Annotated in this window: 53 protein-coding genes and 2 pseudogenes (2 of these 55 only partly in view); 31 read left to right on the top strand and 24 right to left on the bottom strand. The window is 66.0% G+C overall.

Annotated features, from left to right (window positions below; all coding sequences use genetic code 11):
- Together ABIB45_RS11250 and glyA are read right to left on the bottom strand one after the other, a co-directional pair.
- Positions 1–1,215, bottom strand: partial view of a sarcosine oxidase subunit beta family protein gene (locus ABIB45_RS11250; protein WP_354215940.1) — the 5' portion only. The gene continues 6 nt to the left of window position 1, outside the view; the window shows 1,215 of its 1,221 coding nt (coding positions 1–1,215); its start codon is at positions 1,213–1,215; the stop codon falls past the left edge of the window.
- Positions 1,212–2,573 carry a serine hydroxymethyltransferase gene (gene glyA / locus ABIB45_RS11245; protein WP_354215939.1) on the bottom strand — a complete coding sequence of 454 codons (1,362 nt, stop codon included), beginning with the start codon at positions 2,571–2,573 and terminating at the stop codon, positions 1,212–1,214. The genes ABIB45_RS11250 and glyA overlap by 4 nt, the downstream gene beginning before the upstream one ends.
- Positions 2,574–2,714: 141 nt before the next feature.
- On the opposite strand from glyA, the gene ABIB45_RS11240 reads away from it, so the two are divergent.
- The 7 genes from ABIB45_RS11240 to ABIB45_RS11210 all read left to right on the top strand — a co-directional run bounded on the left by ABIB45_RS11240 (position 2,715) and on the right by ABIB45_RS11210 (position 10,896).
- Positions 2,715–3,386: a GntR family transcriptional regulator gene (locus tag ABIB45_RS11240; protein ID WP_354215938.1), complete on the top strand. Its 672-nt coding sequence runs from the start codon at positions 2,715–2,717 to the stop codon at positions 3,384–3,386.
- Between the two features lie 1,162 nt (positions 3,387–4,548).
- Complete coding sequence (locus tag ABIB45_RS11235) at positions 4,549–5,940, top strand: MFS transporter (protein ID WP_354215937.1); 1,392 nt, start codon at positions 4,549–4,551, stop codon at positions 5,938–5,940.
- Between the two features lie 56 nt (positions 5,941–5,996).
- Complete coding sequence (locus tag ABIB45_RS11230; RefSeq protein WP_354215936.1) at positions 5,997–7,265, top strand: aminopeptidase P family protein; 1,269 nt, start codon at positions 5,997–5,999, stop codon at positions 7,263–7,265.
- A gap of 123 nt (positions 7,266–7,388) precedes the next feature.
- Complete coding sequence (locus ABIB45_RS11225) at positions 7,389–8,216, top strand: IclR family transcriptional regulator (protein ID WP_354215935.1); 828 nt, start codon at positions 7,389–7,391, stop codon at positions 8,214–8,216.
- Between the two features lie 151 nt (positions 8,217–8,367).
- Entirely contained in the window at positions 8,368–9,171 is an 804-nt protein-coding gene (locus ABIB45_RS11220; RefSeq protein ID WP_354215934.1) for an alpha/beta hydrolase, read from the top strand.
- A gap of 129 nt (positions 9,172–9,300) precedes the next feature.
- Positions 9,301–10,032 carry a FadR/GntR family transcriptional regulator gene (locus ABIB45_RS11215; RefSeq protein ID WP_354215933.1) on the top strand — a complete coding sequence of 244 codons (732 nt, stop codon included), beginning with the start codon at positions 9,301–9,303 and terminating at the stop codon, positions 10,030–10,032.
- A 96-nt stretch (positions 10,033–10,128) separates the two neighbouring features.
- Positions 10,129–10,896 (top strand): glucosamine-6-phosphate deaminase, encoded by a 768-nt coding sequence (locus tag ABIB45_RS11210; RefSeq protein WP_354215932.1) that lies wholly within the window; start codon positions 10,129–10,131, stop codon positions 10,894–10,896.
- 321 nt (positions 10,897–11,217) lie between these two features.
- Here ABIB45_RS11210 and nagA read toward each other — a convergent pair whose 3' ends face one another.
- The 9 genes from nagA to ABIB45_RS11165 all read right to left on the bottom strand — a co-directional run bounded on the left by nagA (position 11,218) and on the right by ABIB45_RS11165 (position 22,780).
- Positions 11,218–12,477: an N-acetylglucosamine-6-phosphate deacetylase gene (nagA, locus tag ABIB45_RS11205; RefSeq protein WP_354215931.1), complete on the bottom strand. Its 1,260-nt coding sequence runs from the start codon at positions 12,475–12,477 to the stop codon at positions 11,218–11,220.
- Positions 12,474–13,157 carry an N-acetylmannosamine-6-phosphate 2-epimerase gene (locus tag ABIB45_RS11200; RefSeq protein ID WP_354215930.1) on the bottom strand — a complete coding sequence of 228 codons (684 nt, stop codon included), beginning with the start codon at positions 13,155–13,157 and terminating at the stop codon, positions 12,474–12,476. The genes nagA and ABIB45_RS11200 overlap by 4 nt, the downstream gene beginning before the upstream one ends.
- Positions 13,158–13,215: 58 nt before the next feature.
- On the bottom strand, positions 13,216–14,163 hold the full coding sequence (locus ABIB45_RS11195; RefSeq protein ID WP_354215929.1) for an ROK family protein: 948 nt from the start codon (positions 14,161–14,163) through the stop codon (positions 13,216–13,218).
- A gap of 90 nt (positions 14,164–14,253) precedes the next feature.
- The gene (locus ABIB45_RS11190; protein WP_354215928.1) at positions 14,254–15,171 is read right to left on the bottom strand and encodes a dihydrodipicolinate synthase family protein; all 918 of its coding nucleotides are present in this window, start codon (positions 15,169–15,171) and stop codon (positions 14,254–14,256) included.
- Positions 15,172–15,209: 38 nt separating this feature from the next.
- A complete protein-coding gene (locus ABIB45_RS11185; RefSeq protein WP_354215958.1) occupies positions 15,210–16,013 on the bottom strand; it encodes an ATP-binding cassette domain-containing protein in 804 nt (267 codons plus the stop codon).
- An 8-nt stretch (positions 16,014–16,021) separates the two neighbouring features.
- Positions 16,022–18,157: a dipeptide/oligopeptide/nickel ABC transporter permease/ATP-binding protein gene (locus tag ABIB45_RS11180; protein WP_354215927.1), complete on the bottom strand. Its 2,136-nt coding sequence runs from the start codon at positions 18,155–18,157 to the stop codon at positions 16,022–16,024.
- 3 nt (positions 18,158–18,160) lie between these two features.
- The gene (locus ABIB45_RS11175; protein WP_354215926.1) at positions 18,161–19,117 is read right to left on the bottom strand and encodes an ABC transporter permease; all 957 of its coding nucleotides are present in this window, start codon (positions 19,115–19,117) and stop codon (positions 18,161–18,163) included.
- Between the two features lie 163 nt (positions 19,118–19,280).
- Positions 19,281–20,903 carry an ABC transporter substrate-binding protein gene (locus tag ABIB45_RS11170; protein WP_354215925.1) on the bottom strand — a complete coding sequence of 541 codons (1,623 nt, stop codon included), beginning with the start codon at positions 20,901–20,903 and terminating at the stop codon, positions 19,281–19,283.
- A 173-nt stretch (positions 20,904–21,076) separates the two neighbouring features.
- On the bottom strand, positions 21,077–22,780 hold the full coding sequence (locus tag ABIB45_RS11165) for a sialidase family protein (protein ID WP_354215924.1): 1,704 nt from the start codon (positions 22,778–22,780) through the stop codon (positions 21,077–21,079).
- 66 nt (positions 22,781–22,846) lie between these two features.
- Between ABIB45_RS11165 and ABIB45_RS11160 the strand changes: the two genes are divergently transcribed.
- The 4 genes from ABIB45_RS11160 (at position 22,847) to ABIB45_RS11145 (ending at position 25,924) form a co-directional block, all read left to right on the top strand.
- Positions 22,847–23,785 (top strand): carbohydrate kinase family protein, encoded by a 939-nt coding sequence (locus tag ABIB45_RS11160; RefSeq protein WP_354215923.1) that lies wholly within the window; start codon positions 22,847–22,849, stop codon positions 23,783–23,785.
- A 134-nt stretch (positions 23,786–23,919) separates the two neighbouring features.
- A complete protein-coding gene (locus ABIB45_RS11155) occupies positions 23,920–24,738 on the top strand; it encodes an HAD family hydrolase (RefSeq protein ID WP_354215922.1) in 819 nt (272 codons plus the stop codon).
- A gap of 104 nt (positions 24,739–24,842) precedes the next feature.
- A complete protein-coding gene (locus ABIB45_RS11150) occupies positions 24,843–25,091 on the top strand; it encodes a hypothetical protein (protein WP_354215921.1) in 249 nt (82 codons plus the stop codon).
- 26 nt (positions 25,092–25,117) lie between these two features.
- A complete protein-coding gene (locus ABIB45_RS11145) occupies positions 25,118–25,924 on the top strand; it encodes a glycerophosphodiester phosphodiesterase family protein (protein ID WP_502909131.1) in 807 nt (268 codons plus the stop codon).
- Positions 25,925–26,073: 149 nt separating this feature from the next.
- On the opposite strand, the gene ABIB45_RS11140 is transcribed toward ABIB45_RS11145, so the two are convergent.
- The 3 genes from ABIB45_RS11140 to ABIB45_RS11130 all read right to left on the bottom strand — a co-directional run bounded on the left by ABIB45_RS11140 (position 26,074) and on the right by ABIB45_RS11130 (position 30,539).
- A complete protein-coding gene (locus ABIB45_RS11140; protein WP_354215920.1) occupies positions 26,074–27,123 on the bottom strand; it encodes an EAL domain-containing protein in 1,050 nt (349 codons plus the stop codon).
- A gap of 184 nt (positions 27,124–27,307) precedes the next feature.
- Positions 27,308–28,837: a putative bifunctional diguanylate cyclase/phosphodiesterase gene (locus ABIB45_RS11135; RefSeq protein WP_354215919.1), complete on the bottom strand. Its 1,530-nt coding sequence runs from the start codon at positions 28,835–28,837 to the stop codon at positions 27,308–27,310.
- 19 nt (positions 28,838–28,856) lie between these two features.
- Positions 28,857–30,539: an ATP-binding protein gene (locus ABIB45_RS11130; protein WP_354215918.1), complete on the bottom strand. Its 1,683-nt coding sequence runs from the start codon at positions 30,537–30,539 to the stop codon at positions 28,857–28,859.
- A gap of 103 nt (positions 30,540–30,642) precedes the next feature.
- Between ABIB45_RS11130 and ABIB45_RS11125 the strand changes: the two genes are divergently transcribed.
- The 3 genes from ABIB45_RS11125 to ABIB45_RS11115 all read left to right on the top strand — a co-directional run bounded on the left by ABIB45_RS11125 (position 30,643) and on the right by ABIB45_RS11115 (position 33,067).
- Entirely contained in the window at positions 30,643–31,002 is a 360-nt protein-coding gene (locus ABIB45_RS11125) for a DUF7793 family protein (RefSeq protein ID WP_354215917.1), read from the top strand.
- Positions 31,003–31,080: 78 nt separating this feature from the next.
- Positions 31,081–31,878 carry a class I SAM-dependent methyltransferase gene (locus ABIB45_RS11120; protein ID WP_354215916.1) on the top strand — a complete coding sequence of 266 codons (798 nt, stop codon included), beginning with the start codon at positions 31,081–31,083 and terminating at the stop codon, positions 31,876–31,878.
- 64 nt (positions 31,879–31,942) lie between these two features.
- Positions 31,943–33,067, top strand: a complete 1,125-nt coding sequence (locus tag ABIB45_RS11115; protein ID WP_354215915.1) for a glycerate kinase — start codon at positions 31,943–31,945, stop codon at positions 33,065–33,067.
- A 30-nt stretch (positions 33,068–33,097) separates the two neighbouring features.
- Here the strand turns inward: ABIB45_RS11115 and ABIB45_RS11110 are convergent, their stop codons facing one another.
- Positions 33,098–33,484 carry a DUF6766 family protein gene (locus ABIB45_RS11110; protein ID WP_354215914.1) on the bottom strand — a complete coding sequence of 129 codons (387 nt, stop codon included), beginning with the start codon at positions 33,482–33,484 and terminating at the stop codon, positions 33,098–33,100.
- Positions 33,485–33,655: 171 nt separating this feature from the next.
- Positions 33,656–34,150 carry a DUF6328 family protein gene (locus ABIB45_RS11105; protein ID WP_354215913.1) on the bottom strand — a complete coding sequence of 165 codons (495 nt, stop codon included), beginning with the start codon at positions 34,148–34,150 and terminating at the stop codon, positions 33,656–33,658.
- A 190-nt stretch (positions 34,151–34,340) separates the two neighbouring features.
- Between ABIB45_RS11105 and ABIB45_RS11100 the strand changes: the two genes are divergently transcribed.
- The 4 genes from ABIB45_RS11100 to ABIB45_RS11085 all read left to right on the top strand — a co-directional run bounded on the left by ABIB45_RS11100 (position 34,341) and on the right by ABIB45_RS11085 (position 37,735).
- The gene (locus tag ABIB45_RS11100; protein WP_354215912.1) at positions 34,341–35,240 is read left to right on the top strand and encodes an SDR family oxidoreductase; all 900 of its coding nucleotides are present in this window, start codon (positions 34,341–34,343) and stop codon (positions 35,238–35,240) included.
- A gap of 45 nt (positions 35,241–35,285) precedes the next feature.
- Positions 35,286–35,798, top strand: coding sequence for a hypothetical protein (locus ABIB45_RS11095; RefSeq protein ID WP_354215911.1), 513 nt, complete (start codon positions 35,286–35,288; stop codon positions 35,796–35,798).
- A gap of 248 nt (positions 35,799–36,046) precedes the next feature.
- Positions 36,047–36,874, top strand: coding sequence for a GAF domain-containing protein (locus ABIB45_RS11090; protein WP_354215910.1), 828 nt, complete (start codon positions 36,047–36,049; stop codon positions 36,872–36,874).
- Positions 36,875–36,877: 3 nt separating this feature from the next.
- Positions 36,878–37,735, top strand: a complete 858-nt coding sequence (locus tag ABIB45_RS11085; protein ID WP_354215909.1) for an SGNH/GDSL hydrolase family protein — start codon at positions 36,878–36,880, stop codon at positions 37,733–37,735.
- A 59-nt stretch (positions 37,736–37,794) separates the two neighbouring features.
- On the opposite strand, the gene ABIB45_RS11080 is transcribed toward ABIB45_RS11085, so the two are convergent.
- The gene (locus ABIB45_RS11080) at positions 37,795–39,147 is read right to left on the bottom strand and encodes a uracil-xanthine permease family protein (RefSeq protein ID WP_354215908.1); all 1,353 of its coding nucleotides are present in this window, start codon (positions 39,145–39,147) and stop codon (positions 37,795–37,797) included.
- A 201-nt stretch (positions 39,148–39,348) separates the two neighbouring features.
- Between ABIB45_RS11080 and ABIB45_RS11075 the strand changes: the two genes are divergently transcribed.
- Positions 39,349–39,954 carry a malonic semialdehyde reductase gene (locus ABIB45_RS11075; RefSeq protein WP_354215907.1) on the top strand — a complete coding sequence of 202 codons (606 nt, stop codon included), beginning with the start codon at positions 39,349–39,351 and terminating at the stop codon, positions 39,952–39,954.
- Between the two features lie 100 nt (positions 39,955–40,054).
- Here the strand turns inward: ABIB45_RS11075 and pgm are convergent, their stop codons facing one another.
- Positions 40,055–41,725 carry a phosphoglucomutase (alpha-D-glucose-1,6-bisphosphate-dependent) gene (gene pgm / locus ABIB45_RS11070; protein ID WP_354215906.1) on the bottom strand — a complete coding sequence of 557 codons (1,671 nt, stop codon included), beginning with the start codon at positions 41,723–41,725 and terminating at the stop codon, positions 40,055–40,057.
- A gap of 236 nt (positions 41,726–41,961) precedes the next feature.
- Between pgm and ABIB45_RS11065 the strand changes: the two genes are divergently transcribed.
- Positions 41,962–42,825, top strand: coding sequence for a nuclease-related domain-containing protein (locus ABIB45_RS11065; RefSeq protein WP_354215905.1), 864 nt, complete (start codon positions 41,962–41,964; stop codon positions 42,823–42,825).
- Between the two features lie 320 nt (positions 42,826–43,145).
- Positions 43,146–43,364, top strand: coding sequence for a DUF4190 domain-containing protein (locus tag ABIB45_RS11060; protein WP_354215904.1), 219 nt, complete (start codon positions 43,146–43,148; stop codon positions 43,362–43,364).
- Between the two features lie 159 nt (positions 43,365–43,523).
- Here the strand turns inward: ABIB45_RS11060 and ABIB45_RS11055 are convergent, their stop codons facing one another.
- Positions 43,524–43,727 (bottom strand): hypothetical protein, encoded by a 204-nt coding sequence (locus ABIB45_RS11055; RefSeq protein ID WP_354215903.1) that lies wholly within the window; start codon positions 43,725–43,727, stop codon positions 43,524–43,526.
- Positions 43,728–43,812: 85 nt separating this feature from the next.
- Positions 43,813–45,264 (bottom strand): amidase, encoded by a 1,452-nt coding sequence (locus ABIB45_RS11050; protein ID WP_354215902.1) that lies wholly within the window; start codon positions 45,262–45,264, stop codon positions 43,813–43,815.
- 138 nt (positions 45,265–45,402) lie between these two features.
- On the opposite strand from ABIB45_RS11050, the gene ABIB45_RS11045 reads away from it, so the two are divergent.
- The 3 genes from ABIB45_RS11045 to ABIB45_RS11035 all read left to right on the top strand — a co-directional run bounded on the left by ABIB45_RS11045 (position 45,403) and on the right by ABIB45_RS11035 (position 47,040).
- Positions 45,403–45,729, top strand: coding sequence for a rhodanese-like domain-containing protein (locus ABIB45_RS11045; RefSeq protein ID WP_354215901.1), 327 nt, complete (start codon positions 45,403–45,405; stop codon positions 45,727–45,729).
- Positions 45,730–45,771: 42 nt separating this feature from the next.
- The gene (gene pheA / locus ABIB45_RS11040; RefSeq protein WP_354215900.1) at positions 45,772–46,749 is read left to right on the top strand and encodes a prephenate dehydratase; all 978 of its coding nucleotides are present in this window, start codon (positions 45,772–45,774) and stop codon (positions 46,747–46,749) included.
- A gap of 84 nt (positions 46,750–46,833) precedes the next feature.
- Entirely contained in the window at positions 46,834–47,040 is a 207-nt protein-coding gene (locus tag ABIB45_RS11035) for a hypothetical protein (RefSeq protein WP_354215899.1), read from the top strand.
- 35 nt (positions 47,041–47,075) lie between these two features.
- Here the strand turns inward: ABIB45_RS11035 and ABIB45_RS11030 are convergent, their stop codons facing one another.
- Positions 47,076–48,125: a diacylglycerol/lipid kinase family protein gene (locus ABIB45_RS11030; RefSeq protein ID WP_354215898.1), complete on the bottom strand. Its 1,050-nt coding sequence runs from the start codon at positions 48,123–48,125 to the stop codon at positions 47,076–47,078.
- Between the two features lie 89 nt (positions 48,126–48,214).
- On the opposite strand from ABIB45_RS11030, the gene serS reads away from it, so the two are divergent.
- The 3 genes from serS to ABIB45_RS11015 all read left to right on the top strand — a co-directional run bounded on the left by serS (position 48,215) and on the right by ABIB45_RS11015 (position 51,222).
- On the top strand, positions 48,215–49,495 hold the full coding sequence (serS, locus tag ABIB45_RS11025; protein WP_354215956.1) for a serine--tRNA ligase: 1,281 nt from the start codon (positions 48,215–48,217) through the stop codon (positions 49,493–49,495).
- A 197-nt stretch (positions 49,496–49,692) separates the two neighbouring features.
- Positions 49,693–49,869 (top strand): hypothetical protein, encoded by a 177-nt coding sequence (locus ABIB45_RS11020; protein ID WP_354215896.1) that lies wholly within the window; start codon positions 49,693–49,695, stop codon positions 49,867–49,869.
- A 492-nt stretch (positions 49,870–50,361) separates the two neighbouring features.
- On the top strand, positions 50,362–51,222 hold the full coding sequence (locus tag ABIB45_RS11015) for an HAD family hydrolase (protein ID WP_354215895.1): 861 nt from the start codon (positions 50,362–50,364) through the stop codon (positions 51,220–51,222).
- Between the two features lie 66 nt (positions 51,223–51,288).
- On the opposite strand, the gene ABIB45_RS11010 is transcribed toward ABIB45_RS11015, so the two are convergent.
- Positions 51,289–51,888 carry a hypothetical protein gene (locus ABIB45_RS11010; protein ID WP_354215894.1) on the bottom strand — a complete coding sequence of 200 codons (600 nt, stop codon included), beginning with the start codon at positions 51,886–51,888 and terminating at the stop codon, positions 51,289–51,291.
- A 152-nt stretch (positions 51,889–52,040) separates the two neighbouring features.
- Between ABIB45_RS11010 and ABIB45_RS22610 the strand changes: the two are divergent.
- The 3 genes and pseudogenes from ABIB45_RS22610 to ABIB45_RS22600 form a co-directional block, all read left to right on the top strand.
- A pseudogene (locus ABIB45_RS22610) lies at positions 52,041–52,650 on the top strand (phosphoketolase family protein); the annotation flags it as partial.
- Positions 52,634–52,894, top strand: a complete 261-nt coding sequence (locus ABIB45_RS22605; RefSeq protein ID WP_502914530.1) for a phosphoketolase family protein — start codon at positions 52,634–52,636, stop codon at positions 52,892–52,894. The pseudogene ABIB45_RS22610 and the gene ABIB45_RS22605, both read left to right, overlap by 17 nt.
- Positions 52,891–53,130: pseudogene (locus tag ABIB45_RS22600) on the top strand (phosphoketolase family protein); the annotation flags it as partial. The gene ABIB45_RS22605 and the pseudogene ABIB45_RS22600, both read left to right, overlap by 4 nt.
- A 91-nt stretch (positions 53,131–53,221) precedes the next feature.
- Here ABIB45_RS22600 and ABIB45_RS11000 read toward each other — a convergent pair.
- Positions 53,222–54,547, bottom strand: coding sequence for a carboxylesterase family protein (locus ABIB45_RS11000; RefSeq protein ID WP_354215893.1), 1,326 nt, complete (start codon positions 54,545–54,547; stop codon positions 53,222–53,224).
- 153 nt (positions 54,548–54,700) lie between these two features.
- Entirely contained in the window at positions 54,701–55,189 is a 489-nt protein-coding gene (locus ABIB45_RS10995; protein WP_248763190.1) for an inorganic diphosphatase, read from the bottom strand.
- A gap of 153 nt (positions 55,190–55,342) precedes the next feature.
- On the opposite strand from ABIB45_RS10995, the gene dacB reads away from it, so the two are divergent.
- Positions 55,343–55,743: the 5' portion of a D-alanyl-D-alanine carboxypeptidase/D-alanyl-D-alanine endopeptidase gene (gene dacB / locus ABIB45_RS10990; RefSeq protein WP_502909134.1), read on the top strand. It continues 1,111 nt past the right edge of the window; only the first 401 of its 1,512 coding nucleotides appear in the window; its start codon is at positions 55,343–55,345; the stop codon falls past the right edge of the window.

The raw sequence follows: 55,743 nt of genomic DNA, 5'->3' as shown, positions 1-55,743 counted from the left end.
GGCTACGGCGGCAGCGCCGTGTTCATCGATGAGGGCGCCGGTTTCGAAGCGTTCCAGTGCAAACGGCTGGTTCAGCTTGTGCGGTGTGCCCGTGGCGATGTTGTGGGCGAAGGTCAGGCCGGCGGCCGGGGTGGCTTTGAAGCCGCCGGTGCCCCAGCCGCAGTTCACGAACATGTTCTCCACCGGGGTGTTGCCGACGATGGGGGAGGCGTCCAGGGTGGTGTCCACGATCCCGCCCCAGGTCCGCAGCACGTGAGCCCGGGCGAAGATCGGGAAGAGCTCGACGGCGGCCGCCATCTGCTCCTCGATCACGTGGAAAGATCCGCGCTGGCCGTAGCCGTTGTAGGAGTCCACGCCCGCGCCCATCACCAGTTCGCCCTTGTGGGCCTGGGAGACGTAGACGTGCACGTGGTTGGACATGACCACCGTGGGGTGGACCGGCTCGTGCAGTTCGGAGACCAGTGCCTGGAGCGGGTGGGACTGGATGGGGAGTTCGAAGCCGGCCATTTCGGCCAGGACCGAGCTGTGCCCGGCAGCGGCGAGGCCCACCTTTTCGGTGTTGATGGTGCCGCGGTTGGTCTTGACGCCGGTGACGCGGTTGCCGTCCTTGACGAATCCAGTGACTTCGCAGTTCTGGATGATGTCCACGCCCAGTTCGTCGCATTTGCGGGCGAAGGCCCAGGCCACGTGGTCGTGCTTGGCGATCCCGGCCCGCGGCTGGTAGGTCGCTCCCATGACGGGGTAGCGGATGTTGTCGGAGATGTTCAGGATGGGGCAGAGTTCCTTGACCTGCTTGGGGTCCAGCCATTCCGCGTCCACGCCGTTGAGCTGGTTCGCCCCCACGCGCCGCATGCTTTCACGGACGTCGCCCAACGTGTGGGCGAGGTTCATCACGCCGCGCTGGCTGAACAGGAAGTCGTATTCGAGTTCCTCGGGCAGGATTTCCCAGAGCTTGAGGGCGTGCTCGTAGATGGCCGCGCTCTCGTCCCAGAGGTAGTTGGAACGGATGATGGTGGTGTTCCGGGCCATGTTGCCGCCGGCCAGCCAGCCCTTTTCCAGGACGGCGATGTTGGTCATGCCGTGGTTCTTGGCCAGGAAGTACGCGGTGGCCAGGCCGTGCCCGCCGCCGCCCACAATCACGGCGTCGTAGCTTTTCTTGGGGTCCGGGTTGCGCCAGAGGAAATCCGGGTGCTCGGGGAGCTGTTGGGTGCTCACTGTGCTGCTCCAATCAGGTCTGCTTCAAACGGGGCGATCCCGCCGCCGTCGGGCGTTGAAAGATGCGGGTAGAGGGGGAACTGTTCTGCAAGTGCGGTGACCCGGGCGCGGAGTTCGACGGCGGTGGCTTCGCTGAGGGACGTTGTCCCGGTGGTGCCGGCGCCCGCGGCGGCGATGAGCGCCGTCGCGATAATGTCCGCGACTTCGGTGAATTCGGCGGCGCTGAAGCCGCGGGTGGCGAGGGCGGGCGTGCCGATCCGGAGCCCTGAGGAGACCATCGGCGGGCGGGGGTCGAACGGGACAGCGTTACGGTTGACGGTGATGCCGATCCGGTGCAGCGCGTCTTCGGCCTGCTGGCCGTCCAGTTCAGAGTGGCGGAGGTCCACCAGGACCAGGTGAACGTCCGTGCCGCCGTTGACCACGGAGATGCCGGCGGCTGCCACGTCTTCGCGGAGGAGACGTTCGGCCAGGAGTTTGGATCCCTGCAGGACGCGTTCCTGGCGTTCTTTGAATTCCGGGGTCCCGGCGAGCTTGAAAGCCACGGCCTTGGCAGCGATGACGTGCTCCAGCGGGCCGCCCTGCTGGCCGGGGAACACTGCGCTGTTGATCTTGCGGGCGTACTCCTCCTTGGCCAGGATGACGCCGCCGCGCGGGCCGCCGAGGGTCTTGTGGGTGGTGGTTGTGACGACGTCGGCGTAGGGCACCGGGTTCGGGTGCAGTCCAGCCGCCACCAGGCCGGCGAAGTGGGCCATGTCCACCATCAGGTACGCACCCACCAGATCGGCGATCCGGCGGAACTCGGCGAAGTCGAGCTGGCGGGAGTAGGCGGACCAGCCGGCCACGATCAGTTTGGGTCGGTGTTCCAGGGCCAGCGCTTCGACTTCGGCCATGTCTACCCGGAGGTCGGATTCACGCACGTGGTAGGGGACCACGTTGTAGAGCTTGCCGGAGAAGTTGATGCGCATGCCGTGGGTGAGGTGGCCGCCGTGGGCCAGGCTCAGGCCCATGATGGTGTCGCCCGGCTCAAGCAGGGCGAACATGGCCGCGGCGTTGGCCTGGGCGCCGGAGTGGGGCTGGACGTTGGCGAACTCGGCACCGAACAGGGCCTTGACGCGGTCGATGGCCAGCTGCTCGATGACGTCCACGTGCTCGCAGCCGCCGTAGTAGCGCTTGCCGGGGTAGCCTTCGGCGTACTTGTTGGTCAGGACCGAGCCCTGCGCCTCCATGACGGCGGAGGGGGCGAAATTCTCCGACGCGATCATTTCCAGCGTGGACTGCTGGCGGACCAGCTCGTTGTTAATGGCCTGCTGGACCTCGGGATCGACTGCGGAAAGTCGCTCGTTCAACTGCTCAACCACGGATGCTCCTTTGAAATACCACTGTTGCTTTGACTGATATATCAGTGTGAGGTCAATGGTATGATCGGAATCACAGCAGAGTCAATAGGCCAGGCAAAGTTACTTCCTGCCACGGCTCGAACCCGAGAACGGAGAGCTCACTTGAACGCACTTCCCGTCCTGCCGCAGGTGGAGGATGTTGTCCTCTCCCAGGCCGAGGCTGCCTACCGGCAGCTGCGCGACAAGCTGATCATGCTGGAAATCCGCCCGGGCGAGCCGATCAATGACGGCCAGTTGGCGGCCGAGCTCGGCTTCAGCCGCACCCCCGTGCGGGAGGCGATCAAGCGGCTTGAGGGGGACCACTTGGTGGTTTCCTATCCCCGCCGGGGGACTTTTGCCACGACTGTGGACTTTACCGAGCTGGCTGATGTGTCCGAGATCCGGGAGTTGCTGGAGCCCCTGGCCGCCCGCCGCGCGGCGGACAGGGCAAACGAGGGCATGCGGCGCGAACTGCTGCAGGTGGCGGACGCCATAGCCGGCATTGATCCCGGGACAGGGGAGTCGCGTGATCTGATGCGCTACGACCTGATGGTGCACCGGCTCATTTACAAGGCGGCAGCCAATCCGCACCTGGAAGACACCCTGATTCGCTATGACAACCTGGCCACCCGCATCTGGTGCGTGGTGCTGGACAAGGTTCCCTCGGTGACCGGCCACATCACCGAGCACGTGGACCTGCTCATGGCGGTGGCGGCCGGCGACGCGGACAAGGCCGGGGAACTTGCCCTGCATCACGTCACGAGCTTCGAGGAAACCATCCGCAAGGTGCTGTAGACGCGGCGGCGGGGGGCAACCTTGGTTCCGTTATCCCTCGACCTGCCGCGCGCCCCTCGCTAGTCTGGCAGCCATGAGATCGATTCGAGGTAGGCCTGATCGACGTAAAAGGTAGAGGCGGCATCCGGCTGCCGTTGCGCGAAGGAGCGCAGCATAGGAATCCTCGCCTTGAACCTGTCCGAAGAGGCTCCCCGAATACTGCCGCGACACCGCCGAGCCATGGTCCGTCTTCTGCGCAGCAGGGATAAGGACGACGGCGGCAGCGGCTGCCGCGAGCGGGGAACCTTTCCTGGTCGTGTGGGCGGCTACGCGGGCGCCCTGGTCGACGGCGGTCTCCGCCGATTTGACCGCTGTTCGATCCCGGCATGGAGCGGCTGCGCGGCTGACCAGCCCTGGGCCGGTAGGTGAGCCAGGGGCCACGACCGCCGGGTTCCCTGGCCGAGCTTGCGAGGTACAGGCCCGGTTCCACGCGTGCTCGCTCGTTCCTCGCTTGGACGCAAGCTTTAAAATCCGCAGCCCGCCGGCTGGGGGAGTCCCCTGCCGGCGGGCTCTCGCGTGCCGGACGGTAAGTGCCCCTCCCCGGACTGTTCCAATCAGTCTGTGGACAACGAAGCGGACCCCCCTCCCGGCCTGGCACAAGGGCCGAAGCACCGGCGTCGCGAATTTGGGCCAGCCCTGCCCTAAACACCACCGCATGAGGCATACCAGCGCCTGCCGGCCCCAGGCTACCGACCCGGACTTCGTCCACACCGGGCTATCCCTGGGAGAAGTTGCCGCGGTCAGATTCCGCCGGGCACCAGGTTTCGACAGCCTCAATCGCCACAAGTTGCGGAATCAACCCACCTTGGCCGGCTCGCATCCTTGGGCCGCTCGGCGCCACCAGTCGGGGCACGTCGGCAACAGAGCTCCAGGCGCGGCTCCAAGCCCGACCAAGACAATGCGCTTACAATGCAACGAAGCTTCGCCAAACGCAACCCCAGGACGCTCAATTTCAATGGGATCGCGCCCGGCGCGCGCCCTGCTCAATTCAAGGCAACTGAAAAGAATCGGCGACTTTCCCGCGGTAACATCCGAAAAGAAACCATTGACTGTGGCGTCCATCACGCATAATCTGGTGCAACAGCGTTGCGCTTATTGCAACCCCAACAAATTTGGTGGACAAATGAGTAACGAAACTTCATCCCCCCTCCTCCCGGGAGGCGCAAACCCGGAGCATGACGGCCCACATGAGAGCCGCAGTGCACTGAGCGGAAAGAAATTCGAACCGGCTGACAGTGCCGTCAGCAAGGAAACGCGCCGCAGGGTCATCGCGGCCAGCTTCATCGGCAACTTCGTTGAATGGTTCGACTACGCCGTTTACGGCTACCTCGCCGTCACTATCGCCACAGTCTTTTTCCCTGAATCCAACCCCCAGACCGGGCTTCTGCTGACCTTCGCACTATTTGCAATTTCGTTCCTCGTGCGCCCGCTCGGTGGGTTCGTCTGGGGCCACATCGGCGACAAAGTCGGCCGACGCACCGCACTGTCCCTCTCAATCCTGATCATGTCCGGGGCCACGTTCTGCATCGCCCTGATCCCCGGCTACGACACAATCGGCATCTGGGCACCGATCCTGCTTCTAATCATCCGCGTAGCGCAGGGCTTCTCCGCATCCGGCGAGTACGCCGGAGCCTCCGCCTTCCTGGTCGAATACGCTCCAGCCAACAAACGCGGCCTATACGCCGCAGTGGTTCCCGCCAGCACCGCCGCAGGCCTGCTCTTCGGCTCCCTGCTTGCAGGCCTCCTGACAGTCCTGCTTAGCACCGACGCAATGCACAGCTGGGGCTGGCGCTTACCGTTCCTGCTCGCAGCTCCGATGGGACTGATCGGGCGTTACATCCGCACCAAGCTCGAAGACACCCCGGTGTTCCGCGAGCTCGCAGCGGAGGACGAAACCATCAAGGCGCCCGTGTCGGGCCTGTTCCGGAACCACTGGCGGCTGTTGCTCAAGGCCGTCGGGGCCGTGCTGCTCAACGCCGTCGGATTCTACGTCATCCTCAGCTACATGCCCACGTACTTGTCCACGGAGCTGGGCCTCGGCGCCACCGAATCATTCCTCGCCACCACCATTGCACTCGTTACTTACATCGGCTTCATCTTCCTTACGGGGATGCTCTCGGACCGGTACGGACGCAAGAAGGTGCTGATCAGCGCATCCGTCACCTTCATCCTGCTGACCGTGCCCGCCTTCGCGCTGCTGGGAACGGGCAATTTCCTGGTCATCGTGCTTGTCCAGATCCTGCTGGGCGCGATGCTCACCCTCAATGACGGAACGCTTCCCAGCTTCCTGGCCGAAATGTTCCCCACCCGGGTCCGCTATAGCGGCTTCGCCGTCAGCTTCAACCTCTCCAATGCACTCTTCGGCGGTACAGCCCCCTTCATGGCCACACTGCTGATCGCGGCCACAGCCAACGTCCTGGCTCCGGCCTGGTACTTGGTTGGCGCCGCCGTCGTCTCCCTGATCGCCGTGGCTCTCTCCAAGGAAACCTGCAAAGAGCCGTTGCGGCACGAATAGTCAATCTTTCCAACCACTTCCAGCTCAACAACGCATTAGAGAAAGGCATCGTCACGATGACCATCAGCACCGAGAACGCCACCACCGAGAACGCCACCACCGTCGCCGAACTGGAGCGCCTCAAGGTCCTCAAGAACGGCGAGAAGGTCAGCCTGACGTTCTCAGACACCGAGTTCGAGCGCCGGCTCGCCGGCCTGCGCCGCATCATGGCAGAGAAGGATCTGGACGCCGTCGTCCTGACCAGCTACCACTCCATCAAGTACTACTCCGACTTCCTCTTCACCACCTTCGGCCGCTCCTACGCCATGGTGGTCACCAAGGATGACAACGTCACCGTCACCGCCAACATTGACGCCGGGATGCCGTGGCGCCGGAGCTTCGGCGATAACATCATCTACACGGACTGGCGCCGGGATAACTACATCTTCGCGATCCAGGAAGTCCTGCGCACCCGCGGCATCAACCCGCGCCGCCTTGGTGTCGAGGATGACTCGCTGCCGCTGGACAACCGCAACAAGATCCAGGCCGCCTTCGCCGGCGCCACCTTGGTGGACGTGGCCCAGGCCGCCATGCGTCAGCGCATGATCAAGTCCGCCGAGGAGATCGAGGTCATCAAGCACGGTGCCCGGATCGGTGACCTGGGCGGGGAAGCCATCCGCAACGCCATCACGGCCGGCATCACCGAATACGAGGTCGCCCTGATCGGCACCGAGGCCATGGTCCACGAGATTGCCCGGACGTTCCCGGACTCCGAGATCCGCGACACCTGGGTGTGGTTCCAGTCCGGCATCAACACCGACGGCGCCCACAACTGGGCCACCACCCGCAAGATCCAGGAACACGACATCCTGTCCCTGAACTGTTTCCCGATGACCTCCGGCTACTACACCGCCCTGGAGCGGACCCTGTTCTACGGCGAACCGGATGCCCGCTCGCTGGAACTGTGGAACATCAACGTTGAGGTCCACAAGCGCGGCCTGGAGCTGATCAAGCCCGGCGCGGTCTGCAAGGACATCGCCGCCGAGCTCAACGAGATTTACGTCGGCCACGGCCTCCTGGCGAACCGCACGTTCGGCTACGGCCACTCGTTCGGTGTCCTCAGCCACTACTACGGCCGGGAAGCCGGACTGGAGCTCCGCGAGGATATCGACACCGTGCTGGAGCCGGGCATGGTGGTCTCCATGGAACCGATGATCACCGTCCTGGACGGCCAGCCGGGCGCCGGCGGCTACCGCGAGCACGACATCCTGGTGGTGGGCGAAGACGGGGCCGAGAACATCACCAAGTTCCCGTTCGGCCCGGAATACAACATCATCGGAGCTTAACGCCTCCGGTGGTTGAGCTTGTCGAAAACCCGGTTTCGGAAAGTGCAGCCACCCGGTGGGAAGCGGCGCCGCGCCTGACGTGGCGCCGCTTTCCGCTGGCTATGCGCAATGATAGTGAGCACCATGACCACACCAAAATCCACTAATACCAGTGGCAGTGATACCAACGGCAAGGGCGATACCAAGGGTGCCTCAGTCATTGAGAACGCCATCGCCGTCCTGCGGTCATTCACCGCCGACGAGCCGTTGCTGGGCGTCACAGAAATCGCCAACAGGGTAGGCCTGCACAAAAGCACTGTGTCACGCATCCTGGCAACCTTCGAACAGGAAAACCTGGTGGAACGGGATGAGGACACCCGCCGTTTCCGCCTGGGACTCGGCCTGATCGCCGTCGCCGGTCCCCTTCTTGCCGAACTGGAGGAGCGCCGCGTCGCCTATCCGGTGCTGCGCGAACTCACCGAACTGACGGGGGAAACCAGCGCCCTGATGATGTGGGAGGGCAACGAGTCCATTTGCGTGGAGCAGATCGCGAGCCGCCACCAGATCAAACACACCGCGCCGTTGGGGGCGCGATACAGCGACGCGTTGAGTGCCTCGGTCCAGGTGTTCCTGGCAACCGAGCCGGAGGAGCGCGTGCGTTCCCTCCTGCTCAGCGGGGCCATCAGGTATCCGGGGCTGGATGAGACCAGTCTCGAGGGATACCTGCTCCGCCTCAAGGATGACGTCCGCCGAGGCTGGGCCGTCAACTACGGGGAGTCTTCGCTGGACGAAGTAGGCCTGGCCGCCCCCGTCTACGATCACCGCGGCAACTTAGTGGCAGCCGTGCTCATCCCGGCCCCACGGTTCCGGGTCTCCAAAGAGCGTCTGCAGACCCTCGGCGAATCCTGCATGGCGGCGGCGGACAAGGTCACCGCGCGGTTGGGCGGGAGTGCGCCCGGTGCCAGCCGCTAAGCACCCCAGGACGCTCTCCCACTTAATGCAACGAAGCCACATGGCTGAGCTGCGGCGTCGCGCGTTTGTGTTGCGGGCGCTGGCGGGCGCGGCAACGGCGGCAGCTGGAAGTTCAGTTGCAGCGTGTTCATCGGGGATCAAGGGGGATGGCGTGAAGCGGCACAGGTACCGGTACGGCGTGGATCCCAGCCAGTGGGGCGAGCTTTTCCTGCCGGAACTGCCCGACGGCGGCGAGCACCGCGGCGTGGTGGTGGTGATCCACGGTGGCTACTGGCGCTCGCAGTATGGTGCCGAACTGGGGGAACCGCTCGCCAAGGACCTGGCCGCGCACGGCATGGCCGCCTGGAACCTTGAATACCGGCGGGCCGGGAGCGGCGGGGGGTGGCCGAACACGTTCATCGACGTCCTGGCAGGCATCGACAAGCTGCAGGATCTCGCCGCCACACACGCTTTGAACCTGGGCCCGGTGGTGGCACTGGGCCACTCGGCCGGCGGGCATCTCGCTGCCTGGGCTGCGGGCCGGGGCAAGCTCGCGCAGTTGGGAATGCCGGATGCGGACCGCCAAGTCCCGCGCCGGCAGGATGCGACCTCGGTGCACCTGACCGGTGTCGTCAGCCAGTCCGGGCTCCTCAACCTCGCCGAGGCAGAGCAACTCAACCTCAGCAATGGTGCGGTGAGCAACCTGCTGGGTGGGCCGTCGTCGAAATATCCCCTCCGCCACAAATACGCGGACCCGATGACCACCCTGCCGCTGGCGGTGCCCGTAATTGCGGTCCACGGAACCGACGATGACACTGTTCCGCCGAGCCAGTCCGAATCCTACGTCACAGCAGGTAAAGCAGCAAACATGGACACGCGGCTGGTCAAAGTTCCCGGCGACCATTACGCCCTTATTGACCCCAAAACGCCCGCCTACCGGACGAGCCGCGAGCTTGTCCGTACCCTTCTGGGATAGATTCGGGACCATGCGGACGAGCTGCACGAATTAGGTGCGTCATATTTAGACATTGGACGTCCCATCTCCTGTTACCCTTGATGAGTAATACAAGGCGTTGCCGCCCGGCGCGGCAAGGAGGAGACCCCGGTGGCCACTGCATCGCAAGAAGTATCGCCCGCCCGCTTCAGCGCGCAGCTCCGTTCGCATGCCCTGCAGACGCGGATTATGGACCTCATCCTGGAGCGCGGCCTCGACGTCGGCGATGCAATGCCCACCGAAAGCGAACTCTCCGCCGAACTGGGAGTAGGGCGCAACACCGTCCGCGAATCCCTGAAAGTGCTCCAGGCCCTCGGCGTCATCGAGATCCGGCACGGGTTTGGGATGTTCGTGGCGCCCAACAACTTCAGCGCCCTGGTCTCCGGCCTGACCTTCCGCTGCCGGCTGTCCCTGCGCCACAAGGGGGAAGAAGCCTTGGAACTCATCGATGTGCGCCAGGCTCTCGAATCCGGGCTGATCGGTTCCGCCATCGACCTCCTCACCGACCAGCACCTGGCGGATTTGCGCGCCACCATGGAAGCCATGGAGGCCGCAGCCAAGAAGGGTGATCACCTTTACGTGCACGACGCCGAGTTCCACCGCCGCCTGTACGCTCCCCTTAACAATGAGCTGCTGACCAACCTGATGGACGTGTTCTGGCAGGTGTACCGCAAGATCCACCTGGCTCTCGGCACCGGTCCGGTCAACCTCGAACAGCAGGCCCAGGACCACTGGGACATCTACGAGGCCGTGGCCAACAAGGACAAAGCCCTGGCCTCCGAACGTCTGCAGCGCCACTTTGACGGCATCCGCCTGAAACTCAAGGAGGTCGCGGCCCGATAGTGCGGCCGCCGCCTGTTGGTTCCGTTCTTCCGCCGCCGTCCGTAACCCCGGGCGGAATCAGTCCTGCCCGATTTTTTCGTAGAGAGTGCCTTTGACGTGGAAATTTTCGTAGTGCCTACCGCCTCAGCCACCGGTTCCGTTGCCGCCGGGATCCTTGCCGCCGTCATCCGAAGCAAGCCCGACGCCGTCCTGGGCCTGGCCACAGGAGGCTCGCCGCTGCCGATATACAAGGCGCTGGCCGGCCACACGGTGGACATGTCCGCCGTCACCGGCTTTGCCCTGGACGAGTACGTGGGGCTGCCCGTCGGCCACCCTGAAAGCTATGCCGAAGTTGTGCGGCGTGAAGTGACGGAACGGCTGCAGCTGGACCCCGCCAACGTTGCCGTTCCGGACGGCAGTGCCGCGGACCCCGAGCGTGCCGCCGCCGACTACGACGCCGCCATCGCCGCCGCAGGCGGCATCGACGTACAGATCCTTGGCATCGGCCACAACGGGCACCTGGCCTTCAATGAGCCCGGCTCCACCCTGGAATCCCGGACCCGCGTGGAGGTGCTCACGGAACGCACCCGCGAGGCCAACGCCCGGTACTTCAGCACTCCTGGGGAAGTTCCAACCCGGTGCATCACCCAGGGCCTGGGCACCATCATGGAAGCCGGGCACCTCCTGCTTGTGGTCAGCGGCGCAGAGAAGGCCGGCATCCTGGCCGCCGCCCTGAACGGACCCGTCACAACCGACGTCCCGGCATCGATCCTCCAGCGGCACCCGCACGTGACCGTGGTGGCCGACGAAGCCGCTGCTGCGAAGCTGGCGCCGGGAAGCAGCCAGGTCGCCGTGCGCGTCGCGGGTGCGACCGCGGGCGTCTGAGCGCGGGGCCGGTGCTTTATGCCGGCCAGTCGCAGAAGCCGTGGAACGCTCTCTCACTTCTGCGCGTTTTTGCAGACGCTCTCTTACTCGACGTTGCCCCTGGGCTCTTTGTTTTACAACGAGGCTGCCGGGTAACGGGGGGGGGGTGGGCGTGCTCGGGCTGATCAGTCTGGTGCTCATCCTGCGCTTTGGCGGCTGAGCCGCCCTAGCGACACGAACGTGTGCGACCGTGTAAAGCGGTGACGATTGAGAGAGGGTTTGGGAAAAACCTGCAGGAAGTAAGTGAGCGTCCTATGGTGTGTTGCTAGCGTCCGGTGGCGTCTAAAGTCCGACGGCGGGACGCCCCAACGTGCGCCCCCCACGTAGGACCAGTACCCGGCGGAAGTCGCTGTCCACCACCACGACGTCCGCTCGCAGGCCAGCGCGGAGGCTCCCGATGTCCTGCTGCCGGCCGATGATCGCCGCCGGAACAGCGGTGGCGGACCGAACGGCAGCAGCCGGGTCCACCCCGGCTTTGATGGTCCGCCGCACAACATCGAGCAGCGTGGCCGTTCCGCCGGCAAGTGCTCCGGTGCTCTGCAGCCGCGCTACCGCGCCGCTGACGGACACGGATTGGGGGCCAAGCTCGTAGTCGCCGTCGGGCAGGCCGGTGGCGGCCATCGAATCGGTCACCAGGACCACATTTTCTGCCCCGACGAGCGCGAACACCATGCGCACGGTCTCGGGATCAAGGTGTGCTCCGTCGGCGATCAGTTCGACGGCGGCCGTTCCCGCTTCGGCCAGCCGGAGGCAGGCGGCGACAGGCCCGGGGCTGCGGTGGTGCAGCGGCGGCATTCCGTTGAACAGGTGCGTGACGGTGGGTCGCGATACGGTCGCCTGCCCCGATGCAGCCAGCTGTTCCGCCGCGTGGGTGAGGGAGGCCGCCGTTGTGCGGGCATCCGCATCGGTGTGACCCAGCGACGGCGTCACCCCCCGCGCAGCGAGAAGCCGCACCACGGCGTCGGCGCCCGGCAGTTCTGGAGCGTAGGTCATGGTCCGCAGGTGCCCGCCGCCAGCCTCGATCAGCTCGCCCAGCAGTTCGACGTCGGGCTCCTGCAGGAACCGTGGATCCTGGGCGCCGCAGCGGGCGTGGGACAGGAAGGGCCCTTCGGAGTGGATGCCCGCAATAAGGCCTGAGTCGGCGAGCGGCCTGAGTGTTCCCAACGCATGCAGCAGATCCGCGCGCTCAGCGGTCACCAGGCTGGCCAGCAGCGTGGTGGTGCCGCTGCGGTGCAGGAAGTCCACTGCGGTCCGCGCGGCCTGGCTGTCGCCGCTGGGGAACTCGCCGCCGGCCGCACCATGGCAGTGGAGGTCAACCAGGCCGGGCAGGATCATGCTGCCTGCCGGCAGGTCCAATTCTTCCGCCCCGGGGAGCGCCGATTCATCCAGGCCTGCGCGCGGGCCAACATACGCAATGCGGCCATCCGCCACGACCACGGCCGCGTTGTCCAGAGTCATTCCGTCTGTCAGGACCGTGCCGGCCAGCAGGTACGTCCTGGAGCCAGCGGGATGTGGCTGTGTTTGTTCCGGCGGCGGAGTCACTTCAGGGCCTCGGCGAACCACCCGGTGATGGTGGTGGGGTGCGTGATGGCGGTGCCGACCACGACGGCGAACGCACCGGCGTCGAGCGCCTGCCGCGCCTGGGCGGGGGTGTGGAGGCGGCCTTCGGCGATCAGGGGTACCCCGAAGCCGGCCGCGGCGATCTGTTCGATCAGATCCAAATCCGGTCCGACTGTTTTGGGGCGCTCGCCGGAGTAGCCCGACAGTGTGGTGCCGATCAGGTCGGCTCCGGCCTCGACGGCGGCGGCAGCGTCCGCGAACGAGCCGCAGTCCGCCATGACCAGCGCGTGGGATTCGGCGTGGATGCCGGCCACTGTCTGGGCAAAGGTCAGTCCGTCGGGGCGCTGGCGGCGGGTGCCGTCGATCGCCACGACGTGGGCGCCGGCGTTGGCCACGGCCAGGGCGTGCCGGAGCGTGGGGGTGATGAAAACGCCGTCGTGCCCGTCCTTCCAGAGCCCGATCACCGGAACCTCCACCGCCGCCCGCGTGAACTGCACGTCCGACAGTCCCTGGACGCGGATGGCCGCGGCACCGCCGGTCTCGGCGGCGGCGGCAATCTGCGCCATGGTGCGGGGATCGCGCATGGGCTCACCCGGGTACGCCTGGCAGGAGACGATCAGTTGGCCGCGCAGGGCCTCAAGGGCTTCGGGAGTCAGGATCACGGTCGGTTCCTCTGGATATATGGCGGTGTGGATTAAGACTGTGGCTTAAGAGTGTGGATTAGGGCTGTGTGGAGAGGACCAGGCGTGCGGCGCCCACCATGGCCGCCGTGTTGCCGAGTTTAGCCGGGAGCACGGGAAGTCCGGCCAAGGCAGGCAGGAGTTCGGCGCGGAGGGCGCGTTCCATGGGACGCCACCAGGGGGCGCCGGCGTCGGACAGCCCGCCGGAAACAACCACCACCTCCGGGTCCAGGATGTTGGCGAGGCCGCCCACTGCCTGCCCGGCCGCGCCCGCGCCGATACCCACAGCCTTGATGGCGATGGCGTCGCTCGCGCCAGCGAGGGCAAACACGCTGCGGGCGTCGGGCGCTGGTGCCTGGCCGCCCAGTCGCACGTACGTCTCACGGATGGCGGGCCCGGAAGCGATGGCCTCGACGTGCCCGGCACCGCCGCAGACGCAGGGCACCGCCGCGCCCTCGTGGAATGCGTACGGCGAGGCAAAGTGGCCCACGTGGCCGCCCACATAACGGTGCCCCAGGACCGGGTGCCCGTCGAGCACAAAACTGCCCCCGACGCCGGTGCCAAAGGCCACCAGCAGTGAGCTTGCCGTCCCGGCAGCGGCACCCGCCCACGCCTCACCGAGGGCATGCGCATGGACATCGTTCACGGCCTGAACAGCCTCCGGGACCAGCCCCAGCCGCGCAGCCAGCCCGGCCGTCAGTTCCGTGCCGGCCCAGCCGAGGATCGCGTCCGTAGCCGAAACCACCACCCCGCGCCCGGCATCAATAACACCGGCAGAACCAACGCCAACGCCGCTTATCTCCAGGCCCTCTGCTTGAGCCCGAACAACAAGTGCAGAAACCAGCGCAGCCGTGGCATCGAGGATCGCCTCGCCCCCGGCGCGGTTCCGTGTAGGAATGGTCTCCGAAAACAGCACCTCGCCGTCCCCCGAGACAACCCCGGCAGCAGTTTTAGTGCCGCCAAGGTCAACGCCCATCGCGTACTGCATTACTTGTCCCATTTTCGTTGTGGATGGAGCGCGGCGAGGTGCGTACCGAGCACGGCTAACCAAACCAGGGCTGACCGGATGACGACTAACTCAGACCAGCCCGTTGCGTTCGAGGATTACCTTGATTGCCTTGGTCTCGTCGTCGTTCAGTGCCGGCATCGGCACGCTCATGGTGTTGGATTCGATGATGCCCATGACCTGGAGGGCGGTCTTGAAGGCGCCCAGGCCCGCTGCGCCGCCGGAGACGCGGCCGTTGGGGGTGTAGACGATCTCGAAGAGGTCCGCGAGACGGTCCTGTTCGGCGGCGGCCTTGGCCCAGTCGCCGGCCTGGGCGGCGTCGAAGAGGTTGCGGTAGCCGCGCGGGTCAACGTTGCCGAGGCCGGGGACCACGCCCTGGGCGCCGCCCAGGAGGGCGCCGTCCACTACCACTTCGTGGCCGGTGAAGATGTCGAAGTTGGGGATGTCCCTGGCAGCCAACACCAGCTGGCGGAAGGACACGTCGTCGCCGGAGGAGTCCTTGACACCGGCGATCACGCCTTCCTTGCCGAGACGGACCAGGAGGTCGGTGGGGAGCTTGAAGTGGGTGCGGACGGGGACGTCGTAGGCGAAGATCGGCTTGTCGACGGCGGCGTGGACGTTGCGGAAATGGGTCTCGGTTTCCGCTGCGTTGCCGATGGCGTAGTACATGGAGGTGACCACGATGGCGTCCGCGCCGAGGTCGATGACCTTCTTGGCTTCCTCGATCACACGGTTGGTGGTCTGTTCATTGGCGCCCACGATCAGCGGCACGGCGCCAGCGTTGGCCTCTGCGATGGTGCTGACCACCAGCTCACGTTCGGCGTTGGTCATGTAGGGGACCTCGGCCGAGGAGCCCAGGACAAAAAGTCCGGACACTCCGCCGTCGAGCAGGTGCTTGGTGACGTTCTTCAGCGAGGCGGTGTCGATGCTGCCGTCGGCGTGGCGGGGGGTGACGACGGGCGGGATGACGCCCTGGAACTGAGTGGACACGTGAATTCTCCGTTGGTTGGTGCTGATGAGGGGGAAAACTAGATGTGGAGCAGGCTCGGGGCGGCGCCCAGCAGCTTCTTGGTGTAGTCGTTGGTGGGGCTGTCGAAGACCTGCGCGGCGGTGCCCTGTTCGACGATCTTGCCGAAGTACATGACGCAGATGCGGTCTGAGACGTAGCGGACGGTCTGGATGTCATGCGAGATGAAAACCATGCCGAGGTTTAGCTGGGTCTTCAGGTCAGAGAGCAGGTTCAGCACCTGGGCGCGGACGGAGACGTCAAGGGCCGACGTCGGTTCGTCCGCCACGATGAGGTCCGGGTCCAGGGCCAGGGCGCGGGCGATCGCCACACGCTGGCGCTGGCCGCCGGAAACCTGCGACGGCGTGACCTCGGCTGCGGACTGCGGCAGGCCTACCAGGGCCAGCAGTTCCTTGACCTTCGCGGCACGCGTCGCCGCGGTGCCGATGCCGTGGATCTGCAGGGGGTCGGTGAGGATGTCCTGGATGGTCATGCGCGGGTTCAACGCCGTGGCCGGGTCCTGGAAGACCACCGACACGGACCGGCCGAACTCCTTGCGCATGTGTGCGTTCCGCTTGATGGCGGGCTTGCCGTGGAAGAGCACCTCGCCCGACGTCGGCGTCTGCAGTCCAACGAGCACGGAGGCGAGCGTGGACTTGCCGCAGCCGGACTCTCCCACGATGCCCACGGTTTCGCCGCGGCTGATGGTGAAGTCGACGCCGTCCACCGCTTTGACGATGTTCGGGCGGAAGAGCCCGCCGCCACGTGCGTGGTGGTAGACCTTGACGTCCTTGAGCTCGATGACCGGCTTTGAGTCTGGTTGCATTGAGTGACTCACTTTGCATCCTCCTTCAGGTGGCTCGCCCAGTAGTGGTCAGCGTCCCCGCCGCTGGCGGACGAAACAGAGGTCAGGACCAGTTCCTGGTTGGGGTCGGCGTCGGGCCGCAGTGAGCGCGGGGCGAAGCGGTCGCCTGAGGCGAAGTCGCGCGGGGACGGGACGGTGCCGGGGATCTGGTGCAGGCGGACGGCGTCGGCCTCGATGGACAGGACAGCGCCGAGCAGGCCGCGGGTGTACTCGTGCTTCGGGTTCTGCAGCAGCTCCGAAGCCTCTGCGGATTCCACCACCTGGCCCGCGTACATGACCGTGATTCGGTGGGCCAGGGAAGCCACCAGGGCGAGGTCATGGCTGACGAAGACCATGGCGAAGCCGAGCTGTTCGCGCAGTTCGTTGAGCAGGTCCACCACCTGCTTCTGGACGGTGACGTCCAGGGCGGTGGTGGGCTCGTCGGCAACCACAATCTTCGGCGAACGGGACAGGGCCATGGCGATCAGGACGCGCTGGCGCTGGCCGCCGGAGAGCTCGTGCGGGTAGCTGGCGAGCGTCCGGACGGGATCGAGCTTGACCAGTTCCAGCAGCTCGGTGGGGGTCTTGCGGCCGCCGCGCTTGGTCAGCTGCTCCATCTGGTCCTTGATCTTCATGGACGGGTTCAGGGAGCTCAGGGCGTCCTGGTAGACCATGGCGATCTGCTGGCCGCGCAGGCCCTCGTAGGCCTTGATGCTGCTGTGGCTGGTGGCCGGATCCAGCAGTTCCTTGCCGTCGAACCTGATGGACCCGGTGACCTGCGCCGTTTTGGGCAGCAGGCCCATGACCGCGAGGGACGTGATGGACTTGCCGCAGCCGGATTCGCCCACCAGGCCCATGGTTTCGCCTTCGCGGACCGTGAAGGAGACGTTGTCCACAATGGCGGTGTCGCCGAAGCGGCCCGGGAAGCGGATGGACAGGTTCCTGACCTCCAGGACGTTGCGCGCGCCGGCCGGTACCTGGGGGAGGCGGTCGGTGCGCCGGGCCTCGATCGCGGAGAGCAGTTCCAGTTCCCTGTCCAGCAGCAGGTGCGGGTTCGCCGCTGCCAGCTTCGGGTCGGAGAGGATGGCCGCCTCGTTGTAGTGCTCCTCGGTGAGGACGTCGCCGTAGGCGGCGCGCACGCCGTCGAGCTCGTGCTCTTCCACCACTGACGGCTGGGCCACGGACGTCCCGATCTGGGTGTCGACGCCGGCCCCCACCGCTGCGCCGGCAACAACAGCCGACGCGCCGTCGTCGTCCTTTACTACAGGTGCCTTGCGCAGTTTCGGGTTCACCATGGCGTCGGTGAGGCCCTCGGCGAGGATGTTCAGGGAGAGTACGGTGAGCAGTATGGTCACACCGGCGAAGGTGGTGGCCCACCAGCCGCCGGACAGGACCAGGTTGCGGCCGTAGGAGATCACGTTGCCCCATGACGGTGCGGGGTCCTGGACGCCGGCGCCGAGGAAGGACAGCGAGGCTTCGAGGATGATGGCGTCGGCCACCATGACCGTGGCGAACACCAGCACGGGGGCTGCAGTGTTGCGGACGATGTGCTTGAGCAGGATGTAGAAGCGGCCTGCGCCGATCACACGCTCGGCGCGGACGTAGTCTTCGCCGTATTGGGAGAGCACGTTGGCGCGGACCACGCGGGCCAGCTGCGGGGTGTAGATGATGGCGATCGCGATAATGATGGTGGGAACGGAGTTGCCGAACGCGGCCAGCAGCACTGCGGCCAGGGCAATGCCCGGGAACGCCATCAGGATGTCCATCAGGCGCATGATCAGTTCGTTGACTGCCTTGCTGGACGTGGCGGCGAAGGAGCCCAGCAGGGCGCCTGCCAGGATGGCCAGGATGACGGCGCCGAGGCCGATCATCAGCGAGGACTGCGCACCGAAGAGAATGCGGGAGAAGATGTCACGGCCCAGGCGGTCGGTGCCGAAGAGGTTCTCGGCGCCGGGCGGGGTGGCCGGGATGAAGGTCTCCAGCGGATCGTGCGGGGCGATGACCGGAGCGAAGACGGCCGCGAGGACGATCATGATGAGGAAGAGGAGGGCGATGCGGGAGCCCCAAGGCAGGGCCTTAAAACGGAGGCCCGGGGCACTCAGCCGTTCAGCAAGCTTGCTACGCATGAGCTATACCGTCCTGATTCGGGGGTTGATGAGCAAGTACAGGAGGTCCACCACAATGTTGACCAGAACGAAGGTGACGGAGATGGTGAGCACCACGCCCTGGACCAGGTTGACGTCCAGGTTGGTGATGCCGTTGAGGATCAGCTGGCCCATGCCGGGCAGGGCGAAAATCATTTCGATGACGACGGCGCCGCCGAGGAGGTAGCCCACTCGAAGTCCCAGCACGGTGACCGGGGTGACCAGGGCGTTCCGCAGGACGTTCTTGGACACCACCTCGCGGTAGGGGACACCGTTGCCGATGGCGGTGCGGACGTAGTCGCGGTCCAGTTCCTCCACCATCGAGGTGCGGACCACGCGGATCAGCGAGGCGGAGACCGGGATGCCCAAGGCCAGGGCCGGGAGGGCCATCGAGTTGAGCCAGCCGCCGAAGCCGGATTCCGGCGTCGCGATTCCCCCGGAGGGGAACAGGGGGCTGGCGCCGAGGGCGAACCACTGGATCAGCAGGATGCCGAGCCAGAACGACGGCGTGGCGATCGCGGCGATCGAGAAAACGCGGACCAGCTGGTCCTGCCATTTGTCGCGGTAGAGGGCGCCGAGGATGCCGAAGGTCAGGGACAGGACGATTGCGATCAGCACGCCCAGGAAGGTCAGCTGCAGCGTCAGGGGGAACGCGGAGCCGATCATGGAAGCCACCGACTTTGCCGGCGGCGTGGTGACGCCGAGGTCCAGCTGCAGCAGCTTGCCGAGGAAGCTGAAGTACTGGATGACCAGCGGGTCGTTCAGGCCGTTTTCCTGGCGGTACTGCTGCTTCGCTTCGTCGCTGGCGCCGTCGCCGAGGGCGGAGCTTGCCTGGTCGCCGGGAGCGGCCTGCAGGACAAGGAAGACGAGCAGGGTGATGCCCAGGATCATCAATGGCAGTGCTGCGAGTCTGCGGCCAAGCAGACGCAATATCGTGACCAATTTGTTCTCCGGTTTGATTGGTTGTGCCGCGGGGGCCGCGTCACGGGGTGGTGCTTCTCAGCCCAGAGGGGCCATGGCCAGCAGGCCACAGCCCCTCTGCTGCGTCGAGTTGGTGATGCCGTTCCCGGGAAGCCCCGGGTGATGCGCTGGTTCTCAGCGCAGCTTAGGCGGTGCGGCCGACGTCGATGAACGACATGCCGGTAGTGGGCAGCGGCTTGAAGCCGTTGAGCTTCTTGTCGTCCCAGGCGGAGGGCAGCTGGCGGTGGAAGATCGGGTACAGGGGAAGTTCCTCGGAGACGAGGTCCACAATTTCGCCGGTGATCTTCTTGGCGTCTGCTGTGGCAGCCTGCGAACCCTTGTTCATCAGTTCCTGCAGCTTGGCACGCTCCGGAGCGGTCCAGTAGGCGCGCTTTTCCATCCAGGTGGCGCCCGAGTAGAACCAGCTCAGGAGCAGGTCCGCGTCGTTGCCGAAGACTGAGGGGTCGCCCGGGGCCGCGACCACTGAGTAGTCGCCGGCGCCAACACGGTCGGAGTACAGCGCGCCGGACTGGATGCTCTTGACGGAGACCTTGACGCCCGGGATCTTGTTCCAGGACTCGAGGATCAGCGGCGCAACGTCCTTGACCCAGGCGGTGTCCGTGGTGAGCAGTTCAAATTCGAGACTGGTGACGCCGGCTTCCTTGAGCAGGTCTTCAGCCTTCTTGGCGTCGTAGCCGTACACGTTCTTGGCCTTGACGTAGTCCGGGTGGCCTTCCTGGAAGTAGGAGCTGGCGGCCTTGGCGTTGCCGAACAGGGCCTTCTTGATGATGGCTTCCTTGTCCAGGCCATAGTGCAGGGCCTGGCGGACCAGCTTGTTGTTGAACGGCGCCTTGTTGCAGTTGAACATGAGGAACATCAGGCCGAAGGACTGGACGGACTCAACTTTGACCTTGGACTTCAGGCCGTCGATGTCCAGGTAGGGGACGTCCTCGATGGCCTGGACACGGCCGGACTGGACGGCCGTGACGCGGGCAGCGGCATCCGAGAGCAGGAGCCAGGTCATGCCCTTGGCCAGTGCCGGCTTGGGGCCGTTGTAGTCGGCGAATGCCTCGAACACGATCTTGTCGTCCTTGGCGGCGGAGATGAGCTTGTAGGGGCCGGTGCCGACGGGCTTGGCGTCGAAGGCTTTGAGGTCCGTGGCCAAGGCCTTGGGGACGACCTTGACCACAGAGATGCGGGGGCCGAAGCCGGGGAAGGCGTACTTGAGGGTGAACTCAACCGTCTTGGCATCAACGGGCTTGACGTCCTGGATGAACGGGATGAACTGCGAGAACAGGGACTTGTTCGCCGGATCCATCACGCGGGTGAAGGAGAAGGCGACGTCTTCGGTGGTGACAGGGGTACCGTCATGGAACTTGGCACCCTCGCGGATGGTCACCTGGTAGGTGGTGTCGTTGACCTTCTTGGGGTCCGATGCCGCCAGCGCGTTGTACGGCACACGGGTGGCCGGGTGCAGCTCGATGAGGCCTTCGAAGATGTGCAGGTTGGCGGCCATCGGGGTGGCGCCGGAGGAGCTCAGAGGGTCGAAGCCGGTGGAGAGGGCGTAGGAGATGCCCGCCTCGATGGTGAGGTCTTTGTTGACTGCCGCAGCGCTCGCTGAGCTGCCGGTGGTGGTAGCTGCAGGGCTGCCGCACGCGGCGACAGAGGCGGTGAAGGCTGCAGCAGCGCCCATGGCGCCGGTCAGCTTGAGGAAGTTCCGGCGGCTGGCGTCATTGACCAGCGGCAGGTTCTTGGTGATGTTGTTCATGAGGGCCTCGCCATTCCAGAAGGTTTATCGGATGTAGGACGTCCGAGCTCGTATGTCGACTGTAAGCGTCATCACAGCTTCACGTCAAGCTCCAGTTGTCCGACGCTCTCTCACTTCCGGCAGGGGTTCCCCGGACGCAGTCTCACCTTCGCAGGATTCTGCGGGACGCTCTCTCACTCAGGCGCGCTGACGCCTCCGGTGCGGGTATCAAACCTGAAAGCACGACGGCGGCGCACGGCAGTGCCGCCACATTCGGCGGTCACGTCGAACGCCACGTCCGCGTGGCCCTGGGCCACGTCCGCCTCGGTGACGGTGTAGCCGGGGGTGAAGTAGAGGACTTCCTCGCCGGGTCCAAGGTCCCCGGCGGGGAAGGCGTCTGAGCCGGGGCCGGACAGCCGGACCGCGGTCACCGGCAAGGATCCGTCGTTGCGCGCCCTGCCGGTGAAGGCGAGGATGTCGCCGGCCTTGTAGCCGGGAATGATCGGGCCGTAATTCAGGTCCTGTGCCTCCCGGGTGCCGATGACCTGCGCCGCTTCGGCCGAGTAGCCCTGGCCGATTTCCTTCCATGTGTGCACCCCCCAGTCCTCCCCGCCGGACTGCATGACGTGGAACTCGCCGGCGTTCTGCCAGGCCGCCGGGCGGCCGGGGGTGATGGAGCGCAGTTCCATGTCGAACACGAGCTCGGGACCGCCGTCGGAGGTCAGTCCCGTGCCGCCGGGCCCGCGCGGGGCGTTCTCGACGCCGGCGAGACAGGCGGTGAGCTGCCCCGCGGGCACAGAAATAAACACAATCTCCCGGTACCCCTGGCGCTCGTAGAGGACGCCGACGTTGCCGTCGGGGAGCCGGGCGGCCGTCGAATAGGCCGAGCTGCCCGGGCACAGGACCAGCTTCGCGGGCCAGCTGCGCCCGTTGTCAGTAGAGAGGCTCAGGACGGTGTTTCGCCGCAGGGCTGTGTCGTGGTTGTTGGTGGCCAGCAGCCATGAGCCGGTGGCTTCCTCTGCGAGGGAATCGACGGACGGAAGGCCGTCAAAGCGGACCAGGGAGCCGTTGTCGCCCGGGTCTGGGAGGTCCTCGACGGGGAGCAGTGCGCTCCAGGTGGCGCCGCCGTCGTCGGACGTTGCAGCGAGCCGGCGCGGAGTGCCGCGGCTGTGGAGGAGAAGCCGGCCGTCCTGAAGCGCAGCCACTTTGTTTTCGTTGGGGCTCAAGCCATGGGTCGCTGCGCCGATCAGCTCGCCGAGAGTCCAGCTCTCGCCGTGGTCATCGCTGTAGGCGGACGCGGCCATGATCTCGCCGCCGGCCAGGACCACGTACTGCTGCACCAGGCGGCCGCGGAAAGGCCCGGTGTGGATCTGGATGCCCTGGCCTGCCGCGGCGAAGATCCCGGTGATGGGCGGTTCGCCGGCATGTGTGGGCGGCCGGAGCTTGAGCTGGGCAGTGATCCGGCGGTGCTGCCAGGTCATGCCGTCGTCGTCAGAGAAGCTGAGATCGCAGTGCTGGACTTGGTCATCGGGCTCCAGCTGGGCCACGGCCTCGAAAAAACCCGCCCGCGTTCCGGCGGCATGGAACATGAAAATGCGGCCGGTATCCACGTCCACCAGCAGGCTCGGGTCGCCGTAACCGTTGAGGCCGCCGTCGCTCCGCACCACCTGCTGCGCGCCCCAGGTCCGACCGTTATCCGTGCTGCGCCGGAGCAGCAGGTCGATCGGGTTGGGGAGGTCATCGAGGTTGGGGCGCCCGTCGTAGGCGGCCAGCACGGTGCCCTGCCGCGAGACGGCGAGTGCGGGAATCCTGTATTGGCGGTAACCGCCGGTTCCCCGGAGGGCAAGCACGTGTTCGACGTCGGGGGTAGCCATCAACAGCAGGACATGGGATGTCATATCTCCATGGTAGGCGACGGGCAGTAAATCTGCGTGGCGGGGCCGCTTCTCTGGCAGAGTATGACCATGCTCACTGTTATTGGCGAGGGCCTTGTTGACGTTGTCCAGCGCGCCTCCGGAATCGAAGCCCACGTGGGAGGCAGCCCCCTCAACGTCGCGGTGGGGCTGGCGCGCCTGGACCACCCGGTGCAGTTCATCGGGCGCTACGGCCGCGATGCCTACGGCGACTCCGTTGCAGCGCACCTGCGTGCCAGTTCGGTGATGCTGCCGCAGGGGCCGGACGAGTTGCCTACCAGCGTGGCCACCGCCCTGATTGACGACGACGGCGGAGCCACCTATACGTTCGACCTCACCTGGGAGCTTCCCCACCTGGCCGACCGGCTCGCCTTTATGCTGCAGGGCACCACCCTGCTGCACACCGGATCGATTGCCACGATGCTGGCGCCGGGTGCGACGGCGGTGCTCGCCGCCGTCGAATATGCCCACCCGTCCGCCACGATCAGTTTCGATCCCAACTGCCGCCCCAGCATCATCACCGATGCGGACTACGCGCGGCGGCAGGCGGAAAAGTTCGCGTCGCTGGCGGATGTTGTTAAGGCTTCGGATGAGGACCTGGCCTGGCTGTATCCCGGCGTGGATCCACTGGACTCCGCCCGCCGCTGGCTGTCCCTGGGCGGTGCGGTGGGGCCTGCGATGGTGGTGGTCACCCGCGGTGCGGCCGGTCCGTGGGGGATTACGGCCGCGGGCGAGGTGGAATGTCCGGCACCCGAGGTGGAGGTGGCGGACACCGTGGGCGCGGGGGATTCGTTTATGGCGGCGCTGCTCTCCGGGATTGTGGACCGCGGCCTGGACGGTGCGCAGAACCGCGGGGAACTGCGTGAGCTGCCGGCTGAAGGCCTTGCTGAACTCCTGGCCCACGCCTCCCGTGCGGCCGCCATTACCGTTTCACGGCCTGGCGCCAACCCGCCCACCCGTGCGGAACTGAACGCCGTGCCGGAGGAGTAGGCGGGGGCGTTGGTCCCACGACGCCGGGTCCGTGGGTAGCCACGTCAAAAAACGTCTCCGGGAGACTCCAGGCAGCCGCTCGCCGAGGCGCAGCGCGGATGAGCGATGCCGGCTGCCCCACGTAGACTGGCAGCATGCGGCTGGTGGCAAGTGACATTGACGGAACGATCCTGGGGCACGATGGAAAGATCAGTGACCGCACCATCCGCGCGTTCCACGCCTGCCGGGACGCCGGCATTGAGCTCGTTTTTGTCACCGGCCGTCCGCCGCGCTGGCTCCACCCGCTGGAGGAGCAACTGGGCCACACCGGCACGGTCATCTGCTCCAACGGCGCCGTGGTCTGGGACCTCGAAACGGACCGCCTGGTCTCCGCCCGGACGTTGAGCATTGATGCCGTGCGGGAAGTCCGGCGGATCGTCAAAGACCTTCGCCCGTCCGCGCTCTTCGCGGCGGAAACCCTTACGGGGTTCCACCTGGAGCCGGGCTTCATCGAGAACGGTTCCAGCGAGCTGCTGGCCGAATTCACCCCCGCGCCGCTGACTGAGACGCTCACCGCGGACGACGCCGTCGTGAAGTTCCTCGCGATCGTCCGGGAGGGCACTCCGGACGACTTCCTCGCTGCCGTCCGGCCCGCCGTCGCGCACCTCGCGTACGCAACGCACTCCGCGCCCAGCGTGGCCATGCTGGAACTGTCCCTTCCGGGTGTCAACAAGGCCGTCACCCTCGCTGAGTACGCCAAGTCCCTGGCGATCGAGGCAGCCGACGTCGTGGCATTCGGGGACATGCCCAACGACGTGGAGATGCTCCGCTGGGCAGGGAACGGCTACGCCATGGCCAGCGGCCACCCGGACGCCATCCGCGCAGCCGGGCAGCAGGCGCCCCATTTTGACGACGACGGCGTGGCCCAGGTTCTCGAGGCAAGGCTCGCAGCGCTGGGGGTCGAGCTGGCCTGACCGGGCTCCCGCAGCCAGGATTCACAGCTTCCGCTCACCTGGCGTTAACTTTCGCCCCCTAGTGTGGGTCGCGAATAGGCGCATTCGCAGCTTGAGGGGAAGTCATGGCAAGGAACGGCAACCAACGTACGGCCGATGAGCCGCTGCGCCCGGCGGAGCCGGCGGCGCACTGGAGTGCACTGAAAAAGGGCGACCGCGTGCGCGTCTCGCTCACCCCCGGTTACGAAACCGGCGGGCTGGTGGACGCCATCACTTTGGACCACACCGCCGTGTGGGTGGATCTCGACAACGGGCTGGGCCGCACGCTGCTGCATTGCAGCGATGATGTGGAGATTGTGCCGCAGGAGGCATAACGGGCCGGTTCCGGTACGCTCGCAGCGTGACCTGGCCGTTCTTTGACACTTCCGGCGATGCTTCGCGTCCCGCCCGCCCCATCGCCATGGCCCACCGCGGATTCTCGCAGGATGGGCTGGAAAACTCCATGGCCGCGTTCCGCGCCGCCGTCGACTACGGGTTCCAATACGTCGAAACGGATGTCCACACCACATCCGACGGCGTGCTGCTGCTTTTCCACGACGACACACTGGACCGGGTTTCCGACGGCCGTGGCCGGATTTCCGAGCTGACTGCCGCCGAGGTGGCAGCCGCGCCCATCGGCGGGCGCGAACCCGTGCCGCTGTTCGACGAACTGCTCACGGCATTCCCCGATGTGCGGGTGAACGTGGACGTCAAAGACTGGAACTCCGTGCGCCCCCTGGCCGCCGGCATCGAACGGCACGGGGCGCATGACCGGGTCCTGGTGGCCAGTTTTTCAGACCGCCGACGCCGGGCGGTGCTGAAGCTGCTGAGCCGGCCGGTCGCGTCGTCGGCGGGGGTGGTGACGAACGGGCTGGTTGTCCTGCTCGGCCCCCTGCTTCCTGTTGCCTGGCTGCGCTTTGTGCTCCGGATCCCGCTGCGCGACGTCCAGGCGCTGCAGGTTCCTGTCCGGCAGGGGGCGCTCCGGGTGGTGACGCCGGGCTTCATCCGGCGCGCCCACACCCTGGGACTGGTGGTCCATGTGTGGACCATTAACGAGCCCGCCGAGATGCAACGGCTGCTGGACCTCGGCGTGGACGGGATCGTGACGGACCGGGCGGATCTGCTCAAGCAGGTACTCCAGGAACGCGGCGAGTGGCCCGGCAGCTGACCGGCGCTGGCTTGCGGAATCGCACCGGCCCGCGAAGGACGCCGCGGCGAAGGACTCCGCAGACTTGGCCAACCGGACCCGCGTAGGGGAACACTACCGGCCTGGAGCGGGGCGGTGGAGTGCCGACCGGAGAAGCGTGGCGAAGCCTGTCAGCGCCGTTCAGCGCCGCCAGGCCCAGGGAAGGCGTGACCGGCGTCAGTGGTGAGGTGCCGGAGTTCGGTGGCGTCGAGGGGGGTGTTCCAGGATTCCCAATCCTTCGGCCGCACAGACGGCCGGCCGAGCAGGTAGCCCTGGCCGGCGCTGAAACCCAACTCCGTCAGGACCCTGAGCTCTTCGGTGGTTTCAACGCCTTCCGCCACCAGAACGGTGCCGAGCTGCGTCGCGAAGTCCACCATGCATGCGGCAACAGCCCGCTGGGAGCCATCACTGTCCACTCCGCTGATCACGCTTCTGCCGAGCTTAATGAAGTCCGGGCGCAGGTGCAGCATCCGGCTCAGCGTGCCGGCGGTGGAGTGCGAATCATCGATTGCAATACGCAACCCGCGTTCCCGCAGCGGAGTAACGGCGGAAATAAAATGCGAGTATTCTTCGTCAGGAATTCCATCCGTCAATTCGAGCACAATCCGGTCTATGGGCAACTCGATGTGGTCAAACAATTCGGGCAGGCGCGGATCGAGGCACGAGGTGGGGGAGATGTTCATGGCGACATAAAGGTGTGCCGGAAGGTTCGCGGCGGCCGATGCTGCGGAACCGAGTGCCGAGAATTCCAGGTTGGCGCCGAGGCCAACAGCAGCAGCTTCCGCGAACCAGAGTTCCGCGCCGGCGCCGTCGTCGCTCACAAAACGCGACAGCGCCTCGACGCCCACCACAGTCTTGGAGTCGAGTGCAAAGATCGGCTGGAAAGCCGTCATCAGCATCTGATTCTCCAGCAGCGCGCTGATCCGTGACAGGCTCCGCAGCGAATCCAACCGCTCGGCCACCTGCGGCGGCATGGCGTTCAGCGGCTGAATGGAGCGGGCTGTGTCAAGGGCGCCCCCCTGAACGGCGTCCTGCTGCCGGCGTTCCAGGAGGTATTCCAGCAAGGCCCGCTCCGGGACGCCGGGGTTTTCGCCCAAGCGGTCGCTAAGGCGCTGGCGAATGGCTGCCGCGGCAGGATCCGGATCCGCCAATACCGCAGCGATAACTCCCCATGCTTGCACCCGAACAGTCATCATCCACGCCCCCCATTGACGAAGTAATGGCCCGATGGCCGTTCAATTTTCAAATTTCCAGACGCCTTCGGAGTTCGCTACTTCTGCTTTAGGCCGGTCCCCTGGCCGCGGAGAAGAGTCACCGCAACTAGATCGTATATCGGGACCGCCCAAAAGCGCATCCCTTCAACGATTAACCACTATTGCTTTGCGCCGAACTTTTGGCCAGCAGACCGGGAATTTGTTCAGGCGGAACCGGCTTGCTGAAGTAGTACCCCTGCGCGCTCAGGCAGCCGAGGCTCCGCAGATGCTCGGCTTGCTCCGCGGTTTCCACACCTTCCCACACAGCTTCCAGCCCGCAGGCCCGCACGAGCTGCAGGACCGCAGCCACCAGGGGTGACTGGCTGGGGTCGGTGCCCAGGCCTTCGATCAGGGAGCGGTCCACCTTGACCCGGTCCACGGGGAGCCGGCGAAGGTAGCTGATGGAGGAGTAGCCCGTCCCGAAATCGTCGATCTCGATGCCGACCCCAAGCCCCCGGAGCCCGCCCAACGAGTACCGGTCCAGTTCGTTGCCCTTGACGATGGCCACTTCCGTCAGTTCCAGGACAACCTGCTCGGGCCGGACGCCCGTTTCCTTGAGCACGCCCCGTACGTCTTCAATGAACTGCAGGCTCTGCAGGTCAGAGGCGGAGATGTTGATCCGGACGGAGAACGTACTGTCAACCAGCGCGTCGTCAATCCAGCGCCGGAGCTGGCCCACCGCCGTCGTGAGCACCCACAGGCCAAGCTCGGAGATCAGCCCGGCGTCCTCGGCCAGGGGAATGAACTCGTCCGGCATGACGAGCCCGCGCGTGGGGTGCTGCCAACGGACCAGGGCCTCCACGCCTTCAATCCGCCCGGTATCCAGCTCAATCACGGGCTGGTAATGCAGCAACAGCCCCTCGCCCTTGACCGCGGTCCGGAGGTCATCGAGCAGCTGGCTGCGGAGCCTGCGAACCAGCAGAAGACCGGGCTCGAACACGTGGAGCCGGTTCTGGCCCTCGGCCTTGGAGGCGTACATGGCAACGTCGGCCTGCATCAGCAAGTCCTCCGCCGACCGCCCCGCCTCCCCAATGCTGAGTCCTATGCTCGCCCCGCAGCGGATGGTCCGGTCGGGCAGCTCGATCGCTTCCTTCAGGGCGGCCAGGATGCGTTGACCTACGACGGCGGCCTGGTCCGGGCCCGTGGCAGGCATAACGACGGCGAACTCGTCCCCGCCCAGCCGGGCAACAACATCGGTGCCGCGGACCGCACCGCGGATACGCTTCGCGACGGTGCTCAGCACCTTGTCCCCGGCGGCATGGCCCAGAGTGTCGTTGATGGACTTGAAGGCGTCAAGGTCCAGGAGCAGGATGACGGGCTGGCCGGCGGCGTCGTCCTGGGCAGATTTGATTGCGGCCAGGAGCGCCGACCGGTTGGCGAGGCCGGTGAGGGGGTCCTGCATGGCCATTTTCTGCATTTCGCGGTGGGCTTCGTGGAGGAGCTGGGTGCGGTCCTCAACCCGCTGTTCAAGTTCCTCATATATGATCTCCAGGTCCTCGGCGAGGAGGTTGGTGCCCATGATGATGGCGTCGAGTTCGTCGCGGGCGGGCGAGACCTCAATCCGGGACTGCAGGTCGCCGGAGGCAAGCCGGACGATGCCCTCCAAAAGTTGGGACAGCCTGGGGTCATTGTCGGCGAACAAGGGGACCTCCTCTCCGGGTTTAGGGATTCTGCTGAGCATGGGTGTCGAGCGGGAGCTTTACCGTGACCGTGGTGCCCAAGCCCAGCTCAGACGCCACCTCGATGCGGCCGCAGTGGCGATCGACAATGTCCTGCGTGATGGCCAGCCCCAGGCCGGTGCCGGGTACCGCCCCGGACATGGCGTTGGAGGCACGGTAGAACCGGGTGAAGATGTGGGCTATCTCGTCCTCGGAGATCCCCATCCCGGTGTCCGAGACGCTGACGTTGGCCCAGCGTGTGCCGTCGGTTTCGGTATCCAAAACGCTGGCCACGTCGATCCTGCCTCCGCCTGGAGTGAACTTGATGGCGTTGGAGACCAAGTTGGTAAAGACCTGCTGCAGCTGGACTTCGTCCGCCATGATTTCGGGGTCGTCGGCAACGGGGGCCAGCACCATGCTGACGTTCTGCAGCTTTGCCAGCGGCGTGAGTGCGGCAATGACAATCTGCAGCGTCCGCGCCAGCCGGACAGGTGTCAGCTGCTGGGGAGTCAGCTCGTGCCCGTTGCGGGAAACGCTCAGCATGTCTTCGATCAGCAGGCGCAGCCGCTCGGTATTCCGGACCACGATGTCCAGCATCTGGTGGACCTCGATGGACACCGGATCGGAGGTATTTTCCTGGATCATGTCCAGATACGCCATGATCGAGGTCAGCGGAGTACGAAGCTCATGGTTGACGGTGGCCAGGAAGTCGGTCTTGGCTTTGTCCAGCTGCCGGAGTTGTTTGACCACCTGCTGCTGGCTGGTGATCAGGTGGCTCTGGATCAGGCCGTGGGCGGCGTTGCCGGCCACGTGCTGGATCAGGCCGAGCTCTGCCCGCGACCATTCCCGTGGGGAGTCCAGCTGCGCAATCCAGATGATGCCCAGCGACGAACTTCCCTCGCCCATCGGGACGGCCACGGACGCGGCCGCGCCGAGGGCGGCGAGTTCGGCCGGCAGCTCGGCGTCACCCGTTCCGCCCTGCACGATGGCCCCGTCCGCCGTCAGGGACTCTGCCCGCGCCCAGAGGAGATCCGCTGCCGCGCGGGCCTCGTCCGGGTACGCGAACAGGGTCTCAGGCAGGGGAGCGAGTTTGGACCGGTGCCACTGCGCGGTGATGGGTGGCACCCGGTAATCGTCAAACGTGGTGAGCCAGACACGGTCGGCGCCCAAGGTCTCACCAAACCCCTTCACCACAAAGTCGGAGATCAGCTGGGGATCGTTTGTTCCGCGAATGGCCGCCGAGACCTGCCGCAGCCTTTCGCGCAGCGACTCCGCCTCCTGGCGTGCCTCTGTCCGGCGTGAAACCAGGTTGATCAGAGCGGTGGCACGGTGGACCACTTCCTTGGCCGCCGGCGGCTTGGCGATGCAGTCCCGCACGCCGGCATGCTCCACGGCTTTGACCTCGGCCGGGCTGTCCAGATCCACGAGTACCAGCACGGGAGCAGACGCGTCGATGTCCGAAAGTGAGCTGTCCAGCACAAGGACGGAGGGCTCGCTGCCCTCAAGAAGGGCTGAGAGGCCCGGGGCGCTCCCGGCAGCCCGGACCATAAAGCCCGCCGCTTCGAGGGTTGCGGTGGTGAATTCCCGGCGTCCCGCGTCGGGATCCGCCACGACGGCCAGGTACGGCACGGTTGCGACGTGTGGCGTGTCCGCTGGCAACCTGTCCCCCTCGCTGCTGATGAGCACCCGTTCGGTCCTGAATGAGTACATTGTAGGGTGACGGGGCACAGCGGGTCCGTTTATAAATGCGCGGAGGGTAATAGTGACGAGTCAGCCTGCAGAGGGTGCCATGGCGGATCTCACGCTGGATGGGCAGGGTGTCATCCAGCTGAGGTGGCCGCGTGCGGTGTCCATCTCCGAGGCCGACGCCGAAGCCGCCATGCGCGGCGTCAACGAAATGTGCGGCGACAGCCGGCATCCGATGTTGGTGGATATGGCCACCACGGCCCAGGTCAGCCGCGGCGCCCGCGCTGTTTTCGGCCGGCCCTGCCAGGCGTCCCGAATTGCGCTGCTGGGGGCATCGCCCGTTGACAAAGTCCTGGCCAATTTCATCCTGGGAATCAACAGGCTGCCCTGCCCCACCCGTTTTTTTACGTCCCGGGACGAGGCCATGGCCTGGTTGTTGAAGGACCAGCCAGCCGGGGCCTGACCCACCCGTTGCCCTTCCGACACCGTCGCCAGGCGGCCGGGGACCTATATTTGAACGGTGTCCTCCCCATTGAAACCGATGCGCTCCACCTGGCGGAAGTATCTGATCCTGCCCAAGCTCATCAGCCTGTCCCGTTCTGCACCCAAAGACCGGGTGCTTGCCTGGGACAGGTACTGGGCGGGCATCGCCAGCACCGGTGCCCGGAGCGAAGTGCTGTGGGACTCCGGCTCGGACCACGAACTGCAGGGCTACCGCGACATCCTGGCCCGGCACTTCGATCCCCAGCTCCCAGTGGTGGATGTGGGGTGCGGTCACGGCGGCTTCAGCCGGGCCCTCGCCGCGTTTTCACCGCAGGTCATCGGGGTGGATGTCTCTGACCATGCAGTGGCCCGCGCACAGGACGAATCCGCAGGGATCAGCAACGTCCAGTACATCGCGCGCGACATGACCCTGCCCGGCGCGGGTGCAGGGCTGGCGGGATCGACGGACGCCAATGTGTTCGTCCGCGGCGTGCTCCACGTTCTGGACGCCGCCGATCAGGCCGCGCTGATGGACAACCTCCGGCAGGTGGTGGGTGAGCGCGGCACGGTCTTCCTGGCGGAGACGAACTACCCCGGAAACCCGGTGGAATACGTCTCGCACCTGGGCGCCTCGCTCCGGAAGATCCCGGCCCCGCTGGAGCTGGCCATCCGAAAACTGCCCATGCCCGGACACTTCGGGCCGGAGGAACTTGCCCGCGTGATGCCGGCGGACCAGTGGACGCTCGTGGAAGATGGGCCTGCGACCATCGAAACCAACCCACTGATGGACGCTGACGGGGACAGCAGGATCCCGGGCTACTTCGCGGTGCTCAAGGCCAAAGCCCCCAGCCGGTAGGCCGCTGTCCGCATGCCGGGATCAGGCAAGCGCTTTCCGGCGGCGGACTGGCATGATGGGCGGCATGCGTATTCTCATCGCTCCGGACAAGTTCAAAGGCTCCCTCACCGCCGCCGAGGCCGCTGCCGCCATCGCAGAAGGGGCGCTGCGGGTCTACCCGGATGCCGTCGCCAACCAGTTTCCGATCGCCGACGGCGGTGAGGGAACGCTGGAGGCGGCCGTGTCTGCGGGCTACGAGGAGCGGCTAAACGCGGTAGTGGGGCCCATCCTTAAGCCCGTTGGTGCGGCCTGGGCCGTCCGGAAAAATGCCGACGGCGGCGCGACCGCCATTATTGAAACCGCGCAGGCCTCGGGCCTGGCGCAGATGGAGCCCACGCCGGCCAATGCCCTGCGGGCCCACAGCTACGGCTGCGGACAGCTGATTGCCGCGGCCCTCGACGCCGGCGCCACCGAGATTGTGCTGGGCCTGGGCGGATCGGCCATGACCGACGGCGGCAGTGGCGCCCTGCGTGCACTGGGACTTAAACCGCTGGACCGGGCCGGGAACGTAGTCCCGTTGGGCGGCGGATCGCTGGCCGATGTGGTGGCCCTGGATGCCTCCGGCCTGGATCCCCGCCTGTCCACAGTCAGGTTCCGGATCGCGGTGGACGTGCAGAACCCGCTCGTCGGCACCAGCGGTGCCGCCCATGTTTTCGGCCCCCAGAAGGGAGCCGACGAAGAAGCGGTAGAACTGCTCGACGCCGGCCTCCGCAACTGGGCGTCCCTCCTGCGTGAAGCCACCGGCCGGGACGTTAACATCCCGGGCGCCGGGGCGGCGGGTGGATTCCCTGCGTCGTTCCTTGCCTTCACGAACGCGCGGCTGGAAGGCGGATTTGCGCTGGTTGCGGCGCTCACCGGCCTGGTCGGCCAACTGGACAATGCGGACCTGGTGATCACCGGCGAAGGGTCCATGGACTCCCAGTCGCTGACCGGCAAAGCCCCCATCGCGCTCGCCGATGCTGCCCGGGAACGGGGCATCCCGGTGATCGTGGTGGCCGGCCGGATCCTGGTCACCCCTGAAGACCTCGCCGGGCACGGTGTAGTAGCCGCTGCCCAACTCCTCGACGTGGCGGCAAGCCCGGAAGACGCCGTCGCGAATGCCGCAAAATACCTGACCTGGGCCACCAGCCAGGTTCTGGAGGGCGCCTGACGCCGGCCCTCCGCAACTGCGGAAGGCCGCTCAGGCACCGGTCTCGTAGTGCGGGTCGGCTACCGGTTCGGACTCCGGTGACCCCTTTTCGCAGAGATAAACGGAGGCGCCCACCAGGACGGCCACCGCGAGGAATTCGCTTTGCCAGTTCTGGAAGGATTCGAACCAGAAACGGCTGGTGGCCAGATATCCCAGCACCGCGACGGTGGGCTGGCCATGGCTCTGCTGCTCGTCGTTGTACGCCGAGGCTCCGCCGGCTGCGTGCAGGCTGAAGGAGGCCGCGAACAGCAGCAGGAGGATGGACAGCGAGTGTTCGTAGAGCTTGAGCACCAGCCTGCCCCGCTTGACCGGCCACGGTGCGGCGTCCTTGATGGTGGCATCGCGTGGATCCTGGTCCTGCGGGGCGGCATTGCCCATGCGTTTGGACTCGGAAGAGCCCTAGGCCGCCGCGCCGGAGAGGATCATTCCACCGTAAAACGCCAGGAACAGTCCGGCATTGGCAAGCAGCGGCCGTGTTCCCTGGGCTATTTGCGCATATCCCTCCTTCGCTCCATGTGCCCCGCTCTTGTCTTGGGCGGTGGCTTCCGGTTACCGTTCCTGGGCGCGGCGGTTCAGACGCAACGGGACGTAGATCATCAGTACCGGCAGGATGGCCAGCAGGATGCCGCCGGCCGTCAGGCCTGCAGACCGGCCCGCCGACACATCAAAGACGAGTGCCGCTGTCCCCACGCTGAGCATTCCCACTCCGGCCAGCGCGATCTTTGTGATGGAGTCCGCGCTTGATACCAGCGTCTCCTTGAGGCGTTGGCGGAACAGCCGGCGGTGGACGCTCACGGGAAGCAGGATGAAGGCGGTGGTGAGGGTGGCGATGACCACGTTGACGAGGTAGAGGGTGACCTGGAAATCGTCCAGTTCCTCGAACCGCTGCTGGAACGGGAGCGTGAGGAGGAAGCCCGCCAGGATCTGGACCCCCGTCTGCAGGACCCTGAGTTCCTGCAGGAGCTCAGCCCAGTTCCGGTCCAGCTGTTCTTCGCGGGTTTCGTTCCGGCCTGTGTTGCCGGTGAAATCCTCCACTTCCGACATTGCTTCTCCTCGTTCACAGGGGCGCGGCGGCCATCCTGAGTGCTCCAAAGCTGGGCCGACGTTGCGCCAAGTTCAAATTGGTAAGTTTACTGATTATTTGTGCCGAACGGTGGACTTGCTCCTCCGGGCGGGATAGTTTCGAAGGGCCGGTGACGCGTGAGCCCTTTGAAGCCGAATGAAGAGGTGGACTTTGAGCGATAAACAGAAGCAGCCAGAGCTGTCCGCAGACCCCCGGGTCAGCTACCATTCAGGCGGTTTCCCGAAGCAGGAGCAGGAGCAGCCAGGCCTGACGGCGCCCATGGATCCCAAGCCGGACCATGGGGAACTCAGCTACGAAGGGCATGGCGCCCTGGAAGGTAAGGCGGCGCTGATCACGGGCGGAGACTCGGGGATCGGAAAGGCTGCCGCAATTGCCTTCGCCCGCGAGGGGGCCGACGTCGCAATCTCCTACCTTCCGGAAGAGCAGGAAGACGCCCTGGACACCGCAGAGTGGATCCGCAAAGCGGGCCAGCGGGCACTGCTTCTGCCCGGCGACGGACGGGAAGAGGAATTCAGCGCGCGGATCGTGGAGGACGCCGTGGCTGAGTTAGGCGGCCTGGACGTGGTGGTACTTAACGCGGCCTACCAGAAAAACCGGGACAGCCTCGAGTCCCTTTCCACCGAGGAGTTCGACAGGGTCTTCAAAACCAACCTTTACTCCCTGCTCTGGACGGCGCGGGCAGCGGTTCCCCATCTGAAGGCCGGTGCATCGATCATCACCACGGCCTCCATCCAGGCGTTCAACCCGTCCCCTGGGCTGATTGACTACGCCATGACCAAGGCGGCGCAGGTAGCGTTCACCAAGGCATTGGCCCAGGAGTTGGGGCCCAAGGGAATCCGGGTCAACGCGGTGGCTCCCGGCCCCATCTGGACGCCGCTGATTCCCGCAACCGAGTGGCCGGACAAACTCCCCACGTTCGGCCATGACACGCCGCTCCAGCGGGCCGGCCAGCCAGCTGAGCTTGCGGCCGCCTATGTTCTGCTGGCTTCCAACCAGGGGTCCTATATTTCGGGAGCGGTGCTGCCGGTCACCGGTGGCAAAGGTCTCTGAAACACTTGCACGTCAGATTCACCCACATCCACAACAGGAGGAACCATGAGTCAGGAGAACCAGGGCACGGAACCGGCAGAGGAAGTGGGCGGCTACGGCACGCCGACGGTGGAGCAGGAGATGGGCGGTGCGGACAACAAGCAGTTTGCGCAGCCCCGCGACGAAGAAGACTTTGACGCCACTGGCCTGAACCAGGACAGCCCCGACCTCGAATCATTCGCCACGGGTACTACCAAGCTCAGCCACTTCGACGAGGAGGATAAGGACAGTGCCGGCGAGCCCGGGGCTGGCCGGTTCGGCGGTACGGATGACCAGCACCATGCCGAAGCCGACTCGAATGATCCCGGGTTTGAACCAGGCGAGCCGCCCGTGCCGCCTGATGCGGAGGTTCCCTCCGCAGAGGCTGAAATCGACGGGTCCAATGCGGATTCACAAGGCTCGGAGCCGTTCTCGTCGGAGTCGGGCCCGGACGCGTCCGGCCTGCCGGACGGCAGCGGCAATGACCTGCCCAAAGAGAAGTCGCCGAACGACGACGCGGAAAGTTTCGACGCCGGCTGACCTCGGGTGCGGGCCTTGCCTGCCCGGTGCCGGTGCCGCTGCCGGCCGAGCAAATTTGGTCACCGCGCTCTGAACTTACGGAGGGAAAGTGCCGTCCGGCCGCGCGCCGGGCGGCACTTTCCTGTCGTCGGCTCTTTTGTGGGCCCGGGACCATTTGGTGCACCAGATCCCACCCGTGAAGCCCCCTCCGGACGTATCCTAGAAGAGGTTTTGCAGTGGGCCACGCGTTCCGAATTTAGGCGTGGATCATGGCCGCGGCAACCCCCGGGGGGCCGGGCTGGGAATCGCTTCCCGACCCCCAGGATGTAGTGTTCGACAGCACGGCTGTCGAGGACTTCCTTGATGCAGTCACCCACGAGTTCATGCGCGACATCCACGGCGACCTCCGCGGTATCAGTTGGGCGGTCACGTTTTTCCGCCCGGGGGCGGCCCGCACCGCCGCCGCGGCCCGCACCGCCGCCGCAGGCAGCGCCGCAGCCCGGGCCGCAGACGAAGAACAGTGCTCGTTCGCGGATGGACCCGTGCTGGAATCCCTGCGCGCCGGCGACTTTGTACATCTGGCCGACGTCGCCCGCGACCGCCGGTGGCCAGGGTATGCCAGCGTTGCCGCGGACCACGGCGTCAGGTCGCTGCTGTCCATCCCGATTACGGCAGGGACCGCCTGGAGCGCCGCGCTGAGCCTCTACGCGTCCACGCCCCACGCCTTCACCAGTGACGACATCCTCAAGACGCGCCGGTATGCGCGGCAGGCGGGCAGAACCCTCCGCATGGTGGTGCGCGTGGCCGAACGGTCCGAGGCGGGCGCGCAACTGGCGGTGGCCCAAAGTTCCATGATGCTGATGGACCTGGCAGTCACCGTCCTCACGTCTGATTACGGGCTTGGCCACCAAGCGGCACGTCAGTACCTCCGGACCGTCGCACGGCATACCAACCAGGGGCTTCGCGAGACAGCCCTGAACATCGTTGCCGCTTCGCGTCCCGGCCCGGCGGAACCGGGCCAGGAAGATACCGGTTTCGGTGGACTCATCCCGGCTGAACAACGGCCGGAAAGAGGGACCCTACAAAACAGGGAGTAAGTCATGAACGCCTGGAACCAGGACAAGGACGTCCGGAACGCCGCAGCGGAGCCTGCACCCCACCCATGGCACAGGTTGGTGGCTTTGGGCGACTCCTTCACCGAGGGGATCGGCGACCCCGAACCCCGCAGCGACGGCGGATTGCGGGGCTGGGCAGACCGTGTAGCTGAAGAGTTGAGTGCCAACCATGCTGATTTCGCCTACGCAAACCTTGCCGTCCGCGGCCTGATGGTGCAGCAGATCCTCGACCAGCAGCTTGTACCGGCGCTGGCTCTGAAGCCCGACCTGGTAACGCTTTCCGCCGGCGGCAACGATATTGTTTTCCGGCGCAGCGATCCCGACCGGCTCGCAGAAATCATCGACGCCGGCGTGGCCCAACTGACCCGGTCCGGCGCCACGGTGGTCCTCTTCGCCGGACCGGACTGGGGTGCCACTCCGGTCTTCAACCAGATCCGGGGCAAGGTTGCCATCCTTAACGAGAACCTCCACACCGTGGCCGCCCGCCATGACGCGGTAATGGTTGATTTGTGGTTCCTGCGCGAACTCTCAAGCCCCGGCATGTGGGATCCGGACCGGCTGCACTTCTCGCCGCTGGGGCACCACACCATCGCGGCGGCCGTGCTGAGGGCCCTCGGTGTGCAGCACACGCTGGTTCCGCTGGAACCCAAGCCGCTGGTCAGGAGTTGGAAGGAGGCCAGGTCTGAGGACCTGATCTGGGCTCGGGAATACCTGGTTCCGTGGGTGGTCCGGCAGCTGCGGCACCCCGCAGAAGAGACGCTGACCGCCAAGCGGCCCGAGCCCGGACCGGTTTTTGGTATCAGCCCGCCGGGTCCATTCTTCGGGAGCGGCCACGCAGCCTGAGCCCGCAGGCTCAGCTCGGAGCTGCCGCCTGCGCCGCCGGGGCGCAGGCCGCTGATGAATCAGCGCTTCTTGGGTGCCCGTTTAGTTGCGGCGTTGAGGGCGGCCTTTGCCGCGGGCGGCAGGCCCGCAAGCTCAGTTTCCGGCTCGGCCACGGTGCCCCGGGCCTTCGCGATGGCTTTCATGCCGTGGTAGATCACCAGGGCCGCCGCGGAGCCCAGCGCGATGCCGGTGAAGGTCAGTTCCCCGATTGTCCAGGTGTAGTCCGCGATGCCAACGATCAGCGCGACGGCGGCGGTGGTCAGGTTCACCGGGTTGGCAAAGTTCACCTTGTTTTGGACCCAGATCTTCACGCCCAGGATGCCGATCAAGCCGTACAGCATGGTGGCCGCGCCGCCCAGCACACCCGCGGGAACCGTGGCAATCAGTTCGCCAAACTTCGGCGAGAAGCTCAGCACGATGGCGAACACGCCGGCAACCCAGTACGCCGCCGTCGAGTACACCTTGGTGGCCGCCATGACGCCGATGTTTTCCGCGTAGGTGGTGGTGCCGGAACCGCCGCCGGCGCCGGCGAGGACGGTGGCCACGCCGTCGGCCATCAGCGCCCGGCCGGAGACGTCGTCGAGGTTCTGCCCGGTCATGGCCGCCACCGATTTCACGTGCCCGATGTTCTCGGCCACAAGGACCAGCACCACGGGGACAAAGAGACCGAGCACGCCCACATGGAACTCCGGTGTCTGGAAGTGCGGCAGCCCGATCCAGGCGGCTGCATCCATCTTGTCGTAACTCACTTCGCCGCGCAGCATGGCCACCAGGTAGCCCATCACCACGCCCACCAGGATGCTCAGGCGGCCGATGATGCCGCGGAAGAGGACGCTGACCAGAATGATGGTGGCGAGCGTGACCACGGCCGTGACCGGGGCAGCGGCGAAATTCAACTTCGCCGCAGGGGCGAGATTCAGGCCGATCAGCGCCACAATGGCGCCGGTGACGATCGGCGGCATCAACCGGTTGATCCAGCCCGCACCGAACTTCTGGACGATCGCACCGATCAGGGCCAGTACGACGCCGGCAAGCACCACCCCGCCCAGCGCGCCGGGCACGCCGAACTGCTGCTGGGACGCCATGATGGGGGCAATGAAAGCGAAGCTGGAGCCGAGGTAGCTGGGGATGCGGCCCTTGGTGATGACCAGGAACAGCAGAGTGCCGATGCCGGAGAAGAACAGGGTGGTGGCCGGCGGCATCCCGGTGATGATGGGGACCAGGAACGTGGCACCGAACATGGCCACCACGTGCTGCATGCCCACGCCGATGGTCAGCGGCCACGCCAGCCGCTCGTCCGGGCCGACCACGTGGCCGGGCTTGATCGCCTTGCCGTTGCCGTGGAGCTTCCATTTCATTCCGAGCATGCTCATGGCGGAGGCCTTTCAGGGGGTGGCCGCTGGGGCCGGGAGATCTTCCGGTGCAACACTACCGCCCAGCCGCGCCCGCCGTCCGGCTGTGTGGGAGGTCATATGCCGGCAGTGGAAGAAATCAGGCTCACTTGAAGTTGCAACTATGGAAAGCAGACTGCCGGCCCATCATTTCGATGGGCGGGCCCAGTGAAAGGGACGCCCATGACTATTGCCCACGAAGAAGCTGTCATCGATTCGGCCGCCGTCGACGCCATCTTTGCCGAAGCCCGCACCGCGAACACTTTCACCGGCGAGGTGACCGAGGACCAGGCCCGCGCCATTTACGAGCTCACCAAGTTCGGCCCCACGGCATTCAACGCCCAGCCCCTGCGCATCACCTACGTCCGCTCGGACGAGGCCCGCGCCAAGCTCGTTGACGCCATGGCCAACGGGAACAAGGCCAAGACAGCCTCCGCGCCGCTCGTCGCCGTCCTCAGCTACGACACCGCCTGGGCCGAACAGTGGGACAAGTTCCTGCCCGAGTTCAACGCACCGAAGGCCATGTACGACGCCGCCCCGGACCTGGCCGCAGCAACCGGCAACAACAACGCGCACCTCCAGGCGGGTTACTTCATCATTGCTGTCCGCTCCCTCGGCCTCGCCGCCGGCCCGATGACCGGCGCCGACTTCAGCGCCATCGACGCCGAGCTCTTCCCGGCCGGCGAGCAGAAGAGCTTCCTGGTGGTCAACATTGGCCAGGCCGGTGAAGGTGCGTGGGGTGCAGCAAAGCCCAAGTTCGCCTACGAGGACGTCGTCCGGACCGTCTGACCCTGCCTTACTTACTGCAGCTTGATCGCCAACGCTCTCTCACTTTCCTTGGGAAAGTGAGAGAGCGTTGGCGATCAAAGGGTATTAAGTGAGAGAGGGTTTAGCCGATCACGCCGTCCACCAGCGCCTTGGCTTCGGCCTGCACCTGCTTGAGGTGCTCCTCGCCCTTGAAGGACTCGGCGTAGATCTTGTAGACATCCTCGGTCCCGGACGGGCGCGCGGCGAACCAGGCGTTCTCCGTCACCACCTTGAGGCCGCCGATGGATGCGCCGTTGCCGGGCGCCTCGGTGAGCTTGGCCGTGATCGTTTCGCCCGCCAGTTCAGTGGCAGTGACGTCCGACGGCGACAGCTTGCCAAGTGCCGCCTTCTGCTCCCGTGTGGCTGCTGCATCGATGCGGGCGTAGACCGGGGCGCCGAACTGGTCCGTCAGGCCCTTGTACAGCTGCGACGGGGACTTGCCCGTGACCGCGGTGATCTCCGAGGCGAGCAGGGCCAGCAGGATGCCGTCCTTGTCGGTGGTCCAGACACTGCCGTCCAGCTTGTTGAACGCGGCACCGGCCGATTCCTCGCCGCCGAACGCCCCTTCGCCGGACAGCAGGCCCGGCACAAACCATTTGAAGCCCACGGGGACCTCCACCAGCTTGCGGCCCAGGCTCTCCGCCACACGGTCGATGATCGAGGACGATACCAGGGTCTTGCCCACCACAGAGTTTGGGTTCCAGCCGCTGCGGTTGCGGTAGAGGTAATCGATGGCGACGGCGAGGTAGTGGTTCGGATTCATCAGCCCACCCACCCCATCAATAAGAGGGGTAACGATGCCGTGCCGGTCAGCGTCGGCGTCATTGCCGGTGGCGACGTCGAACGCGGCTGAACTGCCGCCGTCGGACATCCTGTTGATCAGGGACGCCATCGCGAACGGCGAGGAGCAGTCCATCCGGATCTTTTCGTCCCAGTCCAGGGTCATAAAGGCCCACTGCGGATCGACGGTAGGGTTCACGACGGTCAGGTCAAGGTGGTGGCGTTCGGCGATCTCGCCCCAGTAATCTACTGCGGCACCGCCCATGGGGTCGGCGCCGATGCGGACACCGGCTTCGCGGATGGCATCCAGATTCAGCACGGACGGGAGATCGTCAACGTAGCTGCTGAGGAAATCGAACTTGCCGGTGCTGTCCGCGGCAAGGGCATCCGCGACGGAAATGCGCCTGACGCCGCGGAGGTCGTTTTCGAGCAGTTCGTTGGCACGGTTGGCGATCCAGCCAGTGGCGTCCGAATCGGCCGGGCCGCCGTGGGGCGGGTTGTATTTGAAGCCGCCGTCGGCCGGCGGGTTGTGGCTGGGCGTGACCACAATGCCGTCCGCCTCCGGATGGCCGGGCTGGCGGTTGTTGTTATACGTGAGGATGGCGTGGCTCAGTGCCGGCGTGGGCGTATAACCGTGGCGGGCGTCGATCAGCACGTTCACGCCGTTGGCGGCGAGCACTTCCAGTGCGGAGTTCTGCGCCGGTTCGCTCAGGGCGTGGGTGTCCTTCGCCAGGAACAACGGGCCGGTGATGCCCTGCCCGGCCCGGTATTCCACGATGGCCTGGGTGATGGCAACGATGTGTTTTTCGTTGAACGATGCCTTGAGGCTGGAGCCGCGGTGCCCGGAGGTACCGAACGCCACACGCTGGCCTGGATCACCAAGATCCGGCGAAATGTCGTAGTACGCATCGAGGAGCGCAGTGATGTCAACAAGGTCCTGGGGTTGGGCAACTGTGCCCGCGCGGCTAGCCATGGGACCAGCATGCCAGACCCGGGCGGGCGGCAATACGCCGCTGTCCAGATTCCGGACCCTGTGACGCGGAATGTCATGAACAAGTGGTTTCCTGAGTACTTGGCGCAAAAGTACCTATATACCGGCACCGGCTGCCGCTGTTAGGTTCGGAAAAGTCAGGGAGGAATGCGCGACGGCGGCAGCACCGCCGTCGGGCACTGCGGCGGTGCTGCCGCCAGGAAAGTGGGGGACCGGTCATGGTGGCAGGGGACGGAACGGCCGAGCAGTCAAGGCTTGCTGCAGAGCGCGTGCAGCGGTTCAAGCGCCAACTCGACCAGGCCGAGCGGGCCACAAAGTCCTGGGACGAAGGTGCTGTTGGTGAACGCAATGTTGCCGACCAGCTGAGCCGGCTCATCCCGCACGGCTGGTTTCTGCTCCACGACGTGCATTGGCCAGGCCGGCCGAAAGCCATCCTGGAACATGTTCTGGTGGGGCCTGGCGGCGTGGTGGTGGTGGACACCAAGAACTGGACAGGTGAAGTGCGCGTTTCCGCCGGGGTCCTGTGGCAGGGCCGGTTTGCCAGGACGCAGTCCGTGGAGGGTGCGCTGGCCCAGTGCGCGGTCGTCGCCTCGGTGCTCGTGCCCGCCCACCGCCGGTTTGTCCGCCCACTGATCTGCCTCGCCGGCCAGCCTGAGCTCTTCGCGATCACCAATGCGGACGTTGCCGTGGCGGGCGCCGACCGTGTTGTGGACGCCGTGCTGGCACTGCCTCCGGTACTCGACCAGCAGACGGTGGTGGGCCTCTATGAACACCTCGGGCGGCAACTGACCGAGGAACCGGCAGCGGAAAGTCCCGCCCTGAAGTCGTTGACCGTCCATCGCGCCGGGGGGACGCCGCCCGTTGGTGGGCCGGGCGTTTCACAGCGTCCGGCGGCACGGCCGGGGCCCCGGCAGCTCCCGCCCGGCAGCCGCGGGCGCATTGGCAGTGCCGGCTTAGTTGGCCCCGGCGGTGGCCGGAAATCGAGTGCCCAGCAACAGGCGGCCGCAGGAATGGGCAGGCTGCTGTGCCTCGCCGGCTTTGTAATTTTGGCGGTCTACGTGCTGCCGTATTGGGGTGGCTAGGTGTATTGACCTGAGAGGTTAGTGACGCGGCTGGGGACGCTAGGACTGTCCAGGGAGCAACGGTAGGCTGGAACGCGCAGACTTTGAAGGGGGAGAACCATGAGTGACGAAACACCCCCGCGTCCGCGATCGCAGGGGGCCGGCGCCCAAGGAACGGGCGATTCGCCCACCGGCTACCAGCCGCCACAGTTTGTTCCGCCCCAAGGTTCCGACATCCCCGCCCCGCCCCTACATGACTGGAGCCGGGCCGGCGCAGACCAGTATAGCCAGCCCGGGTACTACGGCATGCAGGCCGAACCCAAGGCCTCAGCATCACCAGCATGGTCTGCGGTATTTCCTCGGTCCTCCTGGGATGGTTCATGATCCCGCAGCTCGCAGCGATCATCACGGGCCACCTGGCACTGAGCCGCGAACCGTCCGGCAAAGGAATGTCCATCACGGGGCTTGTCCTGGGCTACCTGTGCCTCCTCGGCTACGGCGCCTTCTGGCTGTTCCTCATCCTCGGGCTGATGGCGTACCGCACATCGTACGGATACTAGCCGGACCCTACGCTTCGCCGCAGGAATCTAGTTTTCGCTGCGGAAACTTGGTGCGCGGGCGTTCCAGCGAGCAACTTTGGGCGGGGGCGCCGTGCCCTGCCGGGCAGTAGAAAGGCCCCCGGGTCGGGGGCCTTTCGGCAAGCAGGTTTGGCCAAGGGGTCAGACCCGCTCGCTGGTGCGCTCAGCCGCAGGTTCCTGTGCTTCGTGGGTCTTCCGGCGACGCGGGAAGGCCCAGAAGGTGAAGTCCTGAGCCGTGAATGTGGGCTCCGAACGGTCCGGCGGTGTCTGCTGGCGCGCTTCGGGTTCGCGGGTGGCGTCCTTCTTGATACCCCGCCCGAAATCCTTGCTCGATGAATAGCACATCACAGACCTCCTCATAGTGACTGTCCTTCAATCGTCCTCCTCATCGGTCCAGGAGTCGACACCCGGGAACCGGTTCGTGCCAACTTCAGAACCCCAACTGCGCCGCCACCTGCAGCAGGAGCAATTCCGATCCCGCCGGCCCCACCAGTTGGATGCCCATGGGGAGGCCGTGAGCCGGCTGGCCGCCGGTCCAATACACCGGGATCGTGATGGCCGGCAGCCCGCAGACGTTCACCATGGAGGACCACGGCGCGAATTCGCACTGCCTGCGGTAGTCGTCGTCGGCGTCGCCCGCCCATGCCGCGGCGGGCCACCGCTCGTCGCCGTGTGTGGCGCCGGTAAACCAGCCCACCGGCCGTGGCGTCTGCGCCAGGGCAGGCATCAGCATCAGGTCCCAGGCCCCGTACTGCACGGTGGTGTCGCGCTGGAATCGGCGTAGGAAGGCCAGTGATTCGTTCAGCTTGGACGCACTGCGCTGTTGGGCCCTGCGCCGGAAGGTCCGGGTCAGCGGGGCCAGCAGCGCCTCCCGCTGCGGACTGATCCGGGCTGTCCCGACGGCGGCTGTCCAGGCTGTGGTGAAGGCGTCCGGGTAGCGGTTGTCGTAGCGGATGGCGGCTTCGGTAACGGCATGCCCGGCATGTTCCAGCATGTCGCGGCCCGTCCGCAGCGCCTCCAGGGCTTCCGGTTCGGGCGTGAACGGGAACATGGCGGACCAGGGGCTGTCCAGGGTGAGGCCGATGCGCAACGGACGCGGTTCAATCCGGACCGCTTCGAGGTAGCTGGTTTTGAGGGAAGGCACCAGGGCATCCATGAGCAGGGCGGCATCGGCGGCGGTCCGGGCAAGCGGGCCCGCCACCACCAGGCCGGCGGGATCACTCGAACTCTCGCCCGCTGGCACCTGGCCGCGGCCTGGTTTGAGTCCCACCAGTCCGCAGGCCGCCGCGGGGATACGGATCGAACCGCCGCCGTCGGTCCCGGGCGCGAAAGGGAGCAGACCGGCGGCCACTGCGGCGGCGCTGCCGCCGGAGGAGCCGCCGGAACTCCGGCTGGGGGCGTGCGGATTGCGCGACGGCGGGGCGATGCGGTTTTCGCTGTATGCCGTCAGCCCGAACTCCGGAACCTGGGTCTTGCCCAGCGAGATCACGCCCGCGGCCTTCAGGAGCGCAGTGAGCGCCCCGTCGGCGGGAGCAGGCTTGTGGTCCAGCGCCGCGCTGCCGTGGGTGGTTACCACGCCGGCCACATCGGTCAGGTCCTTAAAGCCAAGAGGCATGCCGTGAAGGAGTGGCAGGCTTTCGGCAGCGCCTCCGGCGGGGTCCGTCGCCCCCTTTCCCGGGCCGCTGCGAAACCGGGCATACCGGACATCGGCGGCACCGGCGTCGGCCATTGCCTGTTCTGCCGTGACGGTGACGAACGCACCCAGCAGGGGGTTCCGCTCAGCGATGCGGGCCAGGAAGTGCGCGGTGGCTTCGCGCGCGGAGAGTTCTCCGGAGCGAAGGGAATCCCGCAGTTGAACGGCTGACAGTGGGATCTCGGGCATCGAAGCTGTCGTCTGCGCAGCGGGCAAGGCTCCTCCTCAGGATCAATGAGAAGCGTAACCTGCGCACGGTTTCGGCGGGCATGGCGGAGGCTGGGGCTAGGCTGGGAGGAGACCATGATCATCCGAAAGAGGACTCCCGTGAGCGATTTCGAATCCGTGCCAGTCAACGACGTTCCGGCCGACGCCGCTATCCTGGACGTCAGGGAAGACTACGAATGGGTGGCGGGACACGCAGAGGGTGCGGTCCATATTCCGCTGGACCAACTGCCCGCACGGCTGGACGAGTTGGATCCCGATCAGGACCTGTACATTATCTGCCGCACCGGCGGACGGTCCTTCCGCGCCGCACAGTGGCTCACCGGACAGGGCTTTGCGGCGATCAACGTTGCCGGCGGGATGGACCAGTGGATGGAGTCGGGGAAGCCCTTGGTATCCGACAACGGGCTCAAGCCGCTCGTTCTGTAGCTGCCACCCCACGCTTCGTCCATCACCCTAGAGGAATATTTAATGCCGTCCCCCGCCACGTACACGTTCCTCGGGCCCGAGGGCACCTTCACCGAGGCGGCGCTGCTGCTGGTGCCTGGGGCCGCAGCGGCTATCCGTATCCCGGCGTCCAACGTGAGTGCGGCGCTGGACATGGTGCGTGACGGCTCAGCGGATGCGGCCATGGTCCCCATTGAGAATTCCGTCGAAGGCGGCGTCACGGCCACGCTCGATGCCATTGCTGGCGGACCGGAACTCCGCATCATCCGCGAGGTGCTGGTCCCCATCAGCTTTGTGCTGGTTGCGCGCCCGGGAGTCCAACTCGCTGACATCCGCCGCGTCTCCACCCATGGCCACGCGTGGGCACAGTGCCGACTGTGGGTGGACACGAATATTCCTGGTGCAGAATACGTTCCCGGATACTCAACGGCCGCGGCCGCCATGGGGCTTTTGATTGAAGGCGCCCACTACGACGCGGCGATCTGCGCACCGATGGCGGCCCGGCAGCAACCCGGTCTTGCCGTTTTGGCGGAAAACATCGGCGACAATCCGGGTGCAGTGACCCGGTTCATCCTGGTAAGCCGGCCCGGCGTCCTTCCAGAGCGTACGGGCGCCGACAAAACCACCGTGGTGGTCCCCCTGCCCGAGGACAGGCCTGGTGCGCTGATGGAGATTTTGGACCAGTTCGCCACCCGGGGCGTCAACCTCAGCCGAATCGAATCCAGGCCCACCGGGCAGTACCTCGGACATTACTTCTTCAGCATCGACGCCGACGGTCATGTGCAGGATGCCCGCGTGGCTGATGCGCTAACCGGGCTTCACCGCATCAGCCCGGCCACCCGCTTCCTGGGCTCCTATCGTCGGGCGGACGAACAAGGTGTCGTCGTGGCACCACACACGTCCGACCCTGCATTCCAGGCAGCTCATCAATGGGTGGCCGGAATCCTCAGAGGGGAATCCATTCCGCCTGAAACCGCTTCCGGGGCTTCGCCCACAGCGTAGATCAAGGTACTTCCGCGCGATTGTTACTGTGCGTATGCTTACCTGATCAACTTGGGGGACGGCCCCTAACGAAGGGAGCAGGTCATGAATACCAGCAGCGCGGACAATGACGGCCAGGGCATGATCGTTAACCCCAAGCCCGCCGCAGACAACCAGGACTGGGACGGCGATGAGGCAGATCGCGCGGACCGCCTGCGTTTCGAAGAAGAGCAGGCCATGATCCGCGAGCAATCCGAGGCGCGTGCCGCAAAGGCCGCCGCAGAGGAAGCCGCCAAGAAGGCCAGTGCCTGAGCCCGCCGCCGGTGTCTGAGCCCGCTTTAGCCCTGCTAACCCTTTACCCTGATCAGGAGCGAGCGGGGCGCCACCGTGACGGTGAGTTTGGTGGCCAAACCCGACGTGTCGCCGTCGATCTGTGTAGGCATGGGCTCCGGGCACTTGATGACGATTTTCCCCGCCCGGTAGATGGTCATGATGGGCAGGTTGCCTTTGTGCTTGAAGAGGATTTTCGCGTACATGGCCAGCCAGCCGATGGCGCTCCTCGGGCTCATCACCACGACGTCGAGCATGCCGTCGTCGATCATGGCTTCGGGGATGAAATCGATGCCGCCCGGCACCAACCCGCAGTTGGCGAAAAGTACGCTGCGGATGTTCCGCACCTGCTCCGCGTTGTCATCAAGGGCGACGGAAACCTTCCTCCGCCGGCCAGGCAGGTGACGCATGCCGGCCTCGGTATAGGCCAGCCACCCCACCGCTTTCTTGAGGCCGGCATTGGTGTCCCCCAGGATTTCCGCGTCCATGCCGATCCCGGCGATCACCAGGAACACGTGTTCGGAGAAGTGGCCAGTGCGGGAGTTTTCGATGCCCATTCGGGCTGTGTCGATGTAGCGCTGCTGGCCGAACAGCGCAGTCTGGACGCTCGCGCGGAGATCGTAAACGTCCAGGTCGACGTTGCGTGCCAGCAGGTTCCCGGTTCCCAACGGAATGAGGCCCATGGCCACATTCGTGTGCGCGAGCGACTCAGCCACCACCCGCACGGTACCGTCGCCGCCGCCCACCAGGACGACGTCGGCCTTGTAGTCCATCGCAGCCTTGGCCTGGGAGTATCCCGGGTCCTCCGCCGTCGTCTCTAAAAAGATTGGATCCTCCCAGCCGGCAGTGAGGCATGCGCGTTGGATGGCTTCTTTCGCCTCGGGGGCGCGCGCCTTGACGGGATTGAGGATGACCGCCACGCGCTGCTGGCCTAGGCCCGTTTCGTGCGCATCCTCGTGCACAGCACTCCGCACGTGCAGGGCCTTGAGCTTCCGCACGCCCCACCAACTGGAGACAGCGAAAGCCAGCGCCGCCGCGCTCAGGAGGTAAAGAAGCCAGTCGTTCATGGTGCTTCAACAGTATCCCGGCCGCGGCGCCGGCATACCCGCGTCCGGGCGGCAGCCCTGCGTTCGCCGGATTTAGATACTCTTGTTTGGTGATCGACGTAAAAGACCTCAGCGAAAACCCGGACAAGTTCCGTGCCAGCCAGCGCGCCCGCGGCGCCGACGAATCAGTGGTGGATGCGATCATCGCCGCAGACTCCGCCCGCAGGGCTGCCCTGATCCGGTATGAAAACCTCCGCGCGGAACAGAACATTTTCGGCAAGAAGGTGGCGCAGGCCAAGGGCGATGAGAAGAAAGCCCTTCTCGTCGAAGTCAAGGAACTGGCCAACACGGTCAAGGCCGCCTCCGCCGAAGCTGACGCTGTGCAGGCCAAGCAGGATGAACTGCTGCGCGCCATCCCGAACCTCATTGAGGACGGCGTCCCCGAGGGCGGCGAGGACGACTACGTTGTGGTCAAGACCGTCGGAACGCCCCGCGAGTTCCCGGACTTCGAGCCCAAGGACCACTTGGAAATCGGCGAACTGATCGGCGCGATCGACATGGAGCGCGGCGCCAAGGTGTCAGGCTCGCGGTTCTACTTCCTGCGCGGCGTGGGTGCACGCCTTGAGATGGCGCTGCTGCAGATGGCCATGGATCAGGCCATCGAAGCCGGCTTCGTCCCCATGATCACGCCCACCCTGGTGCGCCCGGAGACCATGCAGGGCACCGGATTTGATGTAAAGCACGACGCCGAGATCTACCGCCTCGCCGAAGACGACCTTTACCTCGTGGGAACCTCCGAGGTGGCCCTGGCCGGCTACCACGCGGACGAGATCCTGGACCTCACGGCCGGGCCCATCCGGTTTGCCGGCCAGAGCTCCTGCTACCGCCGTGAAGCCGGCTCCCACGGCAAGGACACCCGCGGGATCATCCGCGTTCACCAGTTCAATAAGGTGGAGATGTTCATCTACACCACCGTTGAAGAGGCAGCTGCGGAGCACAAGAGGCTGTTGGCCTGGGAAGAGGAGATGCTGGCCAAGTGCGAGCTGCCGTACCGGGTCATCGACACCGCCGCCGGAGATCTTGGCATGTCCGCCGCCCGCAAGTTCGACTGCGAAGCGTGGGTCCCCACGCAGGGCGCCTACCGTGAACTGACCTCCACCTCGAACTGCACCACGTTCCAGGCCCGCCGCCTGAACATCCGTGAGCGTGTGCTCACCAGCGAAGGCGTGGCCAAGGGCACCCGCGCCGTGGCCACCCTCAACGGCACCCTGGCCACCACCCGCTGGATCGTGGCCATCCTGGAGCACCACCAGAACGCCGACGGCTCGGTCACCGTCCCGGCCGCGTTGCGGAACTACCTGGGCGGCATGGAAGTCTTCCCCGTCCTCTAAGTTTTCTGCAGCTGCGCGAAGAAATCCCGCCGCATGGTCCATTCCCCGGCTAACGCCAAGGGGATCAGACCATGCGGCGGGGATTTCTTTTTGCGGATGCCGGCCGCTGCGAGCTTCCGCCCCAGCAGCTCCGGGCTGGTTAGGGACTTCCAGTCCCCACCGACAACTGTGTAGCCGAGCGCACGCAGCCGATCTTCATGCTTCTTTCCGGCCAGAATGGCTTCCCGCGTGCTGCGGCCGGCCAGGAGTTCGTCGTCGAGGTACTTGGCATCGCCGTCGAACTCCCCGATGACGCCGTATGCGGGCCAATAGAAGTCCGTCCGCGCAATGAATCCCTCCCCGTCAACCGCCAGATCCTCCGGGCGGTCAGGTAGCAGAAGTTTGCCGAGGGGTCACTGGCCGCCACAGCGGCCACCGTCATCGAATAGCGTTCCCGAGGCTTGAGTGCGAGCCATGAATCCCTGCTGTAGTGGACGCCCGCCCTGACGCGGACCAACTCGCCCTTGTTATAGCCGCGGCTCAGGCTACGGTCGCTTCCGGTGAGGGCGCGCCGGTAGCGGGCGAGGACAAGGGCCGGGGGAGCGGTTTCCATGACTCCATGCTTGGCTGAATGCCGGTGCCCAGCCAGCCGTGTGTGCCCTCATGTGGATAAGTCCCGGCCATTCCCCTCGAGACGGACCTTTCCCCGGGGAACGCGGCGGGGATTTGACCCGTTGGCGGGGAATTTCTGCACGAGGGGGCTAGGTGCAAGCGGCCACAGGTTAACACTCACACCGGGGATAACCTGTGAGTATTAAGCGTGTGTTCATTGGGTGCTGTGGCCTGCGTCCTAGCCGGTGTGAGTGGACCTCTGGTCTACTGGATGCATGACTACATTGACTGAAACCGCAGTTGCTGGCATCGATGACCAGCGGATCGCAAACGAAAACACCACCACCAAGTTCATGGTGGCCCTGGACGTGGACGGCACCTTGGTGGACCACGACGGCCACATGTCCGCGCCGGTCCGGGAGGCCGCCCAAGCCGTGGTGGCTGCGGGGCACGACGTCCTGATCGCCACCGGCCGTTCCCTGAACGCCACGCTGCCCATCATCGAGCAGATTGGCATCCACACCGGCTACGCCGTCTGCTGCAACGGCGGAGTGACCCTCCGGCTGGATCCGGACCTGGCCGACGGTTACGAGATCATCCACAAATCCACGTTCGATCCCGCCCCGGCCCTCCGCGCCCTCCGCGAACGCCTGCCCACCGCCAAGTACGCACTCGAGGACGAGGACGGCAACTTCCTCGCCACCGAACGCTTCCAGGACGCCAGCTTCGGCGTTGAGGCGATCGGCGTCGACTTCCAGACGCTGCTCGAAGCCACAGCAGTCCGCCTGGTGGTGTTCAGCACCGAGAACACGCCGGAGGAGTTCTCCGAGACCATCCAGCAGATCGGCCTGGCCGGCGTCACGTACTCCGTCGGCTGGACCGCATGGTTGGACATCGCCGCGGCGGGCGTCACCAAGGCCAGTGCGCTGGAGCGGCTCCGCGGCCAGTTGGGGACAGAGTCCCACCGCACCGTTGCCATCGGAGACGGCCGCAACGACATCGAAATGCTGGGCTGGGCCGGACGGGGCGTCGCCATGGGCCAGGCCCCGGAGGAAGTCATCGCCGCGGCGGATGAGGTTACCGCGTCAGTGTTCGACGACGGCGCCGCCCACGTGCTCCGCAGCCTCCTCCCGTAAGGGCTGCTTCCGCCCATGCGGCTTCCGGCGAGGCCTACTGCGAACGCACACCGGTAGCGGGACCGTTCAGCGCACCTCGAGGATGAGCGCCAGGAGCCGGGCAACCGCCGGCCGAGCAGCGTGTTCCTCGGTCCATTGCGCCCGGGCCACCGCTTTGCTGACAGCCTGCGTGGTGATCCCGAGTTCGTGTGCCACCGCTTTCTGCTGTCCGCGGACGCCCGGGGTCATCAGGTCAAGGACCCGCCACTCCGCATCGGACCGGCCTCTCACGATGTGGCCCAGGAGCCGGAGGACGGCTTCGGCTTCGTGCGCGAGGTCCGCGAGGGGACCCTCCACGGCAACGGGAATTCGCTCTTTGCCGTTGCGGAGCCGGTCAACCGCGCGCCGGGCGTAAACCAGACTATGGCCGGAGGCGTCCTTGATCTGGTTGGGCAGCGGCTCGTTGACGGGCCCAACCCCCAGGCCTACATACCAGGAGCCACAGCGCAGGGCAATCAGAGACGCTTCCACCGCCTGATGCGGGCAGTCGACAATTCCTTGGACTTCATCCTCCACCGAGCGGTCAAAATCAAGGCACGCAGGAATGTGCCGCAGGTCCTTCAACAGTTGAGGGACGCGGTCGCCGTCGCGCCGGCTATCGGTCTGGTTGATGGTCAACGTGAACATGTGAAAAACAGACTACCCGCTGGTAGCAGACCGATGGCAAGTGGACGGGAGCCGCACGCAGGGAGGGTCTGCCGGATTGTGCCAGCGCGCCGAAGATGTTGCGATGGAGGCACGGATGCCAAGGGGCGGCGCGCAGCGACGTGAGGACGGTTATGACCGGCAGCCCGGAGCAGGACCATATGACGCAGGACGAACTGGACCTCGTGGACCGGTGGTGGCGGGGAGCCAACTACCTGTCGGTGGGGCAAATCTACCTCCGCTCCAACCCGCTGCTGCGCGAACCCCTCGCCGCGGACCACACCAGGTCCCGGCTTCTGGGCCACTGGGGGGACCAGTCCGGGCCTGAACTTTGTCTACGCCCACTTGAACCGCGTGGTCCGGCGGGACTGCCAGGAGATGCCCTTCGTTGCCGGCCCCGGCCATGGCGGGCCGGCCGTGATGGCGAACGCCTGGCTGGAGGGGACTTACTCCGAAATCTATGGAGCCGCGGGCCCGGACGAGGCGGGGATGGCAGAGCTGTTCCGCCAGTTTTCGTATCCCGGTGGCATTCCCAGCCATGCGGCGCCGGAGACCCCCGGGTCCATCAGGCAGGGAGGCGAACTGGGGTACGCGCTGGCCCACGCCTACGGGTCTGTGTCCGACAATCCCAAGCTGATCACCGCCGTCGTAATGGGCGACGGCGAAGCGGAAACGGGGCCGCTCGCGGCGAGCTGGCACTCACACAACGTCCTGGACCCGGCCCACGATGGCGCCGTGCTGCCCTGCGCCGTCCGGCCGGGTCCTGGAGGTGCTGGGCGAGCACCTGTGCAAGGGCTGGCTGGGGCCCACCTGGCTGGGGCCGGCCGACGCCGCCAACCACTGCCGGCGCGGGCTGGGCATTTGGAAGTTTGCGGGGTCCGAGGTAGCGGGGGCGGACCCCGACGTGGTGCTCGCGTGCGCCGGGGATGTGCCCACCGGGGAAACCGTCGCGGCTGCCGAGCCCCGGAAAGAAGGGGCCCCGGGATGAAGGTCCGGGTGGTCAACGTGGTGGAGCTGATGCGGCTCCAGGACGCGAGTGGGCACACGCATGGCCTGACGTCGCGCTACGTGGCCGGGATCTTCACGCCGGACAAGCCGATCATTTTCGCCTACCACGGCTATCCGTCGCTGATCCACCGGCTGGCATACCGCCGAACCCAGCAGGAGGGCCTGCACGTCTGCGGTTATAAGGACGAGGGGACCGCCACCACGCCGTTCGACATGGCCATGCTCAACGGCGTGGACCGCTACCAGCGGGCCATCGACGCCTTTGACCGTGTTGGGCACAATCTGACCCCGCGTTGCTGGCAATGGGTCAGGCCGCGCGGTACTGAAGGGTGCCGGGAATTCCGCCCGTCGCACCCAGTCCGTCACCCCGGGCGAACGCCGCCCACAACCTGCGCACCTCACTGCCAACGGCGTCGATCTCTTCCCACGTTGCGCCGGTAAGGAGCCCGGCAGCGGCCCAGGTCTGCTGGTTTCCAAAGAGCAGCGGCAGGTCAACGGTGTGGGCGGCGCGGTAGAAGTTCCCGGGCGCACCCCAGGACAGCAGGTAGCTGTAGGCCTTGCCGCCGGCCCGGGCATGGCGGCGGGCGAACTTGCGGGCCGCACGGCCGTACACCGCCTCCGTCACAGCCCAGTTGATGGCCCTGACGACGGCGGTGCCGAGCAGGGGAACCTGGCCCAGCCGGCTGACGAACGGGCTGCGCGGCAGGAACAGGCGGGCTTCATCGGAGGTGTGCCCGATCAGTACCTCGATGCCAGGCGCTGTCTCATTCCAGGCGGCCTCAATCTCGGCTTCGGGCGGCAGCGGGGCGTGCCCGTATTGCGTGCCGAATGGCATGGCCGCCATGAGCCCGTACTTCCGGGCCACCTGCGACACGTGGTCCTCAATGGCGACAACCTCCATGGCCGGAGTGTCTTCGGTGACGGCTTCCGCGGCGATGCCCATGGCATGGCTCATCTTGTGCCGGCCGCGGGTGATCCCCAGCGGCGCGCTCTGGATGATGGCCCGCTGGAACAGGGACGGCGCCTCGGGCGTTGCCATGAGGTGGGCCACGGAGTCGCCGCCGGCTGACTGGCCGAACGCCGTGACGCGTCGGGGATCACCGCCGAAAGCGGCGATGTTGCGCTGCACCCAGCGGAACGCTTCCAGCTGATCCAGCAGGCCGAGGTTGGCAGGCCTGCCGGTGTTGGTGGACAGGTAGCCGAACAGGCCAAGCCGGTAGGTTACGGACACCACGATCACGCGGTTCTCGGCAACCAGGGACGTGGCGTCGAAGATGGCCAAATCACCGGATCCCGACGTGTACGAACCGCCGTGCAGCCACACCATGACCGGTACCTGCTCGCCGTCGGCCAAGCCCGCCGGCACGGTGATGGACAAGCGCTGGCAGTCCTCGCTGCCGGGGAGCTCGCCGTAGCGGGTGCCCAGGACGTCGTCGAGGAACGGAACGGGACCCTGCGGGCAGGCCGGCGCGGGACTGGTCGCGGCAAAGGGCGGGGTCCGGTCAGGCGCGGCCATTGGAGGCTGGAAGCGGCCGGCGGTGGCGTAGGGGATGCCGGTAGCACGCACCACTTCGCCGTCCCGCCACCCGCTGATCGGACCGCACGGAGGAGTAAATAAAGGCTCGGAACTCACCGACCAACCTTAAACCACAACATGGGCCCACATCCGCAGGGTTCCCTGGCCGAGCTTGCGAGGGTAGGTCGCGGAAAGGGAGGGTCGCTTTCGGCCCAATGCCGCCGGCGGATTGGGCGCGAAGTGACCCCGCGTTGCTTTAAGCGGTGGGGATTAGTGAGCTGCCGGCACGTAACGCTTGATGGAGGCTTCCAGCTCGGCCTCGGCGGCGGCGCGGTCGCCCCAGCCCTCAGCCTTGACCCACTTGCCCGGCTCCAGGTCCTTGTAACGGGTAAAGAAGTGCTCGATTTCCTTGATCAGGAAGTCGCTGACATCGCTGATTTCCTGGATGTGGTCGAAGCGGGCGTCAACCGGAACGCACAGGACTTTGGCGTCTCCGCCGCCGTCGTCGGTCATGTTGAAAACGCCGATGGGGCGGGACTCAACAATGACTCCCGGGTGCAGGTCGAAATCCTGCAGGAGCACCAGTGCATCCAGCGGATCGCCGTCTTCGCCGAGGGTGTTCTCGAAGAACCCGTAGTGCGTGGGGTACTGCATGGAAGTGAAGAGGACGCGGTCCAGGCGGACGCGGCCGGTCTCGTGGTCAACTTCGTACTTGACGCGTGATCCCTTGGGAATCTCGATGGTCACGTCATGCTTCATGGAATGCTCCTCGGCAATTGCAGGGGGTTCGCGGCACAGGAGACGAACCACAAAAGGAGTGTCGGTGCCGCCGACTACTATTGAGGATATAGCGAGAGGCCCAGGTTTCAGGAACTTGTGGGGAAATTTCAGGACTTGAGGACCAGCACCAGCATGAAGGAAACAGCGCGCCCCGGCGGGTTCATGGACGCTTTGCGGCGGATGTTCAACCGCGGACTACGGGCCTGGCCTACTGCGCTCCTCCTGGCTTTGATGGTCATTTTGGGCCTCCCGGCCGGCTGGCTGATCGCCCCGGCTTTCGTGGGACCGCCTCCCGTGGCGGCGCCCGTAACACCCGGCTGGCAGCTGCCGCCGGCCACGCTCGCTGCCCGGCAAGGCCTGCCCCCGCTCGCGGACAGCGCGCCGTTGCCGCTGCCGCCCGCCGTCACGGCGCAGCTGGACGCTGTGTTAAGGCCCGACGGCGACGGCACCTTCACCGGGCTTGTCCAGGATGCGCACACCGGCGATGTCCTCTTTAACAGAGGCGGGTCGGACAACCGGATCCCCGCGTCAAA

The organism is Arthrobacter sp. UYCo732 (assembly GCF_040547265.1).
Lineage (GTDB): Bacteria > Actinomycetota > Actinomycetes > Actinomycetales > Micrococcaceae > Arthrobacter.
The sequence above is the reverse complement of the archived record's forward strand: the minus strand, read 5'-3'. Positions and strand labels throughout refer to the sequence as shown.

Coding starts and splice junctions, on each gene's coding strand:
- ABIB45_RS11125 (WP_354215917.1), top strand. CDS start 30,643: ATGGCGGATCTCACGCTGGATGGGCAGGGTGTCATCCAGCTGAGGTGG.
- ABIB45_RS11110 (WP_354215914.1), bottom strand. CDS start 33,484: ATGGGCAATGCCGCCCCGCAGGACCAGGATCCACGCGATGCCACCATC.
- ABIB45_RS11180 (WP_354215927.1), bottom strand. CDS start 18,157: ATGCGTAGCAAGCTTGCTGAACGGCTGAGTGCCCCGGGCCTCCGTTTT.
- ABIB45_RS11170 (WP_354215925.1), bottom strand. CDS start 20,903: ATGAACAACATCACCAAGAACCTGCCGCTGGTCAATGACGCCAGCCGC.
- ABIB45_RS22605 (WP_502914530.1), top strand. CDS start 52,634: ATGGCGCCGTGCTGCCCTGCGCCGTCCGGCCGGGTCCTGGAGGTGCTG.
- ABIB45_RS11235 (WP_354215937.1), top strand. CDS start 4,549: ATGAGTAACGAAACTTCATCCCCCCTCCTCCCGGGAGGCGCAAACCCG.
- ABIB45_RS11055 (WP_354215903.1), bottom strand. CDS start 43,727: ATGTGCTATTCATCGAGCAAGGATTTCGGGCGGGGTATCAAGAAGGAC.
- ABIB45_RS11090 (WP_354215910.1), top strand. CDS start 36,047: ATGGCCGCGGCAACCCCCGGGGGGCCGGGCTGGGAATCGCTTCCCGAC.
- pgm (WP_354215906.1), bottom strand. CDS start 41,725: ATGGCTAGCCGCGCGGGCACAGTTGCCCAACCCCAGGACCTTGTTGAC.
- ABIB45_RS11150 (WP_354215921.1), top strand. CDS start 24,843: ATGGCAAGGAACGGCAACCAACGTACGGCCGATGAGCCGCTGCGCCCG.
- ABIB45_RS11195 (WP_354215929.1), bottom strand. CDS start 14,163: ATGCAGTACGCGATGGGCGTTGACCTTGGCGGCACTAAAACTGCTGCC.
- ABIB45_RS11160 (WP_354215923.1), top strand. CDS start 22,847: ATGCTCACTGTTATTGGCGAGGGCCTTGTTGACGTTGTCCAGCGCGCC.
- ABIB45_RS11230 (WP_354215936.1), top strand. CDS start 5,997: ATGACCATCAGCACCGAGAACGCCACCACCGAGAACGCCACCACCGTC.
- ABIB45_RS11225 (WP_354215935.1), top strand. CDS start 7,389: ATGACCACACCAAAATCCACTAATACCAGTGGCAGTGATACCAACGGC.
- ABIB45_RS11030 (WP_354215898.1), bottom strand. CDS start 48,125: ATGAACGACTGGCTTCTTTACCTCCTGAGCGCGGCGGCGCTGGCTTTC.
- ABIB45_RS11015 (WP_354215895.1), top strand. CDS start 50,362: ATGACTACATTGACTGAAACCGCAGTTGCTGGCATCGATGACCAGCGG.
- ABIB45_RS11165 (WP_354215924.1), bottom strand. CDS start 22,780: ATGACATCCCATGTCCTGCTGTTGATGGCTACCCCCGACGTCGAACAC.
- ABIB45_RS11065 (WP_354215905.1), top strand. CDS start 41,962: ATGGTGGCAGGGGACGGAACGGCCGAGCAGTCAAGGCTTGCTGCAGAG.
- ABIB45_RS10995 (WP_248763190.1), bottom strand. CDS start 55,189: ATGAAGCATGACGTGACCATCGAGATTCCCAAGGGATCACGCGTCAAG.
- ABIB45_RS11095 (WP_354215911.1), top strand. CDS start 35,286: ATGAGTCAGGAGAACCAGGGCACGGAACCGGCAGAGGAAGTGGGCGGC.
- ABIB45_RS11105 (WP_354215913.1), bottom strand. CDS start 34,150: ATGTCGGAAGTGGAGGATTTCACCGGCAACACAGGCCGGAACGAAACC.
- pheA (WP_354215900.1), top strand. CDS start 45,772: ATGCCGTCCCCCGCCACGTACACGTTCCTCGGGCCCGAGGGCACCTTC.
- ABIB45_RS11010 (WP_354215894.1), bottom strand. CDS start 51,888: ATGTTCACGTTGACCATCAACCAGACCGATAGCCGGCGCGACGGCGAC.
- ABIB45_RS11085 (WP_354215909.1), top strand. CDS start 36,878: ATGAACGCCTGGAACCAGGACAAGGACGTCCGGAACGCCGCAGCGGAG.
- ABIB45_RS11120 (WP_354215916.1), top strand. CDS start 31,081: ATGCGCTCCACCTGGCGGAAGTATCTGATCCTGCCCAAGCTCATCAGC.
- ABIB45_RS11035 (WP_354215899.1), top strand. CDS start 46,834: ATGAATACCAGCAGCGCGGACAATGACGGCCAGGGCATGATCGTTAAC.
- ABIB45_RS11075 (WP_354215907.1), top strand. CDS start 39,349: ATGACTATTGCCCACGAAGAAGCTGTCATCGATTCGGCCGCCGTCGAC.
- ABIB45_RS11060 (WP_354215904.1), top strand. CDS start 43,146: ATGGTCTGCGGTATTTCCTCGGTCCTCCTGGGATGGTTCATGATCCCG.
- ABIB45_RS11155 (WP_354215922.1), top strand. CDS start 23,920: ATGCGGCTGGTGGCAAGTGACATTGACGGAACGATCCTGGGGCACGAT.
- ABIB45_RS11115 (WP_354215915.1), top strand. CDS start 31,943: ATGCGTATTCTCATCGCTCCGGACAAGTTCAAAGGCTCCCTCACCGCC.
- ABIB45_RS11020 (WP_354215896.1), top strand. CDS start 49,693: ATGCTTCTTTCCGGCCAGAATGGCTTCCCGCGTGCTGCGGCCGGCCAG.
- ABIB45_RS11050 (WP_354215902.1), bottom strand. CDS start 45,264: ATGCCCGAGATCCCACTGTCAGCCGTTCAACTGCGGGATTCCCTTCGC.
- ABIB45_RS11080 (WP_354215908.1), bottom strand. CDS start 39,147: ATGAGCATGCTCGGAATGAAATGGAAGCTCCACGGCAACGGCAAGGCG.
- ABIB45_RS11185 (WP_354215958.1), bottom strand. CDS start 16,013: ATGCAACCAGACTCAAAGCCGGTCATCGAGCTCAAGGACGTCAAGGTC.